52 protein-coding genes and 1 tRNA gene (2 of these 53 only partly in view) are annotated in these 56066 nt (G+C 61.1%); 18 read left to right on the plus strand and 35 right to left on the minus strand.

Annotated elements, in window-relative coordinates; genetic code table 11:
* Window positions 1-467: the 3' portion of a LysR family transcriptional regulator gene (locus JKA62_RS13585; protein WP_201818231.1), read on the plus strand. It extends 460 nt beyond the left edge of the window; only the last 467 of its 927 coding nucleotides appear in the window; its start codon lies off the left edge, out of view; its stop codon occupies window positions 465-467.
* 6 nt (window positions 468-473) lie between these two features.
* Here JKA62_RS13585 and JKA62_RS13590 read toward each other — a convergent pair whose 3' ends face one another.
* Complete coding sequence (locus tag JKA62_RS13590; RefSeq protein WP_201818232.1) at window positions 474-1466, minus strand: zinc-binding dehydrogenase; 993 nt, start codon at window positions 1464-1466, stop codon at window positions 474-476.
* Window positions 1467-1582: 116 nt separating this feature from the next.
* Window positions 1583-2479, minus strand: a complete 897-nt coding sequence (locus tag JKA62_RS13595; protein ID WP_201818233.1) for a LysR family transcriptional regulator — start codon at window positions 2477-2479, stop codon at window positions 1583-1585.
* Window positions 2480-2643: 164 nt separating this feature from the next.
* Between JKA62_RS13595 and JKA62_RS13600 the strand changes: the two genes are divergently transcribed.
* Window positions 2644-3393 (plus strand): SDR family NAD(P)-dependent oxidoreductase, encoded by a 750-nt coding sequence (locus tag JKA62_RS13600; RefSeq protein WP_201818234.1) that lies wholly within the window; start codon window positions 2644-2646, stop codon window positions 3391-3393.
* 1 nt (window position 3394) lies between these two features.
* On the opposite strand, the gene JKA62_RS13605 is transcribed toward JKA62_RS13600, so the two are convergent.
* From JKA62_RS13605 to gstA, 3 genes are all read right to left on the minus strand, one after another.
* The gene (locus JKA62_RS13605) at window positions 3395-4066 is read right to left on the minus strand and encodes a paraquat-inducible protein A (RefSeq protein WP_011333862.1); all 672 of its coding nucleotides are present in this window, start codon (window positions 4064-4066) and stop codon (window positions 3395-3397) included.
* Window positions 4063-4659: a paraquat-inducible protein A gene (locus JKA62_RS13610; RefSeq protein WP_011333863.1), complete on the minus strand. Its 597-nt coding sequence runs from the start codon at window positions 4657-4659 to the stop codon at window positions 4063-4065. Before JKA62_RS13610 ends, JKA62_RS13605 begins: the two co-directional genes overlap by 4 nt.
* A 152-nt stretch (window positions 4660-4811) precedes the next feature.
* A complete protein-coding gene (gstA, locus tag JKA62_RS13615; RefSeq protein WP_011333864.1) occupies window positions 4812-5426 on the minus strand; it encodes a glutathione transferase GstA in 615 nt (204 codons plus the stop codon).
* 108 nt (window positions 5427-5534) lie between these two features.
* On the opposite strand from gstA, the gene JKA62_RS13620 reads away from it, so the two are divergent.
* Together JKA62_RS13620 and JKA62_RS13625 are read left to right on the plus strand one after the other, a co-directional pair.
* Complete coding sequence (locus JKA62_RS13620; RefSeq protein ID WP_201818237.1) at window positions 5535-6437, plus strand: transcriptional regulator GcvA; 903 nt, start codon at window positions 5535-5537, stop codon at window positions 6435-6437.
* 123 nt (window positions 6438-6560) lie between these two features.
* Window positions 6561-6986: a cupin domain-containing protein gene (locus tag JKA62_RS13625; RefSeq protein ID WP_007955201.1), complete on the plus strand. Its 426-nt coding sequence runs from the start codon at window positions 6561-6563 to the stop codon at window positions 6984-6986.
* 65 nt (window positions 6987-7051) lie between these two features.
* Here JKA62_RS13625 and JKA62_RS13630 read toward each other — a convergent pair whose 3' ends face one another.
* From JKA62_RS13630 to JKA62_RS13645, 4 genes are all read right to left on the minus strand, one after another.
* Entirely contained in the window at window positions 7052-8167 is a 1116-nt protein-coding gene (locus tag JKA62_RS13630; RefSeq protein WP_201818239.1) for an alkene reductase, read from the minus strand.
* Window positions 8168-8317: 150 nt separating this feature from the next.
* Entirely contained in the window at window positions 8318-10555 is a 2238-nt protein-coding gene (locus JKA62_RS13635; protein ID WP_201818242.1) for a xanthine dehydrogenase family protein molybdopterin-binding subunit, read from the minus strand.
* The gene (locus tag JKA62_RS13640; protein WP_011333869.1) at window positions 10552-11025 is read right to left on the minus strand and encodes a (2Fe-2S)-binding protein; all 474 of its coding nucleotides are present in this window, start codon (window positions 11023-11025) and stop codon (window positions 10552-10554) included. Before JKA62_RS13640 ends, JKA62_RS13635 begins: the two co-directional genes overlap by 4 nt.
* On the minus strand, window positions 11022-12281 hold the full coding sequence (locus JKA62_RS13645; protein ID WP_201818245.1) for a c-type cytochrome: 1260 nt from the start codon (window positions 12279-12281) through the stop codon (window positions 11022-11024). Before JKA62_RS13645 ends, JKA62_RS13640 begins: the two co-directional genes overlap by 4 nt.
* Before the next feature lie 310 nt (window positions 12282-12591).
* Between JKA62_RS13645 and JKA62_RS13650 the strand changes: the two genes are divergently transcribed.
* Together JKA62_RS13650 and JKA62_RS13655 are read left to right on the plus strand one after the other, a co-directional pair.
* The gene (locus JKA62_RS13650; RefSeq protein WP_201818248.1) at window positions 12592-13791 is read left to right on the plus strand and encodes an MFS transporter; all 1200 of its coding nucleotides are present in this window, start codon (window positions 12592-12594) and stop codon (window positions 13789-13791) included.
* A gap of 100 nt (window positions 13792-13891) precedes the next feature.
* Window positions 13892-14809, plus strand: a complete 918-nt coding sequence (locus tag JKA62_RS13655; RefSeq protein WP_011333872.1) for a LysR family transcriptional regulator — start codon at window positions 13892-13894, stop codon at window positions 14807-14809.
* Window positions 14810-14928: 119 nt separating this feature from the next.
* Here JKA62_RS13655 and JKA62_RS13660 read toward each other — a convergent pair whose 3' ends face one another.
* The 3 genes from JKA62_RS13660 to JKA62_RS13670 form a co-directional block, all read right to left on the minus strand.
* Window positions 14929-16131: an NAD(P)/FAD-dependent oxidoreductase gene (locus JKA62_RS13660; RefSeq protein WP_011333873.1), complete on the minus strand. Its 1203-nt coding sequence runs from the start codon at window positions 16129-16131 to the stop codon at window positions 14929-14931.
* Between the two features lie 223 nt (window positions 16132-16354).
* Window positions 16355-16729, minus strand: a complete 375-nt coding sequence (locus tag JKA62_RS13665) for a response regulator transcription factor (protein WP_041475244.1) — start codon at window positions 16727-16729, stop codon at window positions 16355-16357.
* 148 nt (window positions 16730-16877) lie between these two features.
* Window positions 16878-17897, minus strand: a complete 1020-nt coding sequence (locus tag JKA62_RS13670) for a GlxA family transcriptional regulator (RefSeq protein WP_011333875.1) — start codon at window positions 17895-17897, stop codon at window positions 16878-16880.
* A gap of 275 nt (window positions 17898-18172) precedes the next feature.
* Between JKA62_RS13670 and JKA62_RS13675 the strand changes: the two genes are divergently transcribed.
* Window positions 18173-19132 (plus strand): MBL fold metallo-hydrolase, encoded by a 960-nt coding sequence (locus tag JKA62_RS13675; RefSeq protein ID WP_011333876.1) that lies wholly within the window; start codon window positions 18173-18175, stop codon window positions 19130-19132.
* Window positions 19133-19276: 144 nt separating this feature from the next.
* Here JKA62_RS13675 and JKA62_RS13680 read toward each other — a convergent pair whose 3' ends face one another.
* The 5 genes from JKA62_RS13680 to JKA62_RS13700 form a co-directional block, all read right to left on the minus strand.
* The gene (locus JKA62_RS13680) at window positions 19277-19651 is read right to left on the minus strand and encodes a response regulator transcription factor (RefSeq protein ID WP_011333877.1); all 375 of its coding nucleotides are present in this window, start codon (window positions 19649-19651) and stop codon (window positions 19277-19279) included.
* 126 nt (window positions 19652-19777) lie between these two features.
* Entirely contained in the window at window positions 19778-20302 is a 525-nt protein-coding gene (locus JKA62_RS13685) for a hypothetical protein (RefSeq protein ID WP_201818251.1), read from the minus strand.
* A 15-nt stretch (window positions 20303-20317) separates the two neighbouring features.
* Window positions 20318-20965 carry an AraC family transcriptional regulator gene (locus JKA62_RS13690; protein ID WP_311776284.1) on the minus strand — a complete coding sequence of 216 codons (648 nt, stop codon included), beginning with the start codon at window positions 20963-20965 and terminating at the stop codon, window positions 20318-20320.
* 110 nt (window positions 20966-21075) lie between these two features.
* A complete protein-coding gene (locus JKA62_RS13695; RefSeq protein ID WP_011333880.1) occupies window positions 21076-22530 on the minus strand; it encodes a sensor histidine kinase in 1455 nt (484 codons plus the stop codon).
* Window positions 22531-22876: 346 nt separating this feature from the next.
* Window positions 22877-23524, minus strand: coding sequence for a response regulator transcription factor (locus JKA62_RS13700; protein WP_201818255.1), 648 nt, complete (start codon window positions 23522-23524; stop codon window positions 22877-22879).
* A 402-nt stretch (window positions 23525-23926) separates the two neighbouring features.
* On the opposite strand from JKA62_RS13700, the gene JKA62_RS13705 reads away from it, so the two are divergent.
* Complete coding sequence (locus JKA62_RS13705; protein ID WP_011333882.1) at window positions 23927-24901, plus strand: LysR family transcriptional regulator; 975 nt, start codon at window positions 23927-23929, stop codon at window positions 24899-24901.
* A gap of 108 nt (window positions 24902-25009) precedes the next feature.
* Here JKA62_RS13705 and JKA62_RS13710 read toward each other — a convergent pair whose 3' ends face one another.
* A complete protein-coding gene (locus JKA62_RS13710) occupies window positions 25010-25828 on the minus strand; it encodes an alpha/beta fold hydrolase (protein WP_011333883.1) in 819 nt (272 codons plus the stop codon).
* Between the two features lie 345 nt (window positions 25829-26173).
* On the minus strand, window positions 26174-28348 hold the full coding sequence (locus JKA62_RS13715) for a TonB-dependent siderophore receptor (RefSeq protein ID WP_011333884.1): 2175 nt from the start codon (window positions 28346-28348) through the stop codon (window positions 26174-26176).
* Between the two features lie 406 nt (window positions 28349-28754).
* Between JKA62_RS13715 and JKA62_RS13720 the strand changes: the two genes are divergently transcribed.
* Window positions 28755-29195, plus strand: coding sequence for a hypothetical protein (locus JKA62_RS13720; RefSeq protein ID WP_041475246.1), 441 nt, complete (start codon window positions 28755-28757; stop codon window positions 29193-29195).
* Window positions 29196-29316: 121 nt separating this feature from the next.
* Here the strand turns inward: JKA62_RS13720 and JKA62_RS13725 are convergent, their stop codons facing one another.
* From JKA62_RS13725 to JKA62_RS13745, 5 genes are all read right to left on the minus strand, one after another.
* Window positions 29317-29736, minus strand: a complete 420-nt coding sequence (locus tag JKA62_RS13725; protein ID WP_011333886.1) for an organic hydroperoxide resistance protein — start codon at window positions 29734-29736, stop codon at window positions 29317-29319.
* A 301-nt stretch (window positions 29737-30037) separates the two neighbouring features.
* Window positions 30038-30955 (minus strand): AraC family transcriptional regulator, encoded by a 918-nt coding sequence (locus JKA62_RS13730; RefSeq protein WP_201818394.1) that lies wholly within the window; start codon window positions 30953-30955, stop codon window positions 30038-30040.
* Between the two features lie 81 nt (window positions 30956-31036).
* Window positions 31037-31294, minus strand: a complete 258-nt coding sequence (locus JKA62_RS13735) for an Atu4866 domain-containing protein (protein ID WP_039773158.1) — start codon at window positions 31292-31294, stop codon at window positions 31037-31039.
* Window positions 31295-31313: 19 nt separating this feature from the next.
* Window positions 31314-31532 (minus strand): hypothetical protein, encoded by a 219-nt coding sequence (locus JKA62_RS13740; protein WP_201818257.1) that lies wholly within the window; start codon window positions 31530-31532, stop codon window positions 31314-31316.
* A 177-nt stretch (window positions 31533-31709) separates the two neighbouring features.
* Complete coding sequence (locus JKA62_RS13745) at window positions 31710-32474, minus strand: SDR family NAD(P)-dependent oxidoreductase (protein WP_201818259.1); 765 nt, start codon at window positions 32472-32474, stop codon at window positions 31710-31712.
* Between the two features lie 284 nt (window positions 32475-32758).
* Between JKA62_RS13745 and JKA62_RS13750 the strand changes: the two genes are divergently transcribed.
* Window positions 32759-33703, plus strand: a complete 945-nt coding sequence (locus JKA62_RS13750; RefSeq protein ID WP_041475248.1) for a helix-turn-helix domain-containing protein — start codon at window positions 32759-32761, stop codon at window positions 33701-33703.
* Window positions 33704-33883: 180 nt separating this feature from the next.
* A complete protein-coding gene (locus JKA62_RS13755) occupies window positions 33884-34618 on the plus strand; it encodes an SDR family oxidoreductase (RefSeq protein WP_011333892.1) in 735 nt (244 codons plus the stop codon).
* 70 nt (window positions 34619-34688) lie between these two features.
* Here JKA62_RS13755 and JKA62_RS13760 read toward each other — a convergent pair whose 3' ends face one another.
* From JKA62_RS13760 to JKA62_RS13775, 4 genes are all read right to left on the minus strand, one after another.
* Complete coding sequence (locus tag JKA62_RS13760) at window positions 34689-36041, minus strand: cytochrome c (RefSeq protein WP_201818262.1); 1353 nt, start codon at window positions 36039-36041, stop codon at window positions 34689-34691.
* Window positions 36042-36058: 17 nt separating this feature from the next.
* Window positions 36059-38302, minus strand: coding sequence for a xanthine dehydrogenase family protein molybdopterin-binding subunit (locus JKA62_RS13765; RefSeq protein WP_201818264.1), 2244 nt, complete (start codon window positions 38300-38302; stop codon window positions 36059-36061).
* The gene (locus JKA62_RS13770) at window positions 38302-38757 is read right to left on the minus strand and encodes a (2Fe-2S)-binding protein (RefSeq protein ID WP_011333895.1); all 456 of its coding nucleotides are present in this window, start codon (window positions 38755-38757) and stop codon (window positions 38302-38304) included. Before JKA62_RS13770 ends, JKA62_RS13765 begins: the two co-directional genes overlap by 1 nt.
* Before the next feature lie 78 nt (window positions 38758-38835).
* Window positions 38836-39768: an AraC family transcriptional regulator gene (locus JKA62_RS13775; protein ID WP_201818266.1), complete on the minus strand. Its 933-nt coding sequence runs from the start codon at window positions 39766-39768 to the stop codon at window positions 38836-38838.
* Window positions 39769-39997: 229 nt separating this feature from the next.
* Between JKA62_RS13775 and JKA62_RS13780 the strand changes: the two genes are divergently transcribed.
* Window positions 39998-41206 carry an MFS transporter gene (locus tag JKA62_RS13780; protein WP_201818269.1) on the plus strand — a complete coding sequence of 403 codons (1209 nt, stop codon included), beginning with the start codon at window positions 39998-40000 and terminating at the stop codon, window positions 41204-41206.
* Window positions 41207-41400: 194 nt separating this feature from the next.
* On the opposite strand, the gene JKA62_RS13785 is transcribed toward JKA62_RS13780, so the two are convergent.
* From JKA62_RS13785 to JKA62_RS13800, 4 genes are all read right to left on the minus strand, one after another.
* On the minus strand, window positions 41401-42399 hold the full coding sequence (locus tag JKA62_RS13785; RefSeq protein ID WP_201818271.1) for an NADP-dependent oxidoreductase: 999 nt from the start codon (window positions 42397-42399) through the stop codon (window positions 41401-41403).
* Window positions 42400-42466: 67 nt separating this feature from the next.
* Window positions 42467-43336 (minus strand): alpha/beta fold hydrolase, encoded by an 870-nt coding sequence (locus tag JKA62_RS13790; RefSeq protein WP_085611773.1) that lies wholly within the window; start codon window positions 43334-43336, stop codon window positions 42467-42469.
* A gap of 82 nt (window positions 43337-43418) precedes the next feature.
* Window positions 43419-44207, minus strand: a complete 789-nt coding sequence (locus tag JKA62_RS13795) for an SDR family NAD(P)-dependent oxidoreductase (protein WP_129973647.1) — start codon at window positions 44205-44207, stop codon at window positions 43419-43421.
* Between the two features lie 39 nt (window positions 44208-44246).
* Entirely contained in the window at window positions 44247-45347 is a 1101-nt protein-coding gene (locus JKA62_RS13800; protein ID WP_201818273.1) for an alkene reductase, read from the minus strand.
* Window positions 45348-45498: 151 nt separating this feature from the next.
* On the opposite strand from JKA62_RS13800, the gene JKA62_RS13805 reads away from it, so the two are divergent.
* The 3 genes from JKA62_RS13805 (at window position 45499) to JKA62_RS13815 (ending at window position 48316) form a co-directional block, all read left to right on the plus strand.
* Window positions 45499-46095 (plus strand): TetR/AcrR family transcriptional regulator, encoded by a 597-nt coding sequence (locus JKA62_RS13805; RefSeq protein ID WP_199913024.1) that lies wholly within the window; start codon window positions 45499-45501, stop codon window positions 46093-46095.
* Window positions 46096-46224: 129 nt separating this feature from the next.
* Window positions 46225-46845: a TetR/AcrR family transcriptional regulator gene (locus JKA62_RS13810; protein ID WP_201818274.1), complete on the plus strand. Its 621-nt coding sequence runs from the start codon at window positions 46225-46227 to the stop codon at window positions 46843-46845.
* Window positions 46846-47044: 199 nt separating this feature from the next.
* Entirely contained in the window at window positions 47045-48316 is a 1272-nt protein-coding gene (locus JKA62_RS13815; protein WP_201818276.1) for an OmpP1/FadL family transporter, read from the plus strand.
* Window positions 48317-48391: 75 nt separating this feature from the next.
* Here JKA62_RS13815 and JKA62_RS13820 read toward each other — a convergent pair whose 3' ends face one another.
* Entirely contained in the window at window positions 48392-49852 is a 1461-nt protein-coding gene (locus tag JKA62_RS13820; protein ID WP_201818278.1) for an efflux transporter outer membrane subunit, read from the minus strand.
* Window positions 49853-50061: 209 nt separating this feature from the next.
* Between JKA62_RS13820 and JKA62_RS13825 the strand changes: the two genes are divergently transcribed.
* Both JKA62_RS13825 and JKA62_RS13830 read left to right on the plus strand, forming a co-directional pair.
* Window positions 50062-51171, plus strand: coding sequence for an efflux RND transporter periplasmic adaptor subunit (locus JKA62_RS13825; protein ID WP_201818281.1), 1110 nt, complete (start codon window positions 50062-50064; stop codon window positions 51169-51171).
* Complete coding sequence (locus JKA62_RS13830) at window positions 51168-54257, plus strand: efflux RND transporter permease subunit (RefSeq protein ID WP_011333907.1); 3090 nt, start codon at window positions 51168-51170, stop codon at window positions 54255-54257. Before JKA62_RS13825 ends, JKA62_RS13830 begins: the two co-directional genes overlap by 4 nt.
* A 322-nt stretch (window positions 54258-54579) precedes the next feature.
* Here JKA62_RS13830 and JKA62_RS13835 read toward each other — a convergent pair whose 3' ends face one another.
* Together JKA62_RS13835 and JKA62_RS13840 are read right to left on the minus strand one after the other, a co-directional pair.
* A complete protein-coding gene (locus tag JKA62_RS13835; protein WP_011333908.1) occupies window positions 54580-55269 on the minus strand; it encodes a lipopolysaccharide kinase InaA family protein in 690 nt (229 codons plus the stop codon).
* 419 nt (window positions 55270-55688) lie between these two features.
* Window positions 55689-55776 (minus strand) — tRNA-Ser (locus tag JKA62_RS13840).
* Between the two features lie 122 nt (window positions 55777-55898).
* Between JKA62_RS13840 and JKA62_RS13845 the strand changes: the two genes are divergently transcribed.
* Window positions 55899-56066 carry the 5' portion of a Bax inhibitor-1/YccA family protein gene (locus JKA62_RS13845; protein WP_007955123.1) on the plus strand. The gene runs 504 nt beyond the window's last position, so only the first 168 of its 672 coding nucleotides appear in the window; its start codon is at window positions 55899-55901; its stop codon lies off the right edge, out of view.

Consider the following 56066-nt stretch of genomic DNA (forward strand, 5'->3'; position numbering starts at 1 on the left):
ACAGCGGGCTGATCGGGCGCAAACTGGAGGACGCGCGTTTGTGTGTGGTGGCCGCGCCGGATTATCTGCGACGGGCCGGAACACCGCAGCGCGTCGACGATTTGCAGCGGCATGCGTGCCTGCCGTTCGTGATGCCCAGCACCGGCCGTGTTGGACCGTGGCTGTTCCGTGAGCAGGGCGAAGACCGCGAATGGTTGCCCAGCGCCAATATTCAGGTGTCCGACGATGTGCTGGGGATTGTGTCGCTGGCGGAGCAGGGGCTGGGCATCTGCCAGACCTATGACTTCATTGTCCGCGAGCGGATCGAGGGCGGGCGACTGGTGCGCCTGCTTGAACAGTCGGGCGGGCGCTCCCGACCGTTCTCGGTGATCTACCCGCCGCACCGGCAGCTGTCGGCTTCGGCGCGGGCGCTGATTGATTGTTTGACCCGGGAGGTCAGTCAAGGCACTGGGGAAGGCCTCGACTGACGCGATTCAAACGACGGGCAGACGCGTCACCCATTTCCCGCCACCCGCGCCGTCCTTCAGGGCGCGCAAGGCCTGGGGCAATTCATCGAAGTCGAACATCTGCAGCGCCGGGCCGATCAGGCTGCCGTCGAGCAGCGCTTGCAGCAACTGCTCGCCGTTGCGGCGCAAGGTCTGGCGATCGTGCAGGCTGGCGTGGACGTGGAAGCTGTTCAATGCCACTTCATGCAGCGAAATCGCGGTGGTGAACGCCGGCAGGGGCGCGCTTTCCTGACGATCCTGAATGCACACCAGATGGCCGTTGTAGCCCAGCAGGTCGGCCATTTTCGCCGCGTGAGCGCCGCTGACCGTGTCGAACACGGCATGCAAACGACGTTCGCCGAGGCTGGCTGCGAGTGCGCTTTGCCAGTCCGGTTCGCGGTAATCGAATACGCCGACTGCGCCCAGGGCCTTGAGCTTTTCATGATGTGCGCCGGACGCGGTCGCCCAGACCCGCCATCCGCGTTGTACCGCCAGTTGCACCAGCAGCAGGCCGACCGCGCCGCCGGCGCCGATCACCAGCACATCGGCCGCGCCATTCGCTGGGACTTTCTCCACGGCTTGCCACGCGGTCAAACCGGGGCAGGGCAGTGACGCCGCCGCGGCATCATCGAGCGCGGCGGGCACCGACAGCACGGTGGCGGCGTCGAGCAGGCAGTACTCGGCGAAGCTGCCATCGTTCGCCAGTGATTGGTGATACGCCACGCGACTGCCGGGTTGCAGTGTCACGCCGGCGCCGGCTGCGACCACCACGCCCATGCCGTCGACACCCGGCACACGGCCGGTGTGCCACGCGGAGTGGCCCCACTCGATGATCTTCCAGTCCACCGGGTTCAAGGCGATGGCGCGGTTGGCCACCAGCACTTGCCCGGGGCCGGGTTGCCGGAGAGGTTTGCGGGTCAGTGTCAGGCCATCCAGCCCTTGGCCGGACGTCCAGGCCCAGGCAGCGTAATCGGTTTGCATTGTGCGATTTCCCATGACTGTCAATGGCCGCCAGTATCGGTGGCAACGTGCATGAGAAGAACCGGCCCTGGGTCAAAGGTGTTTTGCGTAAAAGTCAGCAATGGTCCCGCAGCACCTCAATCGACCTGCGCAAACCGCTCCACCAGCCAATCAATGAACACCCGCACTCGATTGCTCAAATGCCGGTTCGGCGGATACAGCACATGAAACGGATACGCTGGCGGACGCCAGTCCTCGAGGATCGGCACCAGTTCGCCGCGTTCGATGGCGGTCCTGACCGTGTAGCTGAAGGTGTGGATGATCCCCAGCCCGGCGAGGCCGGCCGCCAGGTGCGCGTTGCTCTCGTTGACGCTGATCAGGCCTTTGCCTTCGATCTGATGGCGTTCGCCGTTGCGCTGGAAGTTCGACGGCAGGATGCGCCCGGTGGAGGCCGAGCGGTAGGCGATCAGCTGATGGCTGGCCAGGTCGAGCGGGTGGCTCGGGGTGCCATGGCGTTGCAGATACTCGGGCGTGGCGCAGGTGGTCCAGGACACTTCACCAAGGCGGCGCACGGCGAGGGTTTGTTCGGTCAGCTGGCCGCCGCGAATCACGCAGTCGACACGCTCGCTGATCAAGTCCACCGGGCGGTCGCTGACGCCCAGATCAACCTGGATGTCCGGATAGCGTTCGAAGAACCTCGGCAGTTCGGGGATCACCAGCATCGTCGCGGTCGAGCCGCCGATGTCCACGCGAATCTTGCCGCGCGGCAGGCCTTGCGCCTGGCTGAAACCCTGATCGATGTCGTCCAGTTGATGCAGCAATTGTTGTGTCAATTGGTAATAGGAAGCGCCGTCTGCGGTGACGGTGAGGCGGCGGGTGGTGCGTTGCAGCAGGCGCACGCCGAGGTGGTTTTCCAATTGGCCGATCAGTTTGCTGACCGTGGTTTTCGGCAGGTTCAGCGAGTCGGCGGCTTTGGTGAACGAACCGCTTTCCACGACGCGGGCGAAGGTGCGGATCGCCATTAACTGATTCATCGGTTCGAGCTCGGTGGGGTAGATGCGGTTGAGTATTGTGCATGTCTGTGCACAAACAAAACCGATTTTGCGGATTTTTCAATTCAATTCATCGGCCTAAAGTCGCTTCCAACGGCTCACCTACGACCCGTCACCTACCTCGAAACGGTTACTGGAGATTCATCATGAGCAACAGACTTGAAGGCAAAATCGCACTGATCACTGGCGGCACCACCGGCATCGGCCTGGCCTCGGCGCAGGAATTCGTCGCTCAGGGCGCCACGGTATTCATCACTGGCCGTCGTCAGGCCGAACTGGACAAAGCGGTCGCCGCCATCGGCCCACGGGCCATCGGCATTCAGGGCGATGTGGCGAAGCTGGAGGATCTGGATCGCATCTACCGCGAGGTTTCCGCCAAGGCCGGGCACCTCGACATCCTGTTCGCCAACGCCGGCGGCGGGGACATGCTGCCGCTGGGCTCGATCACCGAAGAGCACTTCGACCGGATTTTCGACGCCAACGTGAAGGGCACGCTGTTCACCGTGCAGAAGGCCTTGCCGCTACTGCGCGATGGCGCCTCGATTCTGCTGACCTCGTCGACCACGTCGGTGCAGGGCACGGAGAACTTCAGCGTCTACAGCGCGAGTAAAGCGGCGGTGCGCAACTTCGCCCGCTCATGGTTGCTGGACCTGAAACCACGGCGTATCCGCGTCAACGCCATCAGCCCTGGCCCGGTGCGCACGCCAGGGCTGGCAGGGCTGGTGCCGGCGGAACACACCCAGGGGCTGTTCGATCAACTGGCGTCTATCGTGCCGATCGGGCGTCTGGGCGAGCCGAGCGAGATTGCCAAGGCCGCGCTGTTCTTGGCCTCGGATGACAGCAGCTTCGTCAATGGCATCGAGTTGTTCGTCGACGGCGGTACTGCGCAGATCTGATTTAAACCGCTTGATGCCCCGGCACTTGTTCAGTCGAGTGCCGGGGTTCTTCCGTTTCTTCGTCCGGCGCGTTATCCCAGATCAGGCGCGGGTCGAAACTCATGGCCGAGAGCATGGTGAACACGACCACCAGGCCGAAAAACAGAATCCCTACGCGCGGCTCGATATCCCCCAGCGCCTGGAATTTCACCAGCGCCGCCACCAGCGCGACCACCAGCACATCGAGCATCGACCAATAGCCGATCAGCTCGACGAAGCGGTACAGCTTCGAACGCTCCTTGCGCGCCCAATGGCTGTCCCGTTGCACGGTGACCAGCAGCAAGGTCAGCGCCACGAATTTCACCCCCGGCACGGCGATGCTGGCGACGAAGATGATGACGGCGATGTCCCACGCACCGTGTTCCCAGAACTCCAGCACGCCGCTCATGATGGTGCTGTCGGCGCCGCTGCCGAGCAGGGTGGTGTTCATCACCGGCAGCAGATTGGCCGGCACGTAAAACGCCAGCGCGGCGAACATGTAGGCCCAGGTGCGGGTCAGCGAGTTGGTCTTGCGCCGGTGCAGCGGCGCGTCGCAGCGCGGGCATTGGTGCGGTTCGCCGGTCATGTCGCAGGCCAGTCCGCAGCTGTGGCACAGGCACAGGTTGAGTTCGCTGGCAGTCGGTGGCCGTTTCATAGGATGTCCCACAGTTCACGCACGTCGCGCCCGGCGATGCGGATCAGCAACAGGCTGAGCACGGCCAAGGCAAACAGGCCGATGCCGGGAATGACGTCGAGCATGCCCGCCAGTTTGAACACCGCCACCATTGCGCCAAGCAAACACACTTCGAGCATGCTCCACGGCCGCAAGGTTTCCAGCCAGCGCATGCACAGCTTGAACCCCGGTGAACGGCGCGAGGCGAGGGCGAAGCTCAAGACCCAGATCAACAGAACCAACTGGAAGGCCGGGGCGATGATGATCGAGATTGCCGCGACCATCGCCATGAAGGTGATCGGCCCCTGACTCAGGGCCAGCACTGAATCCCAGAGGGTCGCGCTGTTTTTCAGGCCCTTCATGCTGATGCTCATCACCGGGTAGAAATTGGCGAACAGCCACAGCATCGCCGCGGTGAAGCTCAGGGCCAGCCGTTGCTCCACGCTCAGGTTGTTGTAGCGCTGGAGCACGGCGCCGCAACGCACGCAGAGGGTCTTCTGGTGTTTGGCCAGCACGACTTTTTCGTACACGCAGTCGCAATGCTCGCAGATGATCAGTTGATCGGTGCTGGCCATGGGGCGCTCGGCGGGAGGAGAACTTGAACCCTTTCACTATAGAAGCGCAGGGGCATTCAACAACTGTCACCTTGCGAAACGCGCGTGGGGCGATGAAATCAGCAATCCGGCGGGCAACAGCAACCCGTTCTGGTAGCGGTTTTCCGGTCTTGTCAGAGCACCGGTTGCGTGGCGTCCTCTTCCGCAATGGCAGCCCGCACGCTGGGCCGCTCGGCGATGCGCGACATATAGTTCGCCAGCGCTGGCCAGTCTTCGATGGCGATCCTGAACGTCGGTAACCATTTCAGCACCGTGAACAGATACGCATCCGCTACACCGAACGTCTGCATCAGAAAGGGCTGGGTGGCGAGGAGGCGGTTCAGGTAATCCAGACGCTTGAACAGTTTGTGTTTGAAGAGCGTTTTGGTGGTTTCCGGGATTTCGCTGCTGAACAACGGCGCGCTGCCCCCATGAATTTCCGAACTGATGAAGTTCAGGTGTTCCTGCAAGCGCGAGCGCTCCCAGGTGCCATTGGCCGGGACCAGCGCATGACCAGGCACGAGGTCGGCGAGGTATTGCAGAATGGCCGGCCCCTCGGTCAGCACTTCACCGTTGTCCAGCATCAGCGCGGCCACGTAACCCTTGGGATTGATCTGGCGAAAGTCCTGGCCATCGGCGGTTTGCTTGGTCTGGTTGTTGACCCGGATCAGCTCGAACGGCAGCTCCAGCTCGCGCAACACAATGTGCGGTGAAAGCGAACAGGTCATGGGGGCGAAGTACAGTTTCATGGGGGCTCCTTGCAGATGGAGCCTCAGAATCGGCTATCGCCGCGCCGCTTCGCAAAGGACAAATGCAGTGCTAGCGTATGACAAAATCTCATGGACTGAAGAGGTCATATGCTGCCCCGATTGCCATCGCTTAACGGATTGCGCGCCTTCGAATGCGCCGCCCGGCATATGAGCTTCACCCGCGCCGCCGAAGAACTGAACGTCACGCAGACCGCGATCAGCCATCAGATCCGTCGCCTCGAGGATGAGCTTGGCGTGCGTCTGTTCATGCGCTTGAAGGACGGTTTGGCGTTGACCGAGGAGGGCAATGCTTACTTGCCCGGCATTCGTTCGGCGTTTCTTGAATTGCGCTACTCGACTGAAAAGCTGCTGGAATCCAGCAACAACAGCGTCCTGACGATCAGCACCCTGGTATCGGTGGCGTCGAAATGGTTGTTGCCGCGTCTGCCGTCATTTCGCGAGGCGCATCCGGACATTGATGTGCGGATCAGTGCTTCCACCGAGTGGGTGGACTTTCGCAAGGGCGGCATCGATGCGGCGATCCGCTACGGCGACGGGAATTGGCCTGGACTTCGGGCCGACTGGTTGATGGCCGACGAGATCTTTCCGGTGTGCAGCCCGCCCTTGCTGACCGGCGACAAGCCGTTGAATACGCCGGCGGACCTGGCCCATCACCCTTTGCTGCAAGTCAGCGGCGTGACCGCCAATGACTGGAACGACTGGCTGCATGCGGCAGGCCAGCCACCGCTGACGGCCAAAGGCCCACGATTGACCTTCGACCTGGCGATGATGGCGGTGCAGGCGGCGATTGACGGGCAGGGCGTGTGCATCGGTCGCTCGACCTATGTCGATGACGATCTGCGCGCAGGCAGGCTGGTGGCGCCGTTTGATTTGCGCTTGAAATCCGCTTCCGGCTTCTATCTCGTCACGCCCCACGATCAGGCCGAATCGAAAAAGATCGTGGCGTTCAGAGGCTGGCTATCGCAGGTGCTGGCCAAACCCTTTGTATAAGCGTGTATCCATCGCGCCGCCGTACACAAACGGGTAACAAACCCCGTCATCAGGACACATCCTGCGTACATGCCTCGGCCAAAGTAGTCGTCAACACATCACTACTTCCAAGAGGACAACACCATGCGCCGCACACTTCTGATGACCGCTGCCGCCGTACTCGTTTCGCTGACCGGCCTCGCCCACGCGGCTGACACCCCATCTGCCGCCCCGGCGAAGAGCTGGCAGCAGGGCCTGAGCCGTACCGATCTGGTCCGACAGGACCTGGGTGCGGCGGATCGCGAGGTGATCCAGGCTCGCGTCGATTTCGAACCAGGCGTCACCTCGCCCAACCATGCGCATCCGGGTGTGGAAGTGGCTTACGTGATCAGCGGCACGTTCGAATACCGGCTGGAAGGCCAGGCACCGGTGACACTGAAGGCGGGTGATTCACTGTTCATCCCGGCGGGTGTGGCGCATATCGCCAAGAATGTCGGCAACGAGAAGGGCTCGGAACTGGCGACCTACATCGTCAAGAAGGGCGAGCCGTTGCTGATTCTCAAGCAGTAACGTTCCGCGAAAACGAAGAAGGCCTGCCGATGTGGCAGGCCTTTTTGCGTCCGCTGTTCAGCGTATCAGTGGGCGTAAACCGGGTAGTCGGTATAGCCACGCTGATCGCCGCCAAAGAACGTGCTCGGGTCCGGTGCGTTGAGCGTCAGGCCTTCGCGGATTCGCCGAGGCAGATCAGGGTTGGCCAGAAACGGTCGGCCAAACGCGATGATGTCGGCGCGACCGTCGGCCAGCGCCCGTTCCGCCGACTCGGGGTCGTAGCCGCCGGCGATCATCAGCACGCCACCCCACGCATCACGCAACTGAGCGATGATCGCGTCCCAGCGCGGGTCGAAATTTTCATCCTTGACGGTGCCGACCACGGCCGGCTCGACCAGATGCAGGTAGGCGAGTTTCCAGCGGTTCAGCGAGCGCACGATGTAGCCGAATGTGGCCTCCGGCGATTCATCGCCCATGCCCATGAAGCGGCCCATGGGTGTCAGGCGCACGCCGACACGGTCGGCACCGACTTCGTCGACCACGGCCGCCACCACTTCCAGTAACAGGCGCGCACGGTTTTCCAGGGGGCCGCCATAACCGTCGGTGCGCTGGTTGCTGTTGCTGTTGATGAACTGGTCCAGCAGATAGCCGTTGCCGGCGTGAATTTCCACGCCATCCATCCCGGCGTTCAGTGCATTGCGCGCAGCGCGGCGGTAGTCGCTGATGATGTCGGCGATCTCCGACGTTTGCAGTGCGCGCGGCACCGGCACGTCGCCCCAGACACCGTTGCCCTCGTCGTCGACGATGAAGGTCTTGCCCGGCACAGGCAATGCGCTAGGCGCCACCGGCAGTGCGTTGTCCGGTTGAAAGCTTGGGTGCGATACGCGGCCCACATGCCACAGTTGCATGAAGATCAACCCGCCGGCCTCGTGTACCTGGCGGCTGACTTCACGCCAGGCTTGCACTTGTTCATCGTTGTAGATGCCAGGCGTCCACGCATAACCCTGGCCCTGGCGGGAAATCTGCGTGGCCTCGGTAATGATCAGCGCGGCGCTCGCCCGTTGGCGGTAGTACTCGGCGTTCATGGATGTCGGGATGTCGCCCGGTTGCCCGGCACGGGAGCGAGTCAACGGCGCCATCGCTACTCGGTGGGGAAGTGTGTAGGGGCCGAGGGCGATGGGACGGAACAGTTGTTGTGTCATGGGGGTTCTCCAGTCTTCGAAAAGGATCGGCAGGGCGGAGTCGGGACATTTGGCCCGACACCGGATGGCCCTACGTTAAGCGGCTGTCCGGTGCTTGATAATCCACACGTGACGCCACGCTGCATTGCGCGAAATGCAACGTGGCGCGGTTCAGGCAGGCTGCTGCGAGCGGGTCAGGGGCAGGTTCAGCCAGCGCCGTCCGGTGGCGTTCGCCACGGCGTTTCCGATGGCAGCCGCCATGGGGCCCTGGACGATTTCGGCGGCCCCCAGAAACGGTTGCCCCGGCTGGTCGAGCAGGTGAACGTCGACCTTTTTGGGCACTTGCGAGAAGCGCAGGATCGGGTAGCCGCTCCAGTCGTAGCTGCGGATGCCGCCGGCGTCATAGGCGACCTTTTCATACAGCGTCCAGCTGGTGGACTGCACGATCCCGCCCTCGACCTGGTTACGCAGGCCATCGGGACTGACGATCTGGCCCACGTCCACTGCGGTCACGACGTGATCGATCTGCACTTCGCCGGTCTGCGGATGCACCCGCAAACGCACGGCAATGGCGCAGTAACCCATGATGTTTTTGTAACGCGCGAAGGCGAAGCCAAGGCCTGCGCCGGGTTCACTGCTTTTTTGCGGCCAGCCGACGGCATCGCGAACCTTTTCCACAACAGCCCGTGCCCGAGGATCGGTCAGGTGCGCCAGGCGCAGGGCAACCGGATCCAGTCCGGCCTTGGCGGCCAGCTCGTCGATGCAGGCTTCGATGGCGAAGACGTTGATGTGGGCGCCCAGCGAGCGCATGGCCGAGGTGCGGAACGGCATTTCGGTGACGAAGTTCATGTCGATCCGCGAAGAGGCCACGGTGTACAGCGGCACCGCGTTGCGATCGCCGTCGCCTTCGGGCTGAGCGATCGGCACCGAAGGTGCGGAGGCGAACGGCCGGGCCAGCAGGCGTGCGGGCAGCAAGCGCCCGGCGTTGACGATGCGTTCGTTGTGCGGCGTGGTCCACAGCTCATAGTTCCAGTCCTGCAGCCGACCCTGTGCGTCAAGGTTGGCTTGCACTTCGGTGACCATCGCCGAGCTGTACGGCTCCCAAAGGTTTTCCTGCTCGCGCATCCATTGCACCCGCACCGGCGTGCCCGGCACGCGCATGGCAATCAACGCCGCGTCGGCTGCTGCATCGTCCGCGCCGTTATGGCCGTAACAGCCGGAACCTTCGGTGTGGATGCAGCGCACGCGCTCGGGCGGCAACCGCAGCATTTCGGCGATCCCGGCACGCAGCGGATACACGCCCTGGGTGTGGGTCCAGACGTTGAGGGTGCCGTCCTTGAACCAGGCCACGGCGCAGGACGGACCGATCGAACCGTGCATCAGGTATTGCTTGGTCACCCGGGCGCGATATTCGTTGTCGGTCGCGCCTTGTGGGGTGCCTTCATGGCTAATCGGATAACGACGCGAGGGCAGGCGCTTGAGGAGCGCATGGATGTCGCGCGATTCGGGAATCGCCTGTCCGCCGCTCCAGCGCGCCGAGGCGTATCCATGACGCATGGCTTTGATCGCTTGCCATTCGTCCCGCGCGACCACGGCCAGATAATTGCCGTCGCGAATCACCTGCACCACCCCGGACAGCGCCTTGATCGATTCAATATCGATGGCGTCCAGCGTGCAGCCGGGACGCGGCGGGCGGATGACCCGGGCATGGAGCATGCCCGGCAGGCGAATGTCCTGCACGAACGCGGCGCCGCCGCTGACTTTGCCCGGGATATCCAGCCGTGGCAGCGAATGGCCGATGAGCTTGAATGACGCCGGCGGCTTCGAGGGCGATGCGGATTTTGCGTAGCGGTGCAGATCGACCTGCTGCACGGCGTCGGCGTAGGACATGCGTTGCCCGGTCGGGCCGAGAATGCTGCCGTCGCGAGTCGTCAGCAGTGCCGGCGCAACGTTCCAGCTGCGCCCGGCCGCTTCCAGCAGCATCTCGCGCACTTGTGCCGCCGCGTTGAACAGCGCGGTGCCGCTGTCGAAAATCGTGTGGCTGCCGGCGGTGTAGCCTTCGTTCGGCGTCAGTGCGGTGTCGGCGGTGAGCAGGTTGATCGCGGTCGGATCTACCTCCAGCCGTTCAGCGGCAATTTGCAGCAGCGCGGTTTTGACCCCGGTGCCCAGTTCGACCTTGCCGGTGTAGACGGTGATGCCGTTGGGGCCGACGCGGATCCAGGCATCGAGCCAGGGGTTGGTGCGCAGGCTGCCGGGCAGGTCCGGCGCCAGCACGACAGTGCCCAAAGTGTCGACTTCGGTGTCAGCCAGGGCGCGGCGCGAGACCGGCACCAAAGCAAACGCTACCAGCAGAGCGCCCCCGCGCAGGAACGCACGGCGACTGTGATCGACCTCATTGATCGTCGTCATAGCGCGCTCCCGTTTTGCCGGGCGACAAGGTTGATCGCCTCGATGATGCGCAAGTGCGTGCCGCAGCGGCAGAGGTTGACGGACATGTGTTCGCGAATGGTCTGCTCGTCGGGGTGCGGATTGCGTTCCAGCAGAGACTGCGCACGCATCAACATGCCGGCGATGCAATAACCGCATTGAGCGGCCTGCTTGTCGATGAACGCTTGCTGCAGAGAGCCGGGGTGTTCGGCGGTTCCCAGACTCTCGACCGTCCGAACCTTTTTGCCTTCGAGACCGGCGCAGGGTGTCAGGCAGGAAAACACCGGTTGGTCATCGACGATGACGGTGCAGGCACCGCATTGGCCCAGACCACAGCCGTACTTGGCGCCGTTCAGGCCCAGGTGATTGCGCAGCGCATAGAGCAGCGGCATGTCGGGCTCCAGTTCGAGAGCCTGGGTGGATCCGTTGACGTTGAGGGTGATCTGAGTCATTTCGTCTCCTGACGTAGCGCTTGGAGGGTGGCAGGAAGGTCGGTCCACGGTTGGTCGGGGCTGGCCTGATGGCGCAGGTAGACGGCCAGGGCGTCGAGTTGAGCGTTGTCGAGACTGGCGGCGAATGAGGGCATTACCGGCCCCGGCTGGCCGGGTTCTGCCGGGATGCCTTCGAGTACGGTTTTCACAAAGTTGCGCGGGCTGGCAGCCTGCAGCGCCGAGGTGCGATCCAGTGCCGGGCGGCCGTCGATGTCACGCATCGGCGCGCCTTGGGCATGGCAGCCGGCGCAGGCACTGGCGAACAGCAGCGCGCCAGAGGATCGATCCGCAGGTTCAGCGCTGGCGCTCGGAATTTCGTTGATCGCGGTTTTCGCCGGCAGACTCAGCAGGTATTCGGCAATCGCCTGGGCATCTTCCACGGGCAAGCGCGCCAGACCGAGACTGACCGGGCGCATCGGGCCCGCCGCCGTGCCGTGTCCGTCGACCACTTCGGCTCGCAGGTAACTCACCAGTTGCTCGCTGCTCCACGGATTTGCCCGGTGCGCCGTGCCCAGCAATGACGGCGCGTCCCAGCCATCCACGCTGCCACCGGCCAGACTTTCGCCGGACTTCTCGGCCCCGATCAGGTTCAACGGCGAATGACAGCCGGCGCAGTGACCGGGGCCTTCGACCAGGTAGCGTCCGCGATTCCACGCCTGCGATTGCTCCGCCAGCGGTGTCAGCGGCTTTCCGTGCAGAAACAGCAGGTTCCAGAACGACACCAGTGGCCGGATGTTCATCGGGAAGTTCATGCGGTTTTGTTGTGGCGGCGAGTCCACGGCCGGGCCGCTCATCAGGTACGCATAGGCGTCGGCGATGTCGTCTTGGCTCATGCGCCGGTAATGAACGTAAGGGAAGGCCGGGTACAGGAAGTGGCCGTCGCGGGAGATCCCTTCACGCATCGCCCGCTCGAAGGCCGGCAGCGACCATTGGCCGATGCCGGTCTGTGGATCCGGGGTGATGTTGGTGCTGTAGAGCGTGCCGAACGGCGTCACCAGCGGCAGTCCGCCAGCCAGGTATTGGCCGCCGGGCCGCGTATGACACACCGCACAGTCGCCAGCCTCGACCACTCGTGCGCCGCGTTGCCGTTGCGCGGAGTCGAAGGTTTGCGGGCGTTCGACCGGCGCAATTGCCGGCCGCCACATCAGCGCCAGGGCCGCGATTGCCCCGATCGACGCGAGGGCTGCTGCGCTGATCCACAGCGTTCTGGATCTCATGAAATGGCCGTTCATGAGCGGTTGCCCAAGAAGCACGCGGTGGGCGTGAGGGACAGATTTGGCATCTTCGACAACTCCTTGAACGACCGGGGAAGGGCGCCGATGCAAAGCTCTGCGCCAGGTGCCCAAGGGTAGAGAAGGTGCATGCGTCCGGGTATTGCCGGACCGCGCAATAGCACGTTGCGCCAAGTGCAACGCCGGGGGGGCGTTGCATTTGGCGCATCACTCAATTGCCCGAGGAGTGGATACTCGAAGGCCGAAGCAGCCCTTAGCCTTGGCGTCACTTTTCCAAACTCATCGAGGTGTCATCATGCTTACGGGCAATCCGGCAGCGGCGGCCAAGGCCGAACCATCCGCTTCTCTTTCCGGCCTGATGGTCGCGTTCCTGGCATTCTGCTGCGGCGCGGTCGTGGCCAACCTTTATTACGCTCAGCCGATCGTCGAACTGATCGCGCCGCAGATCGGCCTGTCCAGTGCCAATGCCAGTCTGATCGTTTCCCTCACGCAGTTCGGTTATGCATTGGGCCTGCTGTTGCTGGTGCCGCTGGCCGACCTGATGGAAAACCGTCGGCTGGTGGTGGGCTTTACCCTGGCGGCGAGCGTGACGCTGTTGTGCGCCGGCCTGACGCACTCGCCGTCGATGTTCCTGGTCCTGTCGTTGCTGATCGGCCTCACTTCGGTGGCGGTGCAGATTCTGGTGCCGTTGGCCGCGCATCTGGCGCCCGAGGCGACCCGTGGGCGGGTGGTGGGCAACATCATGAGCGGCCTGTTGCTGGGCATTCTGCTGTCGCGGCCACTGTCGAGTCTGCTGGTGGAAGTGTTCGGCTGGCGCGGTGTGTTTTTCAGCGCAGCGGCGCTGATGGCTGTCATCGCCCTGATCATGGCGATTGCCTTGCCGCGCCGCGTCCCGAGCCATCAGGCGACGTACGCTGCGCTGATCGGCTCGGTGTTTGCGCTGGCCCGTCGGCACGCGGTTCTGCGTCAGCGTTCGCTGTATCAGGGCTTGCTGTTCGCCAGTTTCAGCCTGTTCTGGACCCTTGCACCGATCGAGCTGATGCGGCACCACGGTTTCAGTCAGGCACAGGTGGCGATATTTGCATTGGTTGGCGCTGTCGGCGCGGTCGCAGCGCCGATTGCCGGGCGCCTGGCCGATGCCGGGCACGTTCGGCGCGGGACGCTCGTGGCACTGTTGCTGGCGCCAGCCTCGTTGCTGATCGCCGCGCTGCCGGGCAGCGGCTATGTCTGGCTGGTGATTTGCGCGGTGCTGCTGGACTTCGCCGTGCAACTGAACATGGTGCTGGGCCAGCGCGAGGTGTACGCCATCGATCCGCACAGCCGGGCCCGCCTGAATGCCGTGTACATGACCAGCATCTTCGTCGGCGGTGCTCTGGGATCGCTGGTCGCCAGTCCGCTCTACGAGCATTTCGGCTGGAACCTGTCCGCCGTGTCCGTGGCGTTGCTGCCAGCACTGGCTTTGGCGCTGTTCCTGAGCCGCAAGGCCGATGCCTGAACCGCAGGCACCGCTGAGTCCGATGAAGCACGGTCCTACAAGACGATTGGCGAACGGTGATGCACAATCATCACCGTTTCCTTTCGATCGGGCTCCACTTATGGACAAGTTGCTGGCACTGAAGATGTTCGTTGAAACCGTCCGTTGCGGTGGTTATTCCTCGGCGGCGCGCAAACTCGGCATCTCTACCTCTTCGGTGACACGCCAGGTGGCAGGGCTGGAAAACGAATTGGGCGCCAGCCTGCTCAACCGCACGACACGCAACACCAGCGTGACGGTCGCCGGCCAAACCTATTTCGAGAAAGCGGTGGCCATTCTCGATGCCATCGATGAGGCCGACGCGGTTGTCGCCGACCGTGGCAGCGATGCGCAGGGACGCCTGCGCATCAGTGTGCCGGTGGAATTCGGCCGACAGATCATTGCACCGCAACTGGGGGAATTGCTCGACCGCCATCCGGGGCTTGAAATCAGTGTGTCGTTGAGCGATCAGGTCAGCGATCTGCTGAGTGAGCAGATCGATGTCTCGGTGCGCCTGGGATCATCGGTGGTCAGTGACGATATCGTCAGCAAGCGCGTCGGCGGATTCCAGCGCTGGATTGTGGCGAGTCCGGATTACCTGAGCGGTCACGCTGTGCCGGCGCATCCGCGAGACTTGCTCGAGCATCAATGCCTGCGCTTCGACTACGCTGGTTCGCACCAGCACTGGACGTTCCAGGGCGACGAGGAAACCATCCAGCTCAATGTGCATGGCCGCCTGCAAAGCAACAACGCCGATATCCTGCGCGAAGCGGCGGTGGCGGGGCGCGGGGTGGCCCTGCTGGCGGACTGGCTGGTGCGCGCCGATGTCGAGGCCGGTCGGTTGACGCGGCTGCTGGAGGGTTATGAAGTCAACCCCGGTAATGCGAGCTGCTGCATCAATGCGCTGTATCTGCCCAATCACCGGGGCTCCAGTCGTATCAATGTGTTCATCGACTTTCTGGAAGACATTCTGGCAGCGGAGCCATCGACTCAACGCTAGAGTGCCGTTTATTGCCGCCCGACGCTTTGTGAGTTCTGCATAAAAAAGCGCCCGCCAAAAAAAAACGTGGCGGGCGCCTGGGAATGCGCAGCGATAGGGAAGTGTGAACCGTCGGGTGATCAGGCCACCGGAATCAATGGGTCGGCCGCGGCCAGTGCGGTTGCACGATCGGCGGCAGGCGGGTAGATCCACACGGTGTTGATCTGGGTCTTGAGGTCCTTGGCCTCTTGCCCGACCAGTTTCAATTGACGGTCCCAGCCCTCGGTGAACACCGCGCCCCAGGCGCCGAGGTCAAGGCAGGTCACGTACTTGGGCTGGCGGTAGGTGACCGGTGCGACACCGATCAGGTCAGCGGCCACATTGTTGCCGGCATAACGGCCCAGGCTGATCGCATGCTGGCAGGACATCGCGGCGTAGTTTCCGAGATCATCCGTGGCGGCATAAGCCACGTCGCCGGCGGCGAAGACATCCACGTGCCCCAGCACTTTCAAGTGGCCGTCGACGTGCAGGCGACCTTGCGGATCACGGCTGCCCGGAATCTGTTCAGTGAGCGGGCTGGCGCGGAAGCCAACGGTCCAGATGACGGTGTTGGACTCGATCCGTTTGCCGTCAGCCAAAGTCACGCCGCCGGCATCCACCGAGGCGACCGAGGCGTCGACTACCCATTCAATGCCCAGCTCTCGGGACGCTTCGACAATGGACGGGCGAATGCCGTCACCCAGAGTCGCGGCGATTTGCGGCGCGCGATCCACCACGATGACCCTGATCGGCGCATCGTCACCCAGTGCGGCACGCAGGCGGGCCGGCATTTCGGTGGCGGTTTCGATCCCGGTAAAACCACCACCGGCGACCACCACGGTATTACGCGCAGCGCTCGACGGCTGGTCCTTCAACGACTTGATATGGGCTTCGAGGCGTGCTGCTTCTTCGATCTGATCGACATCGAAGGCGTGTTCGATCATGCCTTTGAGCGGTGGCCGGATTACTCGGCTGCCGGCAGCCAATACCAGTCGGTCATAGTTCAGCGTGCCTTGTGTGCCGAAGGCATCGCTGTAGGTCACTTGCTTGCTGGCGGTGTCGATGTTGTCGGCGATGCCTTTGACGAATTTCACGCCCACGGCATCGAACAGTTCACCCAGCGGCGCTTTCATGTTGTGGACATCCGGCTCGTAGAAGCGCGGACGGATGCGCAGTTCTGCCTGGGGTGCGAGGACGGTGATCTGCACGTCGTTACGATCATGCTGGTCCAGCAGACGTGCGGCGCTCAGGGCGCTCCAGACTCCACCAAACCCTGCGCCTATCACTAAAATGTGCTGTTTCATCGGATGACTCCTGTGGAAATTCTGGTCGTTGAACGGCTTGTCCGTTCATGCGTGACCGTCTGCCGCTCTGCACGAAGCAGGTGGTTGTGAACAACCGCAGAGCCGGTTCGATTCGCTGGGGAAGATGCTATCGGGGAAGGTGCGGCGAGACACTTCTACATAGGGTCAGTGCCGACATGCTTAGGTATGGGGTGGGGTATACACAGGTATAGAAAGAGGGCCGTCAAACGGCGCGATTGAATGCGCTTTCGATGCAGGTGATGAGTTCGCCGCACGGGAAGGGTTTAGGGAAATAGGCGAGGGGCTCGGGGAATGCGGCGTTGACCCTTGGCGGACGCCCCTGGTAACCCGTGATGAAAATGATCGGGATGCGCACGCCTCGGGCGCACAGCTCATCGTACATCTCGATGCCGGACAGACCGGGCATCTGGATGTCCGAGATGATGCAGCCGGGGCGGGGCGGCGCCTTCATCGCCAGAAAAGCCTCCGCGTTCGGATACAACTGCACGGTGTAGCCGTGCGAGCGCAACAGGCTGTCCAGCGCCATGCGCACGGACTCATCATCATCGACAACCGATACAACAGCGGTGTGGGACATTGCTTTACCAGGGCTGATCTCGGGTAGCCCGTCGAGGACGCCCGCCATTGCCGCACGATACGCCGCTCGGTTCGGCGGCGTACTTATACGTGTGTATAGCGACAGTATTTGAACGTCTGCGAGCCCGGTGCCATTGCGCTGTGTGGCGTCAGCGCGAGAACCGGCTGCGGTATTCCCGGGGCGAGACCGAGAGGTGACGGTAGAAGGTGTCGCGCATGCGTTCTTCGTCGCCAAACCCGCACAACTGCGCGATCTGGTCGATGTTGCGCTGAGAGTCTTCGAGCATTCGTCGCGCCGCTTCCAGGCGAAACAGCTCGAGTGCCTTGGCCGGCGTGCGGCCAATCTTGCGTTTGTAGACCCGCGCGAAATTGCGCGGGCTCATTTGCGCCTGTCGGGCCAGCGATTCGACGCTCAATTGCGGGTCGCCGAGGTTTTCGCTGATCCACAGGTGCAATTCTTCGAAGCAGCCTCTGTCGTCGATCTGCGCTTGCAGCAACTGGCTGAACTGCGCCTGACCGCCAGGGCGTTTGAGAAAAACCACCAGCTCACGCGCCACCTTCAACGCCACGGCGCGGCCGCAATCGGCCTCGACCAGCGCTAGCGCCATGTCGATTCCGGTGGTGACCCCGGCGGAAGTCCAGACGTTGCCTTGCTGGATGTAGATCGCATCAAGGTCGACATCGACACTCGGAAAACCACCCTTGAGCATGTCGCACATGCCCCAGTGGGTGGTTGCGCGCAAGCCTTCCAGCAGCCCGGCCTGGGCCAGCAGAAAGGTGCCGCTGCACACCGAGGCGGTGCGTCTGGCCTTGGCCGATGCCGCGCGCAGCCAGTCGACCAACGCAACGTTGTCGAGCATGGCCTGACGGATGTTCGGCGCACCGGGCACGATCAGCGTATCGATGGTTGTCTCGTCAAAGGTGCGCAGGGCCAAGGTGTTGACCGACAGCCCTTCGGCGGTGGCGATCAATCCGCCGTCCAGGCTGGCGGTGTGCAACGCGTAGCCAGGCAAGCCGCGTTCGGCCATGGCCTTGGACGCGGCCCAGAACACGGTTTGTGCGCCGGTCAGGTCCAGCAAGCCCATCTGCGGATACGCCAGGAACACCAGCGTGCGCGGTTGCGCGAGCAAGCAGGTGAGAGGGTCGGGTTGGTGAAAAATAGAGTTCATGACTGCTCAGGGACCTGATGATCGCCCGCTTTTCGGCGATCCGGTGCGCCGTAGTTTCGGTGTTTGCGGGCAGGAGCGCGAATATACATTGGTATGGGCCACTGCCACCTCAACAGCGGCGTTACTCGGTCGATGTGGTTCAAGCCCTATACCCGCGTATGGTGTTGGACGTCGTGGTCGCGATGCACACTCGATTTCAAGGCGCGCCATTCAGCGCTTGCGCCAGCAAGGGCATTCGTCCGGGAAATTTTGACTCAGCCAAGAGGAAAGCGACCATGTCAACGTATCTGAATCACTCCAATCAAACCAACGCAACCGATGACCGGCAGGCGTCCGTCACCCGCCAGCCATTCGCTCCGGCGCAGGAGCTGGTGCCATCGCGCTACGCACTGCAGGTCGGCGACATCGACGTGGTGGTGATCAGCGACGGCGTGCTGCCGCTGCCGACCTCGACCATGTCCACAAATGCCGACCCGCAGGCTCGCGCCGCCTGGTTCAAGGACATGTTCCTGGGGCCGGACGCGTTTGACTGGGCACTCAACGTGCTGGTGGTGCGCAGCGGCGAGCAGATCATTCTGGTCGACGCCGGGCTGGGCGGGCAGTTTCCCGGCTTCCCCCGGGCCGGCCAGTTGCCGAAACGCCTGGAAGCGGCGGGCATTGATCTGGCCAGCGTGACTGACATTGTGATCACGCACATGCACATGGACCATGTCGGCGGTCTGCTGGTCGACGAGGTGAAGAGCCGGTTGCGTGCGGATGTGCGCATTCACGTCTCGGCAAAAGAGGTCGAGTTCTGGGAGACGCCGGACTTCACCCAGACCGTCATGCCGGCGCCAGTGCCTGACGTTCTGCGCGCGACGGCCAATCAGTTCATCAACGATTACCGCCGCCAGGTGCGCACCTTCGAGGATGAATACGAAGTGGCGCCGGGGGTGGTGGTGAAACTCACCGGCGGGCATACGCCGGGGCACAGCATTGTCTACGTCAACTCGGGCGGCGAACGCCTGACCTTTGCTGGCGACGCCCTGTTTCCGGTGGCCTTCGAGCATCCGGAATGGCACAACGGTTTCGAGCATGATCCTGAAGAGTCGGTGCGTGTTCGCATGCGTCTGATGCGCGAAGCGGCGGCTAGTGGCGAGTGGTTTGTTGCCACCCATCTGCCGTTCCCGTCGGTAGGTCGAGTGGCGGTCGATGGCGATGCGTTCCGCTGGATTGCAGCGTTCTGGGATTACTGATCGGCTGTCGGCGGCCCGGCTGCATTCTGCCGGGCTCGATAAAAATCAGGCCCCGCAAGTGATGAGCTTGCGGGGCCTTTTTTTGCTTTGAGGTTTGTTGGTCGGGCAGCGGCGGCTCTGCATCCAGTTGTTCGTCAGGGCCGCTCAACGGCGGCGCATCAGCGCCTGTTCGATGCAGGCCAGCAATGCCCCGGTATGGAACGGTTTGGAGAAATAACCTTCCGGCGTCTTCACCCGCGCACTGAACTCGGGGGGCAGGCCCGGTTTGCCAGTGATGAAAATCGTCGGAATATGGATCTTCCTGGCCGCCAGCGCCTCGTACATTTCGACCCCGCACATGCCGGGCATCTGAATGTCCGAGATCAGGCACCCGGTCTGCTCTGGCGCGCTCGATTCAAGAAATGCAAAAGCGCTGTTGAATGTCTTGACCGTATAACCGCAAGACCGCAACAAACTGTCCATTGAAACCAGAACAAGTTCGTCATCATCGACAACTGAAACAATAGCTGAGTGGAACATGGGAAACCTTGCGTTCTTTGCGGGTGTCTGTCGCGCCCGCCATACTTGCAAGATACGCTTTCAAAAATTGTGGAATAGTATACGTGGGTATGTTTAGTTGGTTTTTTTGTTAGTTGCGAAAGTTAATCAATGTTCAGCAAATAAATGGTTGTTGATTAACGAAAGAAAGTAACTGTTATGTCGAGTGCAGGCTTCAAAGAGTTGTCGGCTGGCGCAGTCGTTGTTGGCAATTGCGCTGGCGCGACAGTCGCGGAACAAGGCATCGGCGGCCCGTAGTCGGCGCAGGGCGCGGTCAATGCCTTTAAGGCAGTCGGCAAAGCATAAAGGTTCGGGAGCCTCATTGAGGTCGTAGAGCGCGTCGCGCTGGGCATGGCCGCCCAGGTCGGTGATGCCGGTGACGAGAAAGTCGGCGTAACGGGTATTGGCATTCAACAGCCTGCGCAACAGCGTCTGCACCGGTAAAAAGCTGACAGCGTGCAGTGTCTGCTGGCTGTGCCTGAGCCGCGCCAGAATGCTCAGCGTCGCGCTCAGGGTCTGCGTCAATGCGTCGATGATCTCCACGCGCTCAGCGGTGGACAACGATGTGTGCGTGCCATAGCGGGTGATGCAGGGCGGGTGACTGACCAAATACAGTTTGTGCGGTGCGTTCATGACCACCGTCTCCGGCTAGCGCTCGTGCGCGATGGAATGTTGTGATTGCAGCAGCGGACTCCACTGTTTCTGGTTGTCCGGGCGTCGGTAGTACACCACCATGCGCCGGGCGACCTGCATGGCCAGCTCGCGACCGTGATCGGCCTCGACCATTGCCAGCGCCAGATCGATCCCAGCGCTGACGCCGGCGCAGGTCCACACCGATGCCTGGTGGACGAAGATGGCCTCGCGATCCAGCTCGACCCTGGGGAACAGCCGCTCGAACATGTCAGCCATCAACCAGTGTGTCGCCACGCGCAGGCCGTCGAGCAGTCCGGCCTGAGCCAGGAAAAAAGCACCGCTGCATACCGACGTCGTACGGTTGGCCGTCGCTGACGTGGCGCGCAACCAATCGACCAGCGGCGCGTTGTCTCGCAACGCCTGGCTGATGAACGCCGAGCCCGGAACGATCAACGTATTGATCGGCTCGTCGCCGAGCTCATCCAGCCGCCGGGTTTGAACCACCAGGCCTTCGCCGGTCTGGACCGGCCCGCCTTGCAGGCTCGCGGTGTGCAAGGCATAACCGGGCAAACCGAGTTGCGCCAGTCCGCACGTCGCCGCCCAGAAAACGGTCTGCGCACCGGTCAGATCCAGCAGGCCCATTTGCGGGTATGCCACGAACACGACGGTTCGTTCGTGTACCGGAGTTTCGGGTTCTGCGCCGGGGGTTGTACGTTGGATAGACAATGCGGGTCTCCATATCGCCACCGCGCGACATCAGGGGTGGATGGTTGTCATTGATCGTGTTCGAGCGCAGCCAATGGAATCGCAAACACAAACTGCGTGCCGACGCCCTCGGTGCTGTTGACCCAGATGCGGCCGCCGTGGAATTCAATGATCGAACGGCAAATCGAGAGGCCCATTCCCAGGCCGGTGGGCTTGGTGGTGAAAAAGGGGTCGAACAGCGAAGGCAGGATGTCCTCGGCAATGCCGACGCCGGAGTCGGCGATTTCAAGCACGGCCTCGTTGTGCAGGATCGAGGTGGTGATCCGCAGCGTCCGGGCGCGGTCAAGCACATTGGCCATGGCCTGGCAGGCGTTGATGATCAGATTGATGATGACTTGCTGCAGTTGTACCCGGTCACCTTTGATCCGCGCACCGTGAGTGCCCAGTCGGGCGTGCGGGCGAACCTCATGGAAGCTGATGTCATGTTGCATCAGCGTCAGCGAGTCACTGACGATGTCGTCGAACACTTCGACATTGCGCTGCACCTCGCTGTGTCGCGATAACGCTCGAATACAGGCGATGACATCGGAGACCCTGACCGAGTTTTGAATGATCCGGTCCAGCGAACGGCGGGCTTCTTCCAGGTTGGGTTCGGGCCGGTTGATCCAGCGTTTGCAGGATTCGCCGCTGGTGATGACCGCTGCCAGCGGCTGATTGATTTCGTGGGCAATCGACGCGGCCAGTTCGCCCATGGAAGTCAGGCGCGTGACGTGGGCGAGGGTGGCTTGCGAGTGAAACAACGCCTCTTCCGACTGTTTGCTGGCGGTGACATCCATCAGCGCCCCGGCGTATTGCGTGCGCCCGCGATGTCTGGGCAACGGGCTGGCGATCATCTGCACGTGCTTGATCCGACCATCCGGCATGAGCAGCCGATGCTCGACTTCGACCAGCTCCTGCCGGCGCGCAAACTGCTCCAGCACCTGATCGATAACCGGCAGGTCGTCGGGATGAGTGCGTGACTTGACCAGCGCCAGTGTCGGGGTGACGTCCGGCGAATACTCGAAAATACGCGACGACTCTTGCGACCATGAAACGCTGACTTTTTTATCGATGATGAAACCGATACTGCCGGTGTGGGTAAGTTTCTGTGCGCCCAGAAAGAACGCTTCCTTGCGCCGCAGCGTTTCAGTGGCGCGTTTGCTGCGCAACGCGAGCAGGGAAATGGTCGTCAGCGCGATCAGGCACCTGACGAATCCGGCGATGCTGCGGTGATCGCGATAACCCTCATCGACCAGGAAGTCGGCCGTCAGCAGCGTGAGGCAACCCAACGCGACGGCAAGAAATACCGGTACCGGGAAGATGTTCGCGGACATGAATACCAGCGTGATGTAGAACAACGTCGGCGCAACGTCCAGATCGAGGTACGCGTTGGTTATATAGATCATGCTGCCGACCGCTATGGCGCAAAGCCAGGCGAAGGCGTCTGAACAAAGAAGTTGTGCGCGACGTTTGATGATAGACATTTATTCTTCCAGATTTTTGCTATCGGACGGCAGGTCGTGTTCTTTCGATGAAGCAGGCAAACGCTATGAAAGGCGTATTAATGAAGAGGTTAAAAAGTCTGAAGTTGTTTTTCAGACATGACGGTTGTTGGCGACTGTCTGTCATTCACCAATCGTTGTATTGAGTAATGGTTATTTGAATAAAAATCTTATTCGAAGACTTCTACGCTGGCACTGCTGCATTGGGTCACTTGCAATATGACTGCGTATGAAATGGATATACCCAAGTGTTAGTTGTTCGGAACTTGAGTGTTGATTGTGCCGGGCAGCCACGGCGGCTTGAGCCATACCGTATCGTTTCATTCGGTCACCGATGTGCAGGCAGCGCCGCGATGACTTCGGCCATGCGCACGAGGTCGGCAAATGAGCGCGCGCCCATCTTGCGCATGGCCTGGCCCCGGTGGATCTTCACAGTGATTTCACTGAGGCCGATTTCCCCGGCGATCTGCTTGTTCATCAAGCCTGAGGCTGCCAACGCCATGACCGTCTGCTCCCGGGGTGTCAACGTCCCATGACGGGCGCGCAGTTCATCGGCATGCCGCCCTGACTCGCGACGCTGCTTGTCCCGCGAGTGCGCGGCGCAGACGGCATCGATCAGGTCCTGCTCGCGAAACGGTTTGGTCAGGAAGTCCACCGCGCCGGCTTTCATCGCGCGCACGGTCATGGCGATATCGCCGTGTCCGGTGATGAACACGATTGGCACATTGGTTCCGGCGGTGGCCAGTTCATTCTGGAAATCCAGCCCGCTGCTGCCTTGCAGGCGCACGTCGAGTACCAGGCAACTCAGCGTGTCCGGACGTTGATACGTCATGAACTCGGCGACCGATCCGAATAGCTCCACCCGCAGACCAATGGAGCGCAACAGGCTGCCGAGGGATTCGCGCAACGCGGCATCGTCGTCGACGATGAATACCACCGGCTCGCTGGGGTTGTTGCTGATGGGATTGTTGTTCATTGCTCTTTTCCCAAAAGGTTGTGACGTTGTGGCGAATCCCTTGGCCGGGCGGCCGGTGTTTGCTCGTGCGGGTTGATGCCCGACCAGAGACACGGTCCCGCTGGCGATAGCGCCGTGCGACACGTTGCGCAGGTGTGGGCGTGAGTAGATAGACGGTTAAGCATCGTAGTGGCGCAGCACGCCGTCAGCTAGGACAAAAAACCCGAAAAAACGGCCATTGCACCGGTCTTTGCGCGGCCCGATGCAGCTATCGGTTTCAAACGGTTCATACACAAGTATCAAAACACTCACCTAACGCATGATCCCGCTGTCCCCAAGTACCACAGACGTCCGGCAGGCGCGCCCTTAACCTTTATCAGCTCTCCGTCGATTTCAATGGCCGCGTGCCGGGTGGTGAACTTCATGAACAGAAATGAACTCCGTCGTGTCGACATCAATCTGCTGGTGGTCTTCGAGACGCTGATGCATGAGCGCAACGTCAGCCGGGTCGGCGAGAAACTGTTTCTCGGTCAACCGACCATCAGTGCAGCGCTGGGGCGTTTGCGTGTGCTTTTCGACGATCCGTTGTTCGTTCGTGCGGGGAGGGTGATGGAACCGACAAGGCGGGCCGAGGAAATTTTCGCCAACCTGACGCCGGCGCTGGATGGCGTTGTCGCGGCGTTGAGCCGTTGCCAGCCCTTCGCCCCAGCTACCAGCGAGGTGACCTTTCAGGTCGGCCTGTCCGACGATGTCGAATACGCGTTGCTCCCGCGACTGCTGCGCCAGCTTCGTAGCGAGGCGCCGAATATTGCCTTGGTGGTGCTGCGCGTCGATCAGCAGCAGATGTCGCAGCGGCTGTTCAATGGCGAGATTTCTCTGGGCATCAGCCCTACGCTCGATCTGCCGGCCAACGCTAGACGCAAGAGTCTACGGTCGATCCGGCCAATGCTCCTGCGCTCGGATACCCGCCCGGGCCTGCTGGCGCTCGATGAGTTCTGCGAGCGCCCGCATGCCATCGTGTCGTCCATGGGCAAGGCCAGGGATGACACCGACCACGCGCTGGACCTGCTTGGACGTCGGCGCAAAGTGGTGCTGGCAGTGCCGCAGTTCAGTGCCTTGCCAAGGTTGTTGGCGCAGAGCGACATGCTGGTCATCGTTCCGGATTACGTGGCCAGGGCCATGGCCTCGGTGAATGGCATCAGGGCCGAGCCGGCCCCTCTGTTGCTGCCATCGCGGGAGCTTTCCATGGTCTGGCGTGCCGCTGCGCACAACGATTGCGCTCAGCGTTGGCTGCGTTCGCGTTGCCAGGCATTTCTTGGCACGCCGATTGAGTTGCAGGTAGTGCCAAAATTACGCCCCGCGTTGCCCGTCGATCAGACGTTGATGATGGCCCGGTAGATAACTGCAACGGCTGTGTGATTCGCCCAATAAAAAGCTCCGACTCGATCGGAGCTTTGTTTTTAAGGGGGTGTATGTGGCTTGCCGTCAGGAGGGCACCCCGGCAAATCACGCATTGATAAACGCCAGAAGATCCGCGTTGATGGTGTCGCCGTTTGTGGTGCACATGCCATGGGGCTGGCCGGGGTAGGTTTTCAGCGTACCGTGCTTGAGCAATTTGATTGAGAGGTGAGCCGAATTGGTGATCGGCACGATCTGGTCATCTTCACCGTGCAGCACCAGGGTCGGCACATCGATGTTTTTCAGGTCATCGGTGAAGTCGGTTTCGGAGAACGCGCTGATGCAGTCGTACTGCGCCTTGATCCCGCCGTTCATGCCCTGACGCCACCAGTTTTCGACGATCGCTTCAGACACTTTCGCACCTGGGCGATTGAAGCCGTAGAACGGTCCGCTCGGGAAGTCACGATAAAACTGGCTGCGATTCTGCGCGAGTGCCTTGCGCAACCCGTCAAACACCTCCATCGGCAGGCCTCCGGGATTTTTTGCGGTGCGCAGCATGATGGGCGCTACAGCGCCGATCAGCACGGCCTTGGCCACCCGGCCGCGACCATGCCGCGCCACGTAGCGCGCCACTTCACCGCCGCCGGTGGAGTGGCCGATGTGCACGGCGTTGCGGATGTTCAGGTGTGCCATCAACTCGGCAATGTCGGCGGCGTAGGTGTCCATTGCGTTGCCCATGGCCGTTTGCGAGGAGCGACCATGGCCACGTCGATCATGGGCGATGACGCGAAAGCCCTTGTTGAGGAAGAACAGCATTTGCGTGTCCCAGTCATCACTCGAAAGGGGCCAGCCGTGGTGGAAAACGATCGGCTGGCCGTGGCCCCAGTCCTTGTAGAAAATCTGCGTGCCATCCTTGACGGTGAACATTCCCGAATCGCTGCCTTTACCGGCGCTTTTGCTGCCCCCTGACGCGGATGCCGGTGTCTGCTGCGTCGCCAGCGCCGGCAATGCCACCGCCAGGGTAGCGGCCATGGCACCCGTCGTGATCAAGCCACGACGGGTGGTTCCGTTTTTCTCGTCAGTCATTTTGAACACCCATTGAGTTAAAGAAGTTGCACAGGCGGCGCAAGGCTGCAGCCCTGGCCGAAGGCAATCTTTGGGCAAAGGGGTACGACTGACCACCAGACATGGGTTTTTGAAATTAACGCTTTGGTATGTAGGTGTGGCGGGAGGAATCTTGGCGGGGGTGGCGCGTCCCTGCGCCTGGACAAATTAGAAGGTGTATTTGGCCGTCAACATCATGTTGCGCGGGCTGCCATAGCTGTCGCCGCCGTAGCTGACGGAGTTGGCGATGGTGGAGTAGTACTTGCGGTCGAAGATGTTGTTGGCGTTGAGTTGCAGGTTGAGGTTTTCATTGACCCGGTAGCCGGCCATCAGGTCGGTCACGGCGTACGCGCCTTGCTTGAGTCGGTAGTTGCCGCCATCGAGCAGTTCGATGTCGTTGTACATGCGGCTCTGCCAGGAAATGTTGCCGCCCACGCGAAGTTTTTCCAGCGGGCCCTGAAAGTTGTAGCGGGTGGTCAGTTTGAACAGGTGCTCCGGCGTGTCGGTGTCGAACTGCTTGTTCACGTTCTGCGGGTTCGCCTCATCCTTGATGGTGTGCGTACGGGCGTAGGTGTAGCCGCCGCCGATCTGCCAGTTGTCGGTGAGCGCGCCTTGCAGTTCGAAGTCGATACCCTGGCTGCGGATCTCGCCGGAGGCCTCATAGCAGGAAGACTGCGGGCAGTTCGGCACGAACACCTGCACCGCGCGGTTTTCCTGATCGACACGGAACACGGCGAGGCTGGCATTCAGCGCGCCGCCCAGGTATTCGCCCTTGATGCCGACCTCGTAGTTCTTGCCCACGATCGGCTTGACCGGGTTACCGGAGGTGCCCTTGTTGCTCTGCGGGGTGAAGATGTCGCTGTAGCTGGCGTACACCGAATGATGGTCGTCCAGCTCGTAGATCAGGCCGGCATAGCGGGTGACGTTGCGGGTGACTTTGTAATCGCCGTCGCCATCGCGGTTGTCGTAGTCGTACCAGTCCAGACGTCCGCCGAGGATCAGTTTCAGCGGGTCGGCCAGGCTCAGGCGGGTGGTCAGGTATACGCCGTCCTGAGTGGTGACTTCACGTGTGTTGTTGGTGTGGACGAAGTCCGGCTTGCCGGCGTTGATCGGCCAGTTGGTGTCGTACGGCGAGTAGTTGTGGGTGGTCAGGTCGTAGATGCGTTTGCTGGCGCCGACCACCAGTTCATGGCTGCGTCCGAAGGCTTCGAACGGGCCGCTGAAGAAGGCGTCGAGACCGGCCTGGTTTTCATCGGCCTTGGATTGGTAAACCGTGCGGGCCAGGGTGTCGTTGACCCAGCGCGACTGGTACGAGCCGGAGAACAGCGCGTTCTGCTCGGAATAGTTGGCGTTGACCTGCAGCTTCCAGTCGTTGGCCAGTTGCTGACGGATCTCGGCGAAGACGGTGTTGATTTCCTGATCCTTGTCTTCCCAGGAAGTGCCGGGGTTGTACGAGCGCGGGAGGTCGAGGTGATGGCCGTCGAGGCCGATCATTGATGAACCCCAAAAGTAGTTGGTCCTGTCCTTTTGGTGCGAGAAACCGAGGGTCAAAGTGGTGTCGTCGCTCAGATCGGCTTCGGTGACGGCGTAGAACAGGTTGTGTTGCTCGTCGACGTCATCGATGAAGCTGTTGGCGTCGTGGTAGGACGTGACCACCCGGCCGCGCAGGGTGCCGCTGTCATTGAGCGGGCTGGAAGCATCGAGCTCGCCGCGATAGTTGTCCCAGGTCCCGGCGGCGCCGGTCAGGGTCACGCGCTGCTCGGCCAATGGGCGTTTGCGCACCAGGTTGATCGCCGCCGAAGGGTTGCCGGCACCGGTGACCAGACCGGTCGCGCCCCGAACGACTTCAACCCGGTCGAACATCGCCAGATTCGGCTGGGAGCCGACGTTCACGCCGTCGTAGCCGCTCGGAATGCCGTCGTACATCAGGTTGTCGATGTTGAAGCCCCGGGCTTTGTAGGCCTGTCGGCCGGGGCCGTTGGAGTAGTCGAGGAACAGCCCCGGCGTGGCGTTGACCACGTCATTGATGCTGGTCATCGCCTGATCGTCCATGCGCTGGCGGGTGATGACGGTGACGGCTTGTGGTGTTTCGCGCAGGGTCAACGGCAGTTTGGTGGCGGTGGCCATGGTGCCGGTGGTGTACGACTCCGAGCCTTCGGTGGTACTGCCCAGTTGGGTGGATGTGATTGCAGTCGCGCCGAGTTCGAGGGTGGCGGGCGGGGCGGTGTCCTGCACCTCGCGGGTTTCATCGGCCAGCGCCGGGGTCATGACGGCCATGCAGATGGCCATGGACAGGAGGTTGCGTGACGGGTTGAAACGATGTGGCGAGGTGGGGCGCGACATGGAGGCTTCCTGATTATTAAATAGCAAACAAAGCGCTGTTGAGAATCATTGCCAATAATTGTGTCAGGGTTTTTTACAGCGACAAAGCGATTCGTGAAAGAAATGTGAAATCGCGCAACGGGAGAGGGAGCTGGGTCTGTGTCGTTACGGAACCGCTCAAGCACGGCCCTTGGCGCTCAGACAGCCGAAAAGCCGCTTGTCAGTTTCCAATGCAAACCAACAGGTTGGCGTCTACTTTTGTGGCCGGGTCAGTCAAATGACAGGAGAAATTCTGAAGTCATTCATGCGCTTTCGAACTGGCCCCGTGACGTTGATTTCAGGATGGATCTTGAATGAGGCGCGGAGCAACGCCCAGGCGATGCGTAACGGAGAAACCGCGCCTTTGAGCTTGTTAAGGAGAACGCAGATGGCAATCAGCCGAGTCACCGAAACAACCGATAAAACCGCACTCGTCAAAGCCGAGGTGTACCGCTGGTACAACCTCTTTTTCCCGTGGTCGCGCGGCGTGGCTTCCCAGTCGGAAGACGCGATAAAGCCTTTGTACGATGCCCTGGCGAACGATTTCCGGGTGGTGCTCACGGACGGTCAGATCATGGATCGGGAGAACTACTGGGAACGCCTTTGGGGACTGCACGGCAAACGTGCCGGAAGCCCCGAGTCGCACATCATCAATCTCTCGATCACGCCGCTTCCCGGTGACTTCTTCCTCACGGTTTTCGACCTGGTCAAGAACGGGATCACCAAGAAGAAAGTCGACTCGGCGCTGATGCGCCTCGACCCGGATTCGCCATCGGGAATCTCGTGGATTTACGTTCACGAAAGCGAGCACGAGACGTCGTTCGCGTAAATCGTTCAATGACCGTTCGCTCCTCTGGTTGTTTGAACCGGAGGAACGGCATCGCTCAACCCTGTAAAAAAACCGCCCGAAGCCGTGCATCGGGCGGTTTGCAGGATCAAACAGGGCTGATTCAGATCAGCCGCAGGGTGACGTCGATGTTGCCGCGAGTGGCCTTTGAGTAAGGGCAGGTCTGATGCGCCGCGTCCACCAGCGCCTGGGCAACCGAAGGCTCCAGCCCCGGCAGGCTGACACTCAAGCGTGCCTGAAGGAAGAACGCATCACCGGTCTTGCCCAGATCGATTTCGGTTTCGACCGCCACATCCGCCGGAAGCCTGATCTTCTGTGCCGCGGCTGCCTTGCCCATGGCGCCGATGAAGCAGGCCGACCAGCCGGCTGCCAACAGCTGTTCCGGATTGGTGCCGCTGCCATTCGAACCCGGTGGCGAGAGCTTGATGTCCAGATTGCCGTCAGAGCTGCGTGAGGCGCCATCGCGCCCGCCAGTGGTGCGGGTCTTGCCGGTGTACAGCACGGTGTCGAGTTGATTGATCATGGAAATACCTGCCTGAGTGATGGGTTAAGTCGGACAGCGAAGGTTCCGATGGCCCACACTTTTGCATTGGCATGTACCCGTGATGTGTCGTGCGGCGGCGTTTTTGTATCGCTCTGTAGCCTGGCCTGGACATCGGGGACGAGGCAGGCCATTGGTTCCTGTCGCTTATCACGTCAGACGATACGCATTGACCGCTTACAGACTCGCTGTGCATTGCGCAAAGGGGCAGGCTTGGGTCTGCCTGCCTCTTTCGCGATCCGGGCGGATAACCGTTCCCGGCGTCTGCGTCAACGTGCGGGGTTTACCCCGTGCGACGCGTGCGGCTGGCATCTTTGGAAGGTGGGCAGCCAAACTGGCGACTGTATTCCCGGCTGAATTGCGACGGGCTTTCGTAGCCCACTCGATAACAGGCGCTCGCCACATCCAGCCCTTCGCCGAGCAACAGCCGGCGGGCTTCCTGCAGGCGCAGTTGTTTCTGATACTGCAGCGGACTCATGGCGGTCACTGCCTTGAAGCGATGATGCAATGTGGAGTTGCCCAAATTCGCGACCCGGGCGAGTTCTTCGATGCGCAAGGGTTGGGTGTAGTGGTTGTTCAACCAATCGATCGCCCGCGTAACCCGACGTGTTTGCGAGTCGCCGAGGGCAAGCTCATACAGACGACGGCCGTGCATGCCGCGTAGAAGGCGGTAATACAGCTCCCGCAAAGCCAGAGGTGCCAGCATGCCGATGTCTTTCGGGGTGTCCAGCAGTCGGACCAGTCGAAGCATGGTTTCCAGCAGGGGCACATCGACCCTTTCAAGGAAAAGTCCCAGTTCCGGCTCGTCCGGTACGCCCGCCGGCGGCGCGTCGGCGATGACCTGGGCAATTTCCGCGGCCTCGAAATCGAACCGGATACACAGGTAAGGCGCTTGCGGACTGGCCTTCAGCACGCGCCCGGCAACCGGGAGCGTCACCGAGACCACCAGGTAACTGAGCGGATCGTAGAGGTAATGATCGTCACCCAGGCTGATTTCTTTTTGGCCTTGCACGATCAGGCAAAGTGCCGGTTTGTGCACGGTATGGATCAGCTCCGAAGGTGCATCGAAACGAATCACATGCAGCGGAGCTATGGCGGTCTCATAGATCCCGGGTGTGGTAAAGCGTTGAGTCAGCAGCCGAACCAGTTCGTCACGGTAGATGGCTGTGTTTTGAAGGATGAAAGCATCGCTTTGTTCCATTTCAAGGCTCTCACATGTGTTCATGAGCGTCTGCCCGGAACTGCCCGGGCAGACGATATTCACCCGACATCATCAAAGTACTCATTGCCGATAGAGGATCATTCCGGCGTGATACAGCACGTCGTCATGAAAGTGGCCATCAGCGGTGAAGCCGGTGTCGTCCCAGTACTGGATGTAATCACCAACCAGTTCGTAGCGGCCCTGATAGGCGCTCTTGTTTTTACCACGGGCCTCGTCGTAACGACCAGTCGTCAGAAGCTCATGACGGATGAATCCATCCGCGGTGACCCACATGCCTGCGTAACGATGGTCCTGAGTGGTTTTTTTGGCATCTTTCATCACTTTTCTCCTCGGATGTTCAGACTGAGCCGATACGGCCCAAAGCCGTGCGATCAGAGCCGTTTTCGGCAACGCGAAAACCCGGAGTGCGATCACTGCCGCCTTCAGTGACGCGCATGCCGGGCGTCCGGTCAGATCCGTCAGCGGCCAGGTACAGACTGGTCGAGGAAAGGTTGATCGCGCAGGCCACCATCGCGCCGATCACCAGTGAAAGGGAAAGCCGTTTTGCGTTTTTCATTGTTCAGTCCTCATTGACGTTGTTCATCTGAGCGGCCTGCCGTGGCCTGTGTGTGCATCCGTTGCGTGCTTTCAGATTACGTAGCCGAGCGCAGCGGTGTTAGGACGAAACTGCCGCAGATTTGCCTGATCCTCTCGGGCTGGTCGGGCGTGTCCTGCGGCGCATTTGTGCTGCGGCTCAGCCGGCCGTGACCGTCATGCCGCCGTCGGCCATGACCACCGAACCGACCATGAAGCTGGCCCGATCCGAGGCGATGAAGGCGACCACTTCGGCGATTTCTTCCGGTTGGGCGGCGCGGCCGATCGGCGCCGCTTCGCCATGTTGGGCGAGAAAGGCAGGGCCATCGTCGACCACATCGTTGAGGATGTTGGTCACCACATCGCCGACACCGACAGCATTGACGCGGATGCCGTGGCCAATGACCTCAAGCGCCAGGGTGCGCGTCAATTGGGCCAGCGCGCCTTTGGAAGCGGTGTAGGCGGCAATGGTGGGGAAGGCGAAATAGGAAGCGTAGGACGCGATGTTGACGATCGATCCGGACTTGTTGGGCATCATCGCTTTGACCGCCTCCCGGCTATGCAAAAAGGCCGCCGTGGCGTTGACCGCCTGAATGCGTTCCCAGTCTTCGCGGGTCATGTCGATGACCAGTTTGTTGATGATGATGCCGGCGTTGTTGACCAGAATGTCCAGCCGACCGAATTGCTCGACGGCCAGGGCGACCGCGCGTTCGGCTGCGCCGTCCTGAGTGATGTCGGCCACCAGGGGGACCAGGCCAGGGCGGGCCAGCGCTTCAACCTCAGGGTTTATATCTTCAGCAATGACTTGGGCGCCGCGGGCGTGCAGCAGCAGTGCGATGGCCTTGCCGATGCCACTGGCCGCGCCAGTGACCAGCGCGACTTTACCGGCCACTTCGTTTGGGGTGCTGTTCTTGAAGTCGGTCATGATGTTCTCCAGCGTTTTGATCGAGTAGGGATAAGCCGTGTTGGCGCCGGCGAGGCGCTGTCATCGGCGACGGGTCTACTGTCTCGCAGCGGAGTGAGGTCGGCTTTCGTGAGATTGCCCACGCTGTCGGAGTTTTGCGCTGAATGTCAGTGAGGGAGGTTCGGTGCTCGATTCAACCCACGGCAAAAGCTCGATATCATCGAGCCGGTCTCCTGACGCGGCGTACGGGCAAGCGTCCGAGACCTGTCTGGCTTGGCACAGCCGAATCTGAAAAGGACGAGTTCATGGCACATACCGGGCGCACCTCCCAGGAACCGATGTCGACATCTTCTCGAGACTTGCGCATCACCGGCGAGTCGATGGGTGAGTTCCTGCCAGGCGAACCGCAGGCGTTACCCTCGCGCCCGGAAATCACCGACGTAGTGATTCAGCTGTTTACCCATCGCAGCGTTACTGAGCCCATTCTCGTGCCTGCGGTGGTGGAACCGCTGCTCGTTCTGGTTCTGGCCGGGGCGGCGACGGTAGAGGAGCGCGCATTGGGGGGCGAGTGGGAAGCTGCGCAGGTCAGTGCCGGCGATTTTTTCCTCACCAGCTCCGATGAGCCGTATGAAATGCGTTGGCAGACGCACGGAGGCGATACCTTCGAGGTCATGCATCTTTATCTCGGCCTGCCGCTGATCGAGCAAGCGTCTCGAGAGCTGTCGGGTCAGCACGCAGGGTCTGTGCGTTTGCGCGATGTTTCAGGGGCACGGGACGAGCGCGTCGCGTTTGTCATGGAGCAATTGCGCACCGAACTGCTTCTGGAACGCTCGCCCAGTGCTCTTTTCGCCCGCTCGCTGGCGCAGGCGCTGGCCGTGCATCTGGTGCGCAGCTATCTGGCTGAAAGCCAGCCCGGGCGTCGGGTCAACGCCTTGCAAGCCTTCAAACTGCGCAAAGTCACCGACGCCATGCGCGCGCATCTGAGCGCTGAGTTCAGCCTGGCCAAACTGGCCAGCCTTGCCGAGCTGAGCGAGTACCACTTCAGCCGCCTGTTCAAGCGGGCGACGGGGCTTTCGCCATCGCAGTACTTCATTCGCTTGCGCATGGCTCGCGCGCGGCACCTGTTGCTGGAGACCCGTCTTGGCGTCATCGACATCGGGCTGGAGGTCGGCTACTCAAGCCCCAGTCATTTCTCGCAGGTATTTCGTCGCGAAGTGGGCGTAACGCCCAGCGAGTTCCGTGGGGCCTGAGCGCCCCTACGCTACAAATTTGCAGGCGATGCACACAGACACGAATAGGCAAAAGTGGCGCAGGTTTCGGCACGCGCCGACGACGCCCGTGCCCTTAATCTTTTCGACGTACCCCGCAGCAACGACCGCGTCTTCAGCGGTCGGTGCTGAACTTCAATGCAGACAGCAGGAGCTACGGATATGTCGAACATTCAAAACAAAGTCGTCCTGATTACCGGTGCAAGCAGTGGTATTGGCGAAGCAGCGGCCAGGTTGATTGCTGCCAAAGGCGCGCATGTGGTCCTCGGTGCCCGCCGCACCGAGCGTCTGGACAAACTGGTCAGCGAAATCCAGGCCGAAGGTGGCTCGGCAAGTGCCTGCGCACTGGACGTTACGGATCTGCAATCGATGCACGCCTTCGTGGCGTTCGCCAAGACGCAACATGGCAAGGTCGATGTGATCATCAACAACGCGGGGGTGATGCCTTTGTCTCCGCTGGCTTCGTTGAAGGTCGATGAATGGAACCAGATGCTCGATGTCAACGTTCGCGGTGTGCTACACGGTATTGCCGCCGTCTTGCCGGACATGCAGGCGCAGGGTTTCGGTCAGGTCATCAATATCTCGTCCATTGGTGGACTCGCGGTTTCTCCGACAGCGGCAGTGTACTGCGCGACCAAATTCGCGGTCCGGGCTATCTCGGATGGTCTGCGCCAGGAAACGGACAAGATCCGGGTGACCGTGGTGTGCCCGGGCGTCGTCGAGTCCGAACTGGCCGATACGATTTCCGATGAGGTGGCACGCGAGGAAATGAAAGCCTTCCGGCGTGTGGCGCTCAATGCAGACGCCATTGCGCGGGCGCTCACCTATGCCATCGAGCAGCCTGATGATGTGGACGTGAGTGAGATTGTGGTTCGTCCGACCGCCAGCCCACACTGAGCAGTCTGGAGGCTAGCCAGTCCCGCGCCGTGCGCGGGACCAGCAAGTCGATGCTTTATCAATCTTTCCTCTAGCGCATCTGCAGGATGATCGGACTGCTGCTGGCCGGATCGGTGTGTTCACGCAGTTTGCCCACCGTCTGCGCATCAACGGCACTCCCCTGATTGCCCCAAGTGCTGCGCATGAACGTCAGCACTTCGGCGATCTGCTGATCCGACAGCTGCTCACGGAAGGCAGGCATGCGATAGGCATCCGGCACGCCCGCCGCCACCACTCGTTGCGAACCATTCAGAGTGATGTTGATTGCCGAGGCACTTTCCCTGGCCAAAGCCGAGGTAGCGCCCGCCAGCGGCGGCATCCATTGCGATTGACCCTTGCCGTCCAGACCGTGGCACGACGCACAGCGCGTCACGTAGGTCTGTGCACCGGGCGATTCCAGACGTTGCGCTGCCGAAACCGCTTGATACTGCCAAGGCGCGCCATCCCGTTCGCGATCTCCCGGAAGCGACTTCAGGTAGTGGGCAATGGCCGTCAGATCGTCGTCGCTCATGAACTGTGTGGAGTTGTTGAACGCCTCGGTCATCGAGCCGTAGACCACCGCGTGCTGGTTGCGACCGGTCTTGAGGAACTGCACGATCTCTTGCTCGCTCCAACGGCCCAGCCCGGTGTTGTGGTCATCGCGCAGGCTCGGCGCGTACCAGCCATCGAGCAGGGCGCCGGCGAGGTATGGCTTGCCGGACTCATCCAGTGCTTTTTCGTTGAACGCCAGGCTGCGCGGAGTATGACAACTGCCGCAGTGCCCGGCGCCCTGAACGAGGTAAGCGCCACGGTTCCACTGTTCATCCTGCGACGGTTTGGCTACGTAGGGCTCCGCGTCGACAAACACACCGTTCCACAGTGCAATCGGCCAGCGCAGGTTCAGCGGAAACGGAATTGCACTCGGGATGTTCGCTTGTTTCACCGGTGCCACGCCTTTCATGAAAAACGCATACAGCGCTCGTACGTCTTCATCACTGAGCTTGGCGTAGGACGGGTAGGGCATCGCCGGGTACAGACGGCGACTGTCGGGCGCCACGCCGTGGCGCACGGCCCGGTCGAAGTCCGCCAGGCTGTAGTGACCGATGCCGGTTTCTGTGTCCGGGGTGATATTGGTCGCATGGATTGAGCCCAGCGGCGTGGCCATTTCCAGCCCTCCGGCGAACGGCGCGCCGCCCGGCACACTGTGGCAGGCCACGCAATCGCTGAGCCTGGCGACGTATTCGCCACGGGCCACCAGCGCCGGATCGATGTCGGCCACGGCGATCTGATGGTTTTCCAGGCGCGAGACAGGCTCGCGGGTGACATACCAGGCCAGCAGGCCTGCCGCGACCAGACACGGCACGGCCAGCCAGCCAGCGGTTCTTGCGAATCGGCTGTTATTCATGAACGCTCCGGCGCTGATCAGGTGAAAGTGTGTCGGCTCAAGGGCAGGCTGCGTACCCGCTGACCGGTCAGCGTCGCCACCGCGTTAGCGACAGCGGGCGCGACCGCAGGCAACGGCGGTTCACCAATGCCACCCATTTTTTCCCCGCTCTCGACCACCCGCACATGCACCCGTGCCATCCGCGCAGGCGGCAGGATCGGGTACAAGTCGTAGTTGCGCGCCCGGGGTTTGCCATCCACCCACACGGCTTCTTCCACCAGTGTTTGCGACAGTCCCAACGCTACGGCGCCATTGACCTGAGCCTCGACAATCGCCGGGTTGATGATGCTGCCCGGATCAATCGCCTGCCAGATGTCATGCACCTTGACCTGGCCATTCTCGATGGACACCTCGGCGATCACCGCCGTCTCGGTACCGAACGGCGAAGCCATGGCCACCCCACGCGCACGTCGGCTGCCGTCCTCGGCAGTGAACGGGCCGCGCTTCCAGCCGCCCGACAGTTCACCCACCGCTTGCAGCAAGGTGGTCAACCGTTGGTTGCCGCGCAGCAAATGCAGGCGCAAGTCGAACGGATCTTTGCCACCCTTGTCGGCCAGTTCATCGAGGAACGATTCATAGAAGAAGTCGTTGAGCGAATTGCCCACCGAACGCCAGTAGCCGAGCATCGCCGGACCTTTGACGTAGATCTGTGCGATGCGCTTGTTGGGGATCGCATAGGACTTGCCGGACAACCCTTCAAGGGCCGTCGGGTCGAGCTTTTCACCCTGTTTGCCGGCGAGGGCCTCGGTCGGGCCTTCGGTGGCACTGATCGCTTCGATTGCCAGCGGCCAGCCGTCGCTGTCCAGTGCGGCACGGAAATTCACGGCGGCAACCGGGCGAAGCACGTCACGCAGGAACTCTTCTTCGCGACTCCAGATCAGTTTGACCGGGTGGCCAACTGCTTTGGCCAGCGCGATGGCCTGAGGGTAGGGACTGGCCGAGTCGTAGAGGAAATGCCGACCGAAGAACCCGCCCAACAGCGGCGAATGCAAGGTGATGCGTGACGGATCGAGCCCGGTGCGCTTGGCGATGTCGGCGCGGAACATGTCCGGCGCCTGATTCGGCAGCCAGACCTCAAGCGAACCATCCGGATTGAATCGGGCCAGTGCTGAAGGCGGCTCCAGCTGTCCGTGGTTCAGGTATTGGTTGTGGTAAGTGGCGTCGATCCGGGTCTTGGTCTCCTCGAGAATCGAAGCCACATCGCCTTCGTGTTCATCATCTCTGGCGGGGCTTTTATCTTCAGCGAGGCGCTTGAACCAGGCATCGCTGGAAAAGTCAGCGGGCATCGGCCGCACTTGGCTGTCGGCCGTCGGCTCTTGCCAGTCGACCTGAATCGCCTCGACGGCACGTTTGGCGTGCCACCAGCGCTCGGCGACCACCGCTACGGCGCCCGGCAGACGGTGCACGGAATGCACGCCTTTCATCGCCTTGACCTGATCTTCGTTGCGCAGGTTGCCCACGGTCATCCCCAGGCGCGGGGCATGTTGAACGGCGGCATGCAGCATGTCGTCGACCTTCAGATCGATGCTGTACAGCGCCTTGCCCGTGGATTTGTCGTAGGCATCGAGGCGCTTCACCGGTTTGCCGATCCAGCGGAACTGACTCGGATCGCGCAGCTTTACAGAGGCCGGATCGGGAACCGGCAGATCCATTGCGCGCTCGGCCAGTTCACCGTAGGCCAACGAACGCCCGGACGTGGCATGCACGACCTTGCCCGGCTCGGTGCTCAACTCGCTCACCGGCACGCCCAGTTGCTGCGCGCCGGCCTGCAACAGCATGGCGCGGGCGAGGGCGCCGAGGCGACGCATGACCGGGTAACTCATGCGCACCGACATGCTGCCGCCGGTGATGCGCAGGCCGTTTTCCATCACCACATAGGCTTCGCCGGGCGGCGCGGCTTCGACCAGGAAGGTCGCCGGGTCGGCATCCAATTCTTCACCGACGATCTGCGCCATCGCAGTGAATGTGCCTTGTCCGCCTTCCATGAACGGGCAGAGCAGACGCACGCGGTTGTCCGGACGGATCTCGAGAAACGCCGGGACTTGGGTGCCGCGCTCGGCAGTCGCTGCCGCTTGTACCCGTGTCGCACCGAGCGGCAGACCGAAGCCGAGCACCAGTGCGCCGACGGCGGTACCGGTCAGAAAACGTCTGCGCGACACATTGATCGGTTCCTGCAGATCCAGTACTGAAGCGTGTTGTGAAGGGTCGATACGAACGTTCATCACGCGTCCCCCTTGCCGGCAAGTTCATGCACGGCGGCATGAATGGCGTTGTAGGTACCGCAGCGGCACAGGTTGACCATCGCCGCCTCGATCTGCGCATCACTCGGTTTGGGGTTCTGCTTGAGCAGCGCGGTGGCAGCCATCACCTGCCCGGACTGGCAGTAACCACACTGGGCGACTTGCAGATCGACCCAGGTCGAGACCACCCGTTTGCCCACTTCATCGGCTTCGATGGCCTCAATCGTGGTGACCTCCCGGCCAACCACACCGGCTACCGGCGTGACGCAGGAACGCACCACATTGCCGTCCACCAGCACCGAGCAGGCGCCGCATTGCGCCAGTCCGCAGCCGTACTTGGTGCCGGTCATGCCCAGATCATCGCGGATCACCCACAGCAAGGGCGTATCGGCGTCGGCATCGACCTGATAGGTCTTCTGGTTGATTCGTAGTTCCATGGTTCACCCGCTTGATCATCGGTTGACGTGCATTGTTATGAGCGGTGACACGCGGCGGGGCGCATCACCGGTTTTGGTTCAATTCGCGACTGTGCCGAGCGCGGCTGCCTCGAAGGGCTGCCCGCGCAAAAGGGCCATGTCGCGGCTCGGTGCGGTGCCGAACAGCCGGCCATATTCGCGGCTGAATTGCGAAGGGCTTTCATAGCCGACCGCAAACGCCGCCCGCGACACGTCCAGGCGCTCGACCAACATCAGCCGCCGGGCTTCGTTGAGCCGCAGCCATTTCTGGTATTGCAGCGGACTCATGCCGGTGAGCTGGCGGAAATGATGGTGAAAAGTCGGCGCGCTCATCTGTACCCGCGCGGCCAGATCATCGATGCGCAGAGCATCGGTGTAGTTGACCTTGAGCCAGTCGATGGCCTTGGCGATGCGATAACCCTGACCGTCGACGGCAGTGATCTGCCGCAGCCGTGGGCCTTGGTCGGTGTGCAGCAACCGGTAGTGGATTTCCCGCAGAATCAGCGGCGCCAGGACCGGGATCGCCTCGGGTTCATCGAGCAGGGCCAGCAGGCGATCGAGCGCGTCTTCCAGCGCTGACGACAGGCTGCCAATCGCAGCGCCCGTACCCGTTGATGGCTGGCGTTTCGAGGGCAAGCCGCTCTTGGTAATGACCTCGGCAAGCATGCTGACATCCAGCTTCAGCACGAGGCCGACACAGGGCTGTTCAGGACTGGCGAGCATCACTTCGGAGTTGGCGGGCAGATCCAGTGAAGTGACCAGAAACCGCGAAGGGTCATAGCTGTAACCCTCACCGCCGACCCACAAGCGCTTTTCGCCGCGGCCCACAAGAATCAGGCTGGGCTCGATCATGCACACAACGGGTGGTGCCGGTTGGTCGCGACGAAACAGAGACAGACCGGGTATCGACGTGGCGAAGTCGCCCGGTGCGCGCACGTGCGGGTCGATGTGCCGTGCCAAAGGTGATTCCTGGGGCAGAGGGGTCGGGATCATGTGGGCTCACTCCTTTGACCGAACTCTAATGCGCGCGCGAGACGTTTCCTATCCATCTCCCTGCATCGCCAGAGGATCAGGCAAGCATTCAAGAGGAATGCGCTAGGGAAGCACCGGACTGACCGGGAGAATGTGTCTATCTGTTACAGGGACAGTGCCCGGACGGGCGACAAACTGTTTGCCCCTGCGCATCACACCCCTACGTTTTTTCGCACCACAGGTAGTTTTCATGACGTTTCCTTCTACAGATCCTTCTAAAAGAACAGGCGGCTGGAGCGCCGTGCTGGCGATGTCGCTGGCCGCATTCGCTCTGGTCGCTTCCGAGTTCATGCCCGTCAGCCTGCTGACGCCGATTGCGGCAGACCTGCACATCACCGAAGGTCAGGCCGGGCAGGGTATTTCCGTGTCCGGTGCCTTTGCCTTGATCACCAGTTTGTTGATCGCCTCGGTCGCCGCTCGCGTCGAACGCAAGAAGCTTCTGCTTTGCCTGACCTTGTTGATGATCGTCTCCGGAACGGTCGTCGCACTCGCCCCGGGCTACCCGTCGTTCATGTTCGGACGTGCGTTGATCGGGATTGCGATTGGTGGTTTCTGGTCGCTATCGGCGGCGACTGCCATGCGCCTGGTGAAGCCTGAACAGGTTTCCCGTGCGCTGGCCATCGTCAATGGCGGCAACGCTTTGGCCACGGTCATCGCCGCTCCGGCCGGCAGCTTCCTTGGCTCGTTGATCGGCTGGCGCGGCGCATTCTTCTGTGTGGTTCCAGTCGCAGCGCTTGCCGCCGTGTGGCTGCTGATCAGCCTTCCGTCTTTCAAGGCCGAGCGCCAGGCCGGTAGCGGCAACGTTCTGCGGTTGATGAGGCAATTGCCAGTGGCTTTGGGCATGGTCGCCGTCAGCGTCTTTTTCATGGGCCAGTTCATGCTGTTCACTTACCTGCGGCCATTTCTCGAAGGGGTCACCGGTGTCAGTGTTTCAACATTGTCTTTGATGCTACTGGGCCTGGGGCTGGCAGGTTTTATCGGCACCTTTCTGATCGAACGGTTTATGGGGCGTGGCCTCTATCGCACGTTGACCGCCATTCCGCTGATCATGGCGGTGATCGCGCTGGCGTTGGTCAGCTTCGGCAAATCACCGCTGCTGACCGCCGTGCTGCTCGGACTCTGGGGGCTGGTTGCCACAGCTGCGCCGGTTGGCTGGTGGACGTGGCTGGCGCAGACGCTCCCGGATGATGCGGAAGCCGGAGGCGGCTTGCTGGTGGCCATCGTCCAACTGGCGATCGCCGGCGGCGCAATCGTTGGCGGCCTGGCCTTTGATCTGAGCGGTTACAAAGCCACCTTCGAGCTTAGCGCCGCTGTCCTGGTCGCTGCTTCCGTGCTGGCCTGGCTGGCCGGGCGCAATGCCACGCAAATTCATCTTGTCGAGCCGAACGCGACAGCCTGACGAGATCACCTGCAACCTTCCTTATGGCTCAAGCATCAAACTGCGCCAAACGATAACGGGCGGTTCAACCCGCGCAACATCCGGTTGAAGCGTTTGCTGCTCCTGCACCTCTGGCGAAATCACTTCGGCTGATGACCGCTCAAGTAGTAAAAACTGTGCAGTTTCTTCGGTCGATTCATGAGCAGGCGACGTGGTCATTTGAGCGAAACAACAACCTTGCCTTTGGCGCGTCCCCGCTCGACGTACTTCAATGCCTCGGCCGTTGATTCAAAGGGGAAGGAGCGATCAACCACTGGTTTGATGATCCCGTCCTCCACGAGCGCGGTGATTTGTTGCAGTTGAGCGCCATTGGCCCGCATGAACACGAACGCATAGCTGACGTCCTGCTTGCGCGCTTTGCGACGAATGCCAAGGCTCAGCAGGCGCATGACTTGCTGCAATGGCCAGGACAATCCTTGCTCCCTCGCGAACTGCACAGTGGGTGGGCCCGAGATGGAAATGAGTTGGCCGCCGGGCTTCAGGACCTTGAGTGACTTCTCCAGCACGTCGGCGCCGAGGCTGTTCAGCACCACGTCGTAGTCATGCAGGACACTTGCGAAGTCCTGCTGTGTGTAGTCGATCACCAGATCGGCCCCCAGCGCCTTGACCCATTCGATATTGGCGGTACTGGTGGTTGTGGCGACAAACGCACCGAGGTGTTTGGCAAGCTGAATGGCAACGGTGCCGACGCCGCCTGAGCCTGCGTGAATCAGCACTTTCTGGCCCTTTTGCAGCCGGGCGGTTTCAACCAGTACTTGCCAGGCAGTCAGTGCAACAAGGGGCAAGGACGCGGCTTGTACCATGTCGGTATTGGCGGGTTTCAGGGCGACCGCGTTTTCGTTCACGGCGATCAATTGGGCGAACGTCCCGATCCGCGCTTCGGGCGGGCGAGCGTATACCGCGTCTCCCGGTTTGAAGCGTGTCACCTGCGTGCCGACTTCAACCACGACACCCGCCAGGTCATTGCCCAATATCAACGGAAAGGCGTAGGGCAGGATCAGCTTGAACTCGCCTTTGCTGATCTTCGAATCCAGCACGTTGACACTGCTCGCATGGACCTCGATCAACACGTCGTGGGCACCGACTGCGGGGGCGGGCGCTTCGCCAATGCGTCCGGGGTTCTTGCCATAGCCATCAATCAGAAATGCTTTCATCGTGGTGCGGCTCTTGCTGGTTGTACGGAGGGTAGTCGGTGGGTTGCGGTGTCGCTGCGTGATGTGATCAAGCATCGAGAAACGCCTGCGCCTTGGCCACAAAGTCGGCGTGATGCTGGAAAATCCCGCCGTGCCCGGCATCCTCATAAATCACCAACTGTGCGTCGGGGATAAGCCTGGCCAGTTCAAACGAGTTAACGCTGGGCACCATGATGTCGTTGTCGCCGTTGACGACCAGTGTCGGTGTGCGCAAGCGTCCGAGCGCTTGCCGCGGTTGTTTGCCCCACGCCGTGATGGCTTTCAATTGCCGCAGGAAGGCGCGTGGCGTCGGGCCCTTGTCGCGATTGTTCTTGCGTGCCTTGAGGCGTCTCAAATACTGCGAGGCAGATCGTCGCCCATTGGCCGACGAGGTGAAGAAGAGGTAGAACTTGGGATCGCGCAGGGTCAGCAAGCCTTTGAGGATCAATGGCCATGACACTGTGCCGACCTTGTCGATGCCGGTGCCGCCCGCCGGTCCAGTACCGGTCAGAATCAACCGGCGTACCAAGTCAGGCGCCTTGAGGGCAATGTCCTGAGCGACGAAACCTCCGAGGGAAAATCCGAGCACATCCACGGTTTTCAGCCCCAGCGCCCTGATCAGCTGGATGGCATCGTCGGCCATTTCACCCACCGTCAGTGGCGCGGTTCCACCCGAGTTGCCGATGCCGCGATAGTCGGTGGTGATGACGCGTCTGGTTTGCGCCAGGCCATCGATGATTGCGGGGTCGAAGTTGTCCAGCACCGCGCCCCAATGATTGAACAGCACGAGGGGCACGCCGGTTGCGGGCCCGGTGTCGCGGTAGGCGAAGGGAATGCCGTTGACCGTGATCGACTGGTTCGCCGCGTCGATGAATGACGTCGGCGAACCCGGGCGGGAATTTGTCTGTATTGAACTCATTGTCACTCCGGCAAGCCAGCAGGATTCGATGCAATGCCCTGTGCCTGCATCGAATCTGCCGCGAATGCTCGCTAGCAAAAAATCACTGTGGCGTCTGGTAGCGTTGGGCAACCGCAGACTGGCGGATTTGCCCCAGCAGGCCCTGGCGTGCGCTCTGCAGGTCATCCCAGCGCTCGGCTTCGTGCAGCGGCGGGATGGTCACAGGTTCGCGACGATCGAAACCGACCAGTGCGGCATCCACCAGATCACCCACTTCCATGATTTCGCTCAGGGTATTGATGTCGACGCCGGAGCGATCCCAGATTTCCGTGCGGGTGGCGGCGGGCAACACGGCCTGCACGTAGACGCCCTGAGGCGAGAGTTCCAGGCTCAGGCCCTGGGACAGGAACAGCACGAAGGCCTTGGTCGCACCGTAGACGCTCATGCCGAACTCCGGCGCCAGGCCTACCACCGAACCGATGTTGATGATTGCGCCGTCGCCGGCCTTAGCCAGACGTGGGGCGATGGCGCTGGCGAGCCGCACCAGCGCCGTGGTGTTGAGGGCAACCAGTTGCGCAACGCTGTCGGTGCTTTGATCGACAAAGTGGCCGGACAGCGCAGCGCCGGCGTTATTGACGAGAATGCCGATGCGGGCGTCGTCGCGCAGGCGGCTTTCAACGGTGGTCAGATCGGCGAGTTGGGTCAGGTCCGCCGGGATAACATCGACGGCGACGTCGTGCTCGCTGCGCAGGCGCGCTGCCAGTGCGTCCAGGCGAGCCTGATCGCGGGCGACCAGTACCAGATCGTGACCACGTTTGGCGAAGCGTTCGGCATAGACGGCGCCAATGCCGGTAGAGGCGCCAGTGATGAGAACAGTAGGGCGAGTGCTCATGGGGTATCTCTCTTTCAGGAGGTGAGAAACGGAACGCGCTCAGCTTGCGCTGACGCTCGATTCAGCCAGCGTCGGGTAGTCGATGTAGCCCGCCGCGCCGCCGCCGTAGAGGGTGGCGGGATTGAACGCGGACAGCGGCGCACCCTGCTTGAGGCGCTCCACCAGATCCGGGTTGGCAATGAACGGGCGGCCGAAGGCGATCAGGTCGGCCTGGTCTTCGGCCAGCCGCGCAGTCGCCAGGTCCAGGTCATAGCCGTTGTTGGCGATATAGGTGTTTTTGAAGCGCTGGCGCAGGGCGCCGAAATCGAAGGGCGCCACGTCGCGCGGGCCGCCGGTCGCGCCTTCGACCACGTGCAGGTAAACCACGCCGAGGGCGTCGAGTTGCTCGACGACGTAATTGAATTGCGCCTGCGGATCGCTGCTGGCCACGCCGTTGGCCGGCGACACGGGAGACAGGCGCACACCGGTGCGATCTGCGCCGATCTCATTGACGACCGCCGCCGTCACTTCGAGCAACAGACGCGCACGGTTTTCAATCGAACCGCCGTAAGCGTCGGTGCGCAGATTGGCGTTGTCCTTGAGGAATTGATCCAGCAAATAGCCGTTTGCACCGTGAATTTCCACGCCATCGAACCCGGCGGCGACTGCGTTGGCCGCAGCCTGGCGGAAATCGGAGACGATCCCCGGCAGTTCGCTGGTTTCCAGGGCGCGGGGTTCGGAGACGTCTTCAAAGCGGTTGTTGACGAACACTTTGGTCGCGGCACGCAGCGCAGAAGGGGCCACCGGTGCGGCGCCGTTTTCTTGCAGGTCAACGTGTGAGACGCGGCCGACATGCCACAGCTGCAGGAAGATTTTTCCACCCTTGGCGTGGACGGCATCGGTGACTGTGCGCCAACCGTCTATCTGCGCCTGTGTATAGATCCCGGGGGTGTCCTGATAACCCTGACCCTGTTGGGAAATCTGCGTCGCTTCACTGATCAGCAGACCGGCGCTGGCGCGTTGGCTGTAATAGGCGGCCGCGTATTCGCTGGGAACAAAGCCCTGGCCTGCGCGGTTGCGTGTCAGCGGTGCAAGAACGACGCGGTTCGACAGCGTGAGACTGCCCAGGGTGTAAGGGGTGAACAGAGTCTGTTTGGTCATCAGATGATTCTTCCGTGCCCGTTGATGGAGATCGGTGGGGGGTGTGAAATTAGGATGATGATCGAAATCTAAACTGTCAACTGTTTTGATTATGGCCAACATCTATGTATCATCGGACGCAGGAATTCCCGCTAAACACGAGGTATTGCACGTGAGAGTCACCAAGGCCCAGGCGCAGGCCAATCGAGAACACATCGTTGAAACGGCCTCAGAGCTGTTCCGTGAGCGTGGCTTTGATGGCGTCGGTGTGGCCGATCTCATGGCGGCTGCCGGTTTCACCCATGGAGGCTTCTACAAGCACTTCGGCTCGAAGGCCGACCTGATGGCCGAAGCCTCGGCCTGCAGTCTTGGCAAATCGTTGACCGGCGCCCAGGCGCTCGACGTGCCCGGTTTCATCAACGTCTACGTGAACCGAGAACATCGCGACGGACGCGGCAGCGGTTGCACGATGGCCGCACTGTGTGGCGACGCGGCGCGTCAGTCGGACGATGTGAAGGCAACGTTTGCCGCAGGCATTGAACAGATCCTGCAAACCCTGGCGGAAAAATATCCTGTGGGCACGGATGCCGCAGAGGGCGAGGGGAGAAAGAAAATGATCGACCTGCTGTCGCGGGCGGTCGGCGCGATTGTCCTGTCACGCGCTTGCCCGGATGATTCGGCATTGGCGGACGAAATTCTTGAGGTTTGCCACGCTGAAATGTTTGCTTCATTACCGGTGCTGCCGGTCGATCAAGTGGAAACGCCGTAGAAGGGCCGATCCGCCCTTCGCGATGACTTGAACGTCAGCCTGTTATCAGCCGATCAGCCGGCTTTTCGTGACCATGTCCTCTGTTGGTCACGATTTGTAAGTCCTCGACAGGGTGAGTAAGCTACGCCCATGAATCAGCCATCCCTATCTTCGCCCGGCCCACGTGGCCCAGTCGATCACGACATTCGTGATCAGATTGTCGCGGCAGCCAATGAACACTTCAGCCAATACGGCTATGGCAAAACCACGGTGTCCGATCTGGCCAGGGCCATCGGTTTTTCCAAGGCGTACATCTATAAGTTCTTTGATTCCAAACAGGCGATCGGCGAAGCGATCTGCTCGAATTGTCTGGGCCAAATCGTTTCCGCGGTAGAGCAGGCTGTCAACGCAGAGGGGATTTCGCCGACCGAGCGTTTCCGCCGACTGGTGAAAACCGTGATAGCAACGGGGGTGGACCTGTTCTTCAATGACCGCAAGCTCTACGACATTGCGGCATTTTCCGCGGCGGAGCGCTGGCCCAGCGCCCAAATGTACGAGGAGCAGATCAAGCGTTTTATCTTCGACATCGTGCGTGAAGGGCGAGAGCTCGGAGAGTTCGAGCGCAAGACCCCGCTGGACGAGACCGTCGAGGCGATTCATCTGGCCTTGCGCCCCTTCGTAAACCCGTTGCTGCTGCAGCACAATCTGGATTTTATCGAGGTTGCGCCCACGCTGACCTCCAACCTCATTCTGCGTAGCCTGATGCCCTGACCCAACCCCGATCACCTGTTCAGGTGAGCTGAGCCAGAGCGCGACATCCCCCAACCAGGTTTCCTGTTACCGGCACATGCGTGCCGGTACGGCTTTGATTTTTGCTCAATGTGACCATTGACTGAAATGGTCACTTGGATAGTATGGCTTCGCTGTCGTTCTCGATGTTGTTTTTCAGTGATCCCATAGAGTCCAGATAATGAAAAAAATAATGCTCAAGAATCCCGTCGGCCTGGCGGTCGCGCTGGTGTCCTCCAATGTGTTGGCCGGTGGTTTTGCCCTCAACGAACAAAGCATCAGCGGGATGGGGTCCGGGTTTGCCGGGCGATCCTCATCCGCCGAAGACGCCAGTACGATCTACGGCAACCCGGCAGGCATGGCGCGGCTTAAACGAGAGCAGGTGAGCGTTGGGGCGGCGACGCTGTTCGCCAAATCGGACATCAGCCAGACACGCAGTACGTTTGGGGGGAAGGAAGACGGCGACATGGTGCCCGCCACCACGGTACCGATGGGGTATTACGTGAAACCGATCGATGAGCATTGGGCATTCGGCGTCGGGTTTTATGTGCCTTTCGGGCTGATCACCGACTACGGCAGTGGTTTTGCCGGCCGCTATTACGCCAACAAGAGTGAAGTCACCACGCTGACCTTTCAGCCGACCATCAGCTACGCCTTTAACGAAAAGGTGTCGATCGGATTCGGGCCGACCATCAATCGTATCGGCGGAGAGATATCGGGTATGGTGCCCAACCCACTCAGCCCCGGGCGCAACGACGGCAAACTCAAAAGCACCGGCGATGACACCGCACTGGGCTTCAATGCTGGCGTGCTGGTGCAGGCGACCGATGAGACCCGCCTGGGCCTGACGTATCACTCCAAAGTCAGTTATCACCTGGACGCCAAAACCAAGGTCACCGATGGCATCTTTAGCGTGCTGGGCGTCAGCGGCCGTAGCTATGACGCATCGCTGGATGTGGACACGCCGGAGTCGGTGGACTTTTCGCTGACGCATCAATTCAACGACGACTGGACGCTCTATGTGGGCAGCACCTGGACACGCTGGAGCCGCTTCAAGGAACTGACCATTGAGAACAGCGGCTTGCCGCCGTTGCTGAGCGGCCAATTGGGGACGATCAGCGAAGAGCAGAACTGGCATGACACCTGGGCTCACGCGATCGGTGCGGCCTATCGATTGAATAACCAATGGGTGCTGCGTGGCGGGTTTTCGGTCGATCAGTCACCCGCCAACAACACCAATCGGGGGCCGCGCATTCCGACGGGCGACCGTAAGGTTGTCAGCTTCGGCGCCGGCTGGACACCCGTGGACAATGTCACGATCGATCTCGCGTATTCCTATCTTTGGGAGGAAAGCGTCGAGGTCAACGACACCTCGGCATCGAGGGGGGCCTACCGTGCCAGGTACAAGAACAGTGCCAGTGGGTTCGGTACGTCGGTCAGTTATCGCTTCTAGTTGAGCGCTATCAAGCCAAATGCGGGTCGGGAGTGCGCGAGTCTCCTGACTCTTGAAGCGATCTGAGGTTGCTGCTCAGCGCGCCGCTACAGAACCCGGCTCAACGGGTTGCCATCCTCCACCGAGCGACTTGAATACCGCCACCGCCGCACGGGCCGATTCGGTCCGCGCTTGCGCTCTGGCGTCGGAGGCCTGCAACAGTGTTTCGTCGGCGTGCAGGACATCGATCAGGCTGGCGGTGCCTTTTTCATAGGCGGTGAACGAGGACCGGCGAGCTTGAGTCAGCGCCGCTTCGCCGCCGGTAAGGGTGGTGGTCTGAGTTTGCCGATTCACCAGTGAGGACAGCGCGTTCTCGACATCTTCGGTGGCGCGCAGTACCGACTGGCGATAGGCGGCCAATGCTTCAGATTCCTGGCCTTTGGCCTGATCGATCCGGGCGTTGATGCGTCCGAAGTCGAATAGCCTCCAGCGCAGACCCAGGACAGCGCTCGACTGGCTCGCGCCGCTGGTGAAAAGATTGCCGCCGGAGACGGCAGTCGCGCTGCCGAGCAAGGCGCTGAGGGAAAATTTCGGGTAGTACTCGGCAATCGCTTCGCCGATACGCGCGTTGGAGGCCGCAAGGCGGCGTTCGGCCACGATCAGATCCGGTCTGCGCCGCAGCAGATCTGCCGGTGTGCCCAGCGCAGTCAGCGACGGCACATCGGGAATTTCGCCCTCAGGTGCCAGTTGCGTGCGGTGGGTGCCGGGAGGCGTGCCGAGCAGCACGTCCATCGCATTCATGGCCGCCTCCAGACCGCTTTGCAGTACCGGAACGCTCGCCTGGACTTGCGACAATTCACCCTCGGCCTGGCGCACCTGATACTCCGCGGCCAGCCCTTTGCCGTAAAGCAACTGAACCTTCTCCAGCAATGCGCGCCGGGTGTCGACTTGCCGGTTGGCGATGTCCAGCCGCGCCTGTAATCCGCGCAGGGTGATGTAGATATCGGCCGTTTGCGCAGCGATCGCCAACCTCGTCGCCGTGAAACCCGCTGCCGAGGACTGGTACTCGGCCAGTGCCGCCTCGCGTCCGCGGCGCAGTCCGCCGAAGACATCGACTTCCCAGCCCGCCTCGAGATTGGCCTCGTAGGCATTGCCGTAACGGTCATAGCCGGGTGTTGAATTCAAGACTTGGCCCAGTGGTGTCTCGACGGACTGATAAGCGCGTGCAGCCTGTGCGTTGATGCTCGCCGAGGGCAGCAGTGCTGCATTTGCGGCGCCCAGGCCGGCCCTGGCCTGGGTGACGCGCGCTGACGCCTGCGCCAGGTCCAGATTCTGCTGCAGCGCCTGGTTGATGAAGTCGGTCAGCAGTGGATCATTAAAGTTTTTCCACCAGGCGACAAGATTATCCGGCGTCGATTCGGACCGCGGTTCGACAGCGGACTGGCCGACGTAATGGTCCGAAATCGGGGCGTCCGGACGATGGTAATCCGGGCCTACCGCGCAACCTGACATCAAGCCGGCGGTAACCAAAAGAGCAATCGGGCGGAGGGGGGGCATGTGAGTTCCTTGGCGGGCTGTTTGTGACCATAATATGTTTTGGTCACAATCTGTCAATTAGCGACGCTCGTGAAGTTTGGCAGTTTTCAGAGGTGGGTAGAGGGTTTTCTGATTGGTAAAGCTCGGAAGGGCATACATGAAGTGACTATTGACGGTAATGGTCACAGGTATGAGAATATGATGATCATCCTATTTTAGTAAGGGAACCTATGCGCCGGCTCCGATCTTTCCCCATTGCCGCATGTCTGTTGCCACTCGCTCTGGTGGCGTGCGGTGATTCTTCCTCCGTAGTCGATCCGCGTACTCAAGCGCCTTTGGTCCGGGCCACCGCCGTTCAGTCAGCGGCCGACGGTTCCCGATCTTTTACGGGGGTGGTGACGGCGCGCATTCAGAGCGACCTGGGCTTTCGCGTATCGGGCAAGCTGCTCGAACGTCTGGTGGACACGGGGCAGACCGTCAAACGCGGTCAGCCGCTGATGCGGCTTGATCCCATCGACTTGGGGTTGCAGGCGCGCGCGCAACAGGAGTCGGTCACCGCCGCCCGGGCCCGGGCCAGGCAGACAGCCGATGACGAAGCCCGCTATCGCACTCTGGTCAGCGCGGGCGCCATTTCCGCATCGGCCTACGATCAGATCAGAGCCGCCGCAGATACCGCCAAGGCGCAACTAAGCGCTGCTGAAGCGCAAGCGGACGTAGCCCGCAACGCTTCCGGTTATGCGGTGCTGGTCGCCGATGCCGACGGCGTTGTGGTGGAAATACTCGCCGAACCCGGACAAGTCGTCAGCCCTGGACAACCGGTGGTTCGACTGGCGCGGGCAGGGCAGCGCGAGGCCATCGTGCACTTGCCCGAGACGTTGCGTCCCGCAGCAGGATCCACCGCGCAAGCCACGCTCTATGGTGATGCCTCGGGTGCTGTGACCGCGAAACTGAGGTTGCTTTCGGATTCGGCGGACCACACGACGCGTACATTCGAGGCCCGCTATGTACTGGAAGGCGCGCTGGCCAATGCGCCGATAGGTTCGACAGTCACCCTTAGAATCGCCGAGGGCTCGACACCTGCCGCGTCGTTGCAAGTGCCCATAGCCGCACTCTACGACGCCGGTAAAGGTCCTGGCGTGTGGGTCATCGCCGGGACACCGCCAACCGTGACCTGGCGTCCGGTTAAGGTGCTGGGTTTGAGCGATGATCTGGCGCGCGTGGCTGGCGATCTCCGGGTCGGCGAACAGATTGTGGCGCTGGGCGCTCATCTATTGCACGAAGGTGAACCCGTAAGAATGCCTGTGCCTGAAGCGGCCACCGTTGCCGGGAGTCGTCCATGAGCGAAGGACGATTCAACCTTTCCGCCATCGCCGTTCGCGAGCGGGCGATCACGGTCTTTCTGATTTTCCTGATTGCCGTTGCCGGCACCCTGGCGTTCTTCCAGTTGGGGCGTGCCGAAGACCCTCCATTTACGGTCAAGCAGTTGACCGTCATCACGGCATGGCCGGGGGCGACCGCACAGGAGATGCAGGATCAGGTCGCGGAGCCACTGGAAAAACGCCTGCAAGAACTCAAATGGTACGACCGCTCGGAAACCTATACGCGGCCAGGGCTCGCTTTCACGATGGTCTCGTTGCTCGATAGCACGCCGCCTTCGCAAGTGCAGGAAGAGTTCTATCAGGCGCGTAAAAAACTTGACGATGAAGCCATCAAGTTGCCGGCGGGCGTCATCGGGCCGATGGTCAACGACGAATATTCGGACGTGACCTTTGCGCTGTTCGCCCTGAAAGCCAAGGGCGAGCCACAGCGTCTGCTGGTCCGCGATGCGGAGTCTATGCGCCAGCGCCTGTTGCATGTGCCGGGGGTGAAGAAGGTCAATATCATCGGCGAACAAGCCGAACGGATATTTGTTTCTTTCTCCCATGAGCGGTTGGCGACCCTGGGCTTGTCGCCGCAGGACATCTTCGCCGCGCTGAACAGCCAGAACGCACTGACCCCGGCCGGATCAATCGACACCAGCGGGCCACAGGTTTTTCTGCGTCTCGATGGTGCGTTCGACAAACTGCAGAAAATCCGCGACACCCCTGTGGTCCTGCAAGGGCGGACACTCAAGCTGTCTGATGTGGCGACGGTCGAACGCGGTTATGAAGACCCGGCCACCTTTATGGTGCGCAATAACGGTGAAGAGGCGCTGTTGCTCGGCGTGGTGATGCGCGAGGGCTGGAACGGTCTTGATCTGGGCAAGGCGCTGGATGCCGAGATCGTCAGGATCAATGAGGAAATGCCCTTGGGTATGACCCTCTCGAAAGTCACCGACCAGGCAGTGAATATCGACTCCGCTGTCGGCGAGTTCATGGTCAAGTTCTTCGTCGCGCTGCTGGTGGTCATGCTCGTCTGCTTTCTGAGCATGGGCTGGCGTGTCGGCGTGGTGGTCGCCGCTGCCGTACCTTTGACCCTGGCGATCGTGTTTGTGGTGATGGCCGCCACCGGCAAGAATTTCGACCGTATTACCCTCGGGTCATTGATCCTGGCGCTTGGTTTGCTGGTCGACGATGCGATCATTGCCATTGAGATGATGGTCGTGAAAATGGAGGAGGGCTACGATCGCATCAAGGCGTCTGCCTATGCCTGGAGCCACACGGCGGCGCCGATGCTGTCCGGAACCCTGGTGACGGCGATCGGTTTTTTGCCGAACGGTTTTGCTCAGTCCACGGCCGGCGAATACACCAGCAACATGTTCTGGATCGTGGGCATCGCCCTCATCGCCTCGTGGGTCGTCGCAGTGGCGTTCACCCCTTATCTGGGCGTGAAACTCTTGCCGGACATCAAGGCTGTGGAGGGTGGACACGCGGCGATCTACAACACGCCGCGATACAACCGTTTTCGCCGGGTTCTGACCCGGGTCATTGCACGCAAATGGTGGGTCGCAGGCATGGTCATTGCGCTGTTCTTCGTGGCCGCTGCGGGCATGGGCCTGGTGAAGAAACAGTTCTTCCCGACCTCTGACCGTCCTGAAGTCATGATCGAAGTGCAAATGCCCTACGGCACTTCCATCGAGCAGACCAGCGCCACGGCCGCCAAGGTCGAAGCCTGGTTGCGCCAGCAGGAGGAGGCAAAAATCGTCACGGCCTATATCGGCCAGGGTGCACCGCGTTTCTTCCTGGCGATGGCGCCCGAACTGCCCGATCCGTCGTTCGCCAAGATCGTGGTGCTGACCGACAGTCAGGAGGCACGAGAAACCCTCAAGTTGCGTTTTCGTGACGCGGTGGCTCAAGGGCTTGCCCCTGAGGCGCGCCTCAGGGCATCGCAGATTGTGTTTGGTCCTTATTCGCCATTTCCAGTGGCTTACCGGGTGATGGGGCCTGATCCGGCGAAGTTGCGCGTAATCGCCGAGCAGGTGCGGAGCGTGATGCAGGACAGCCCGATGATGAGAACCGTGAACACTGATTGGGGGCCGCTGACGCCGTCGTTGCATTTCAACCTGGATCAGGACCGTCTACAGGCAGTGGGGCTGACATCGACTGCGGTTGCACAGCAATTGCAGTTCCTGCTCAGCGGAGTACCGATTACGGCGGTGCGTGAAGATATCCGTTCGGTACAGGTGATGGGGCGGGCAGCGGGCGATATCCGGCTCGATCCGCAGCAAATCGAAGGCTTCACCTTGGTCGGTGCGTCGGGACAGCGAATCCCGTTGTCGCAGATCGGCGAGGTCGATGTGCGCATGGAGGATCCGATCCTGCGCCGGCGTGATCGCACCCCGACCATCACCGTGCGCGGCGACATTGCCGAGGACTTGCAGCCACCGGATGTTTCCAATGCGCTGCTGAAGCAACTGCAGCCGATCATCGAGAAGCTGCCTTCCGGTTACCGGATCGAGCAGGCGGGCGCGATCGAAGAATCCGGCAAGGCCGGCAAGGCGATCCTGCCGTTGTTGCCGATCATGATCGCCATGACCCTGGTCATCATCATTGTGCAGGTCCGTTCGATCTCGGCGATGATCATGGTGTTCCTGACCTCGCCGTTAGGCTTGATAGGCGTGGTGCCGACACTGCTCATCTTCAATCAGCCGTTTGGCATCAATGCGCTGGTCGGGTTGATTGCACTGTCGGGGATCCTGATGCGCAATACGCTGATTCTGATCGGCCAGATTCATCACAACGCGCAAGAAGGGCTGGATCCGTTTCACGCTGTCGTCGAAGCCACGGTGCAACGTGCGCGACCGGTACTGTTGACGGCCCTGGCGGCAATCCTGGCGTTCATTCCCCTGACGCACTCGGTATTTTGGGGGACGCTGGCCTATACCCTGATTGGCGGTACGCTCGTCGGCACCGTCATGACGCTGGTGTTCCTGCCCGCGATGTACTCGATCTGGTTCAAAATCGGTCCTGACGCCAGGCCGCCGGCTGCAACAGTCAAACCGGAGTAGCCATCAGTACTGAAAATCGAGGCCTGATCGCGGAAACGACAAAGCCCTGAATAATCAGGGCTTTGTCGTATATAAAGATGGCTTCCAGCCTCACCGCCCGGCGCCGCGCGGGTCGTCAATGTGCGCCGAATCGCTCTCGGCCGTTCCGATCTCGGTCCGGCGTGGCCTGTGCTTTCGAAAAACTGGATGGTAGCTGAGTCAGTAGAGTAGAGCCATCAATGAGTTGGGCGGAGCCGGGCACACACCCTGCATTCACCGGTTCACCTGGCAGATCGATGCAGACATTCATGTGATGTGAGCGCCTGCCGCCTTCGTTGGGATCTCAAGAACGGCCCTGAGTGATCACTGGTCGACCCAGGTGCTTTTCATAATGACGAAGAAAGTGTTGCCACTCCGGTTCGCTCCAATAGGAATGGCGCCTGAGTTGCAAAATGTCGTGCCGAGCTGCCCGCAATGAGCTAATTCGCCCATGGGATTTCTCGAGATCGAGCAGCGCAAGCTCGAACTCGGGATCGCTCGACGAATTGCGAACTTTGATAAAAATGTGTTTTGAGCGCATGCAGCCATGTTGCCAGCGGCCGAGATGCATTCGTGCCATTAACGAAGCGAGTATTTCGAGCACATTGTCCAGTTGCTTGGGCGTGTATTGGTTTTTTGCGCCTTCGTTGTACCAAGATTCCAAATCCTGGAAACCGTTCAAGTCCTTGGTGACCAAGATGCCGTGCCAGACCCCTTTGATTTTTTGCGCACCGTAGTAAACCGGTTGAGGGGCGTTGACCCCAAGATGGAGTAACTTCGTGAGCGCGCGGCCTTCGCGCAAGGTGGTGGGGCGCCCCAGTGGATATCTCAGGCTGCGAAACAAATGACCCGTCTGGCGCTTAACATAAACAGTCGCGCCGTTATGCATAACTCGCTGCACTCCGCTTGTGCCACTCCTGCGAACGTTGGGTTCTTCTACCCAAGGGCCTGATGTATTCCACCAATAGGAAAAAAGTTGGTCGGTTTGGCTCATCGCGCACTCCATTCTTGTGTTGTTATCAGCTGCGCCATCGGCCTTTTTGTTGGCCGGCATCATGCCGTAATTCAAACAGACGTTTCAGTGCTGAGCTAGTTCCTTTTGATGACACGCTTATCCATTATTGAGCAGCAGCTACGGTTCAAAGGCAGTCGTGGGAGATGAAATGGTTTCGGCCAGGGCAGTCGTCCGCAGGGGGCAGCATTCGGCTGATAGCCATCAGTCAGGTGCCATCATCAAGGCCAGGGTCATCTTGATGAATTCCCGTATTACATGAAGAGTGTTTTATGTTCGGCAGGACGCTGGAGAAGGGAGTGAAAGTTGCGGTTTGTGGAAAACATCCTGATGTCATCAGAATTTCTGGAACGTCAGAAACGACAAAGCCCTGAATAATCAGGGCTTTGTCGTACTTAAGATGGCGGAGGCGATGGGATTCGAACTCATGGACCTGTTACAGTCGACGGTTTTCAAGACCGTTGCCTTAAACCACTCGGCCACACCTCCGTTGCGTTGCGGGCGCCATAATACCTGAATGAAACACACTGTCAAACTCTGTGCATGGCTTGTTACAGAGCGTCTGTTATGATCTTTGCGACTGAACGTTTCAAACCAACAGGAGTGTCGCCATGCGCGAACAGGATTACGCAGTTCACAACAGCGTGCAGGCTGAGCAGCTAGAGGTTAGCCGCGTCCTGCGCAACACTTACGGTCTACTGGCGCTCACCCTCGCATTCAGCGGTGTGATGGCGTTCGTGGCCCAGCAGATGCGGGTCGGCTACCCGAACATTTTCGTG

It is taken from the genome of Pseudomonas sp. B7, assembly GCF_016735645.1.
Classification (GTDB): domain Bacteria; phylum Pseudomonadota; class Gammaproteobacteria; order Pseudomonadales; family Pseudomonadaceae; genus Aquipseudomonas; species Aquipseudomonas glycinae.

Bases quoted from the DNA above. Each gene is read 5' to 3' on its own strand.
- JKA62_RS13830 (WP_011333907.1), top strand. From the start codon at position 51,168: ATGAGCGAAGGACGATTCAACCTTTCCGCCATCGCCGTTCGCGAGCGG.
- JKA62_RS13665 (WP_041475244.1), bottom strand. From the start codon at position 16,729: ATGTCCCACACCGCTGTTGTATCGGTTGTCGATGATGATGAGTCCGTG.
- JKA62_RS13715 (WP_011333884.1), bottom strand. From the start codon at position 28,348: ATGTCGCGCCCCACCTCGCCACATCGTTTCAACCCGTCACGCAACCTC.
- gstA (WP_011333864.1), bottom strand. From the start codon at position 5,426: ATGAAACTGTACTTCGCCCCCATGACCTGTTCGCTTTCACCGCACATT.
- JKA62_RS13670 (WP_011333875.1), bottom strand. From the start codon at position 17,897: ATGAACTCTATTTTTCACCAACCCGACCCTCTCACCTGCTTGCTCGCG.
- JKA62_RS13590 (WP_201818232.1), bottom strand. From the start codon at position 1,466: ATGCAAACCGATTACGCTGCCTGGGCCTGGACGTCCGGCCAAGGGCTG.
- JKA62_RS13655 (WP_011333872.1), top strand. From the start codon at position 13,892: ATGGACAAGTTGCTGGCACTGAAGATGTTCGTTGAAACCGTCCGTTGC.
- JKA62_RS13750 (WP_041475248.1), top strand. From the start codon at position 32,759: ATGGCACATACCGGGCGCACCTCCCAGGAACCGATGTCGACATCTTCT.
- JKA62_RS13685 (WP_201818251.1), bottom strand. From the start codon at position 20,302: ATGAACGCACCGCACAAACTGTATTTGGTCAGTCACCCGCCCTGCATC.
- JKA62_RS13720 (WP_041475246.1), top strand. From the start codon at position 28,755: ATGGCAATCAGCCGAGTCACCGAAACAACCGATAAAACCGCACTCGTC.
- JKA62_RS13780 (WP_201818269.1), top strand. From the start codon at position 39,998: ATGACGTTTCCTTCTACAGATCCTTCTAAAAGAACAGGCGGCTGGAGC.
- JKA62_RS13800 (WP_201818273.1), bottom strand. From the start codon at position 45,347: ATGACCAAACAGACTCTGTTCACCCCTTACACCCTGGGCAGTCTCACG.
- JKA62_RS13635 (WP_201818242.1), bottom strand. From the start codon at position 10,555: ATGACGACGATCAATGAGGTCGATCACAGTCGCCGTGCGTTCCTGCGC.
- JKA62_RS13725 (WP_011333886.1), bottom strand. From the start codon at position 29,736: ATGATCAATCAACTCGACACCGTGCTGTACACCGGCAAGACCCGCACC.
- JKA62_RS13825 (WP_201818281.1), top strand. From the start codon at position 50,062: ATGCGCCGGCTCCGATCTTTCCCCATTGCCGCATGTCTGTTGCCACTC.
- JKA62_RS13765 (WP_201818264.1), bottom strand. From the start codon at position 38,302: ATGAACGTTCGTATCGACCCTTCACAACACGCTTCAGTACTGGATCTG.
- JKA62_RS13660 (WP_011333873.1), bottom strand. From the start codon at position 16,131: ATGAAACAGCACATTTTAGTGATAGGCGCAGGGTTTGGTGGAGTCTGG.
- JKA62_RS13795 (WP_129973647.1), bottom strand. From the start codon at position 44,207: ATGAGCACTCGCCCTACTGTTCTCATCACTGGCGCCTCTACCGGCATT.
- JKA62_RS13695 (WP_011333880.1), bottom strand. From the start codon at position 22,530: ATGTCTATCATCAAACGTCGCGCACAACTTCTTTGTTCAGACGCCTTC.
- JKA62_RS13735 (WP_039773158.1), bottom strand. From the start codon at position 31,294: ATGAAAGATGCCAAAAAAACCACTCAGGACCATCGTTACGCAGGCATG.
- JKA62_RS13705 (WP_011333882.1), top strand. From the start codon at position 23,927: ATGAACAGAAATGAACTCCGTCGTGTCGACATCAATCTGCTGGTGGTC.
- JKA62_RS13710 (WP_011333883.1), bottom strand. From the start codon at position 25,828: ATGTTCACCGTCAAGGATGGCACGCAGATTTTCTACAAGGACTGGGGC.
- JKA62_RS13745 (WP_201818259.1), bottom strand. From the start codon at position 32,474: ATGACCGACTTCAAGAACAGCACCCCAAACGAAGTGGCCGGTAAAGTC.
- JKA62_RS13610 (WP_011333863.1), bottom strand. From the start codon at position 4,659: ATGGCCAGCACCGATCAACTGATCATCTGCGAGCATTGCGACTGCGTG.
- JKA62_RS13630 (WP_201818239.1), bottom strand. From the start codon at position 8,167: ATGACACAACAACTGTTCCGTCCCATCGCCCTCGGCCCCTACACACTT.
- JKA62_RS13620 (WP_201818237.1), top strand. From the start codon at position 5,535: ATGCTGCCCCGATTGCCATCGCTTAACGGATTGCGCGCCTTCGAATGC.
- JKA62_RS13730 (WP_201818394.1), bottom strand. From the start codon at position 30,955: ATGGAACAAAGCGATGCTTTCATCCTTCAAAACACAGCCATCTACCGT.
- JKA62_RS13645 (WP_201818245.1), bottom strand. From the start codon at position 12,281: ATGAGATCCAGAACGCTGTGGATCAGCGCAGCAGCCCTCGCGTCGATC.
- JKA62_RS13815 (WP_201818276.1), top strand. From the start codon at position 47,045: ATGAAAAAAATAATGCTCAAGAATCCCGTCGGCCTGGCGGTCGCGCTG.
- JKA62_RS13835 (WP_011333908.1), bottom strand. From the start codon at position 55,269: ATGAGCCAAACCGACCAACTTTTTTCCTATTGGTGGAATACATCAGGC.
- JKA62_RS13595 (WP_201818233.1), bottom strand. From the start codon at position 2,479: ATGAATCAGTTAATGGCGATCCGCACCTTCGCCCGCGTCGTGGAAAGC.
- JKA62_RS13605 (WP_011333862.1), bottom strand. From the start codon at position 4,066: ATGAAACGGCCACCGACTGCCAGCGAACTCAACCTGTGCCTGTGCCAC.
- JKA62_RS13680 (WP_011333877.1), bottom strand. From the start codon at position 19,651: ATGTTCCACTCAGCTATTGTTTCAGTTGTCGATGATGACGAACTTGTT.
- JKA62_RS13625 (WP_007955201.1), top strand. From the start codon at position 6,561: ATGCGCCGCACACTTCTGATGACCGCTGCCGCCGTACTCGTTTCGCTG.
- JKA62_RS13640 (WP_011333869.1), bottom strand. From the start codon at position 11,025: ATGACTCAGATCACCCTCAACGTCAACGGATCCACCCAGGCTCTCGAA.
- JKA62_RS13600 (WP_201818234.1), top strand. From the start codon at position 2,644: ATGAGCAACAGACTTGAAGGCAAAATCGCACTGATCACTGGCGGCACC.
- JKA62_RS13675 (WP_011333876.1), top strand. From the start codon at position 18,173: ATGTCAACGTATCTGAATCACTCCAATCAAACCAACGCAACCGATGAC.
- JKA62_RS13650 (WP_201818248.1), top strand. From the start codon at position 12,592: ATGCTTACGGGCAATCCGGCAGCGGCGGCCAAGGCCGAACCATCCGCT.
- JKA62_RS13810 (WP_201818274.1), top strand. From the start codon at position 46,225: ATGAATCAGCCATCCCTATCTTCGCCCGGCCCACGTGGCCCAGTCGAT.
- JKA62_RS13785 (WP_201818271.1), bottom strand. From the start codon at position 42,399: ATGAAAGCATTTCTGATTGATGGCTATGGCAAGAACCCCGGACGCATT.
- JKA62_RS13740 (WP_201818257.1), bottom strand. From the start codon at position 31,532: ATGAAAAACGCAAAACGGCTTTCCCTTTCACTGGTGATCGGCGCGATG.
- JKA62_RS13775 (WP_201818266.1), bottom strand. From the start codon at position 39,768: ATGATCCCGACCCCTCTGCCCCAGGAATCACCTTTGGCACGGCACATC.
- JKA62_RS13700 (WP_201818255.1), bottom strand. From the start codon at position 23,524: ATGAACAACAATCCCATCAGCAACAACCCCAGCGAGCCGGTGGTATTC.
- JKA62_RS13755 (WP_011333892.1), top strand. From the start codon at position 33,884: ATGTCGAACATTCAAAACAAAGTCGTCCTGATTACCGGTGCAAGCAGT.
- JKA62_RS13820 (WP_201818278.1), bottom strand. From the start codon at position 49,852: ATGCCCCCCCTCCGCCCGATTGCTCTTTTGGTTACCGCCGGCTTGATG.
- JKA62_RS13790 (WP_085611773.1), bottom strand. From the start codon at position 43,336: ATGAGTTCAATACAGACAAATTCCCGCCCGGGTTCGCCGACGTCATTC.
- JKA62_RS13770 (WP_011333895.1), bottom strand. From the start codon at position 38,757: ATGGAACTACGAATCAACCAGAAGACCTATCAGGTCGATGCCGACGCC.
- JKA62_RS13760 (WP_201818262.1), bottom strand. From the start codon at position 36,041: ATGAATAACAGCCGATTCGCAAGAACCGCTGGCTGGCTGGCCGTGCCG.